Source organism: Deltaproteobacteria bacterium (assembly GCA_016931625.1).
Classification (GTDB): domain Bacteria; phylum Myxococcota; class XYA12-FULL-58-9; order XYA12-FULL-58-9; family JAFGEK01; genus JAFGEK01.
In genome coordinates, this window is sequence record JAFGEK010000079.1 from 1 (window position 1) to 57,671 (window position 57,671).

General features: G+C 39.4%; 56 protein-coding genes (1 of these 56 running past the window's edge). 32 read left to right on the plus strand and 24 right to left on the minus strand.

The features are described from left to right. Both treZ and JW841_07015 read left to right on the plus strand, forming a co-directional pair. A partial coding sequence (gene treZ, locus JW841_07010) for a malto-oligosyltrehalose trehalohydrolase (protein ID MBN1960679.1) occupies positions 1–1,766 on the plus strand: 1,766 nt, incomplete at its 5' end. Between the two features lie 20 nt (positions 1,767–1,786). Further along, positions 1,787–2,992, plus strand: a complete 1,206-nt coding sequence (locus tag JW841_07015) for a DUF3536 domain-containing protein (protein ID MBN1960680.1) — start codon at positions 1,787–1,789, stop codon at positions 2,990–2,992. A gap of 16 nt (positions 2,993–3,008) precedes the next feature. Here JW841_07015 and JW841_07020 read toward each other — a convergent pair whose 3' ends face one another. Continuing rightward, entirely contained in the window at positions 3,009–4,583 is a 1,575-nt protein-coding gene (locus JW841_07020) for a YifB family Mg chelatase-like AAA ATPase (protein ID MBN1960681.1), read from the minus strand. Between the two features lie 329 nt (positions 4,584–4,912). Here JW841_07020 and JW841_07025 point away from each other — a divergent pair, with 329 nt between their 5' ends. From JW841_07025 to JW841_07035, 3 genes are all read left to right on the plus strand, one after another. After that, positions 4,913–5,140, plus strand: a complete 228-nt coding sequence (locus tag JW841_07025; GenBank protein ID MBN1960682.1) for a hypothetical protein — start codon at positions 4,913–4,915, stop codon at positions 5,138–5,140. Between the two features lie 68 nt (positions 5,141–5,208). Then, complete coding sequence (locus JW841_07030; protein ID MBN1960683.1) at positions 5,209–6,261, plus strand: Fic family protein; 1,053 nt, start codon at positions 5,209–5,211, stop codon at positions 6,259–6,261. Positions 6,262–6,573: 312 nt separating this feature from the next. Further along, positions 6,574–7,809 carry a HEPN domain-containing protein gene (locus JW841_07035; GenBank protein ID MBN1960684.1) on the plus strand — a complete coding sequence of 412 codons (1,236 nt, stop codon included), beginning with the start codon at positions 6,574–6,576 and terminating at the stop codon, positions 7,807–7,809. Between the two features lie 125 nt (positions 7,810–7,934). Here the strand turns inward: JW841_07035 and JW841_07040 are convergent, their stop codons facing one another. From JW841_07040 to JW841_07050, 3 genes are all read right to left on the minus strand, one after another. Then, the gene (locus JW841_07040) at positions 7,935–8,675 is read right to left on the minus strand and encodes a DUF2326 domain-containing protein (protein ID MBN1960685.1); all 741 of its coding nucleotides are present in this window, start codon (positions 8,673–8,675) and stop codon (positions 7,935–7,937) included. A gap of 114 nt (positions 8,676–8,789) precedes the next feature. Then, positions 8,790–9,107, minus strand: coding sequence for a hypothetical protein (locus tag JW841_07045; GenBank protein ID MBN1960686.1), 318 nt, complete (start codon positions 9,105–9,107; stop codon positions 8,790–8,792). A gap of 413 nt (positions 9,108–9,520) precedes the next feature. Next, positions 9,521–13,342: a hypothetical protein gene (locus tag JW841_07050; protein ID MBN1960687.1), complete on the minus strand. Its 3,822-nt coding sequence runs from the start codon at positions 13,340–13,342 to the stop codon at positions 9,521–9,523. Positions 13,343–13,487: 145 nt separating this feature from the next. On the opposite strand from JW841_07050, the gene JW841_07055 reads away from it, so the two are divergent. The 5 genes from JW841_07055 (at position 13,488) to JW841_07075 (ending at position 16,592) form a co-directional block, all read left to right on the plus strand. After that, positions 13,488–14,930: an RsmB/NOP family class I SAM-dependent RNA methyltransferase gene (locus JW841_07055; protein MBN1960688.1), complete on the plus strand. Its 1,443-nt coding sequence runs from the start codon at positions 13,488–13,490 to the stop codon at positions 14,928–14,930. Positions 14,931–15,012: 82 nt separating this feature from the next. Then, positions 15,013–15,258, plus strand: a complete 246-nt coding sequence (locus tag JW841_07060; GenBank protein ID MBN1960689.1) for a type II toxin-antitoxin system Phd/YefM family antitoxin — start codon at positions 15,013–15,015, stop codon at positions 15,256–15,258. Continuing rightward, positions 15,255–15,650 carry a type II toxin-antitoxin system VapC family toxin gene (locus tag JW841_07065; protein ID MBN1960690.1) on the plus strand — a complete coding sequence of 132 codons (396 nt, stop codon included), beginning with the start codon at positions 15,255–15,257 and terminating at the stop codon, positions 15,648–15,650. Before JW841_07060 ends, JW841_07065 begins: the two co-directional genes overlap by 4 nt. 128 nt (positions 15,651–15,778) lie before the next feature. Next, positions 15,779–16,300 (plus strand): hypothetical protein, encoded by a 522-nt coding sequence (locus tag JW841_07070; protein ID MBN1960691.1) that lies wholly within the window; start codon positions 15,779–15,781, stop codon positions 16,298–16,300. After that, on the plus strand, positions 16,245–16,592 hold the full coding sequence (locus JW841_07075; GenBank protein ID MBN1960692.1) for a hypothetical protein: 348 nt from the start codon (positions 16,245–16,247) through the stop codon (positions 16,590–16,592). The genes JW841_07070 and JW841_07075 overlap by 56 nt, the downstream gene beginning before the upstream one ends. Positions 16,593–16,642: 50 nt before the next feature. Here JW841_07075 and JW841_07080 read toward each other — a convergent pair whose 3' ends face one another. The 10 genes from JW841_07080 to JW841_07125 form a co-directional block, all read right to left on the minus strand. Beyond that, positions 16,643–17,947 (minus strand): 2-hydroxyacyl-CoA dehydratase, encoded by a 1,305-nt coding sequence (locus JW841_07080; protein MBN1960693.1) that lies wholly within the window; start codon positions 17,945–17,947, stop codon positions 16,643–16,645. A gap of 40 nt (positions 17,948–17,987) precedes the next feature. Then, positions 17,988–19,967: a 2-hydroxyacyl-CoA dehydratase gene (locus JW841_07085; protein MBN1960694.1), complete on the minus strand. Its 1,980-nt coding sequence runs from the start codon at positions 19,965–19,967 to the stop codon at positions 17,988–17,990. A 46-nt stretch (positions 19,968–20,013) separates the two neighbouring features. Further along, complete coding sequence (locus JW841_07090; protein MBN1960695.1) at positions 20,014–21,285, minus strand: hypothetical protein; 1,272 nt, start codon at positions 21,283–21,285, stop codon at positions 20,014–20,016. Then, entirely contained in the window at positions 21,282–22,517 is a 1,236-nt protein-coding gene (locus tag JW841_07095) for a beta-ketoacyl-[acyl-carrier-protein] synthase family protein (protein ID MBN1960696.1), read from the minus strand. The genes JW841_07090 and JW841_07095 overlap by 4 nt, the downstream gene beginning before the upstream one ends. Before the next feature lie 21 nt (positions 22,518–22,538). Beyond that, positions 22,539–23,816, minus strand: coding sequence for a cobalamin-dependent protein (locus JW841_07100; protein ID MBN1960697.1), 1,278 nt, complete (start codon positions 23,814–23,816; stop codon positions 22,539–22,541). A 20-nt stretch (positions 23,817–23,836) separates the two neighbouring features. Then, a complete protein-coding gene (locus JW841_07105; protein ID MBN1960698.1) occupies positions 23,837–24,061 on the minus strand; it encodes an acyl carrier protein in 225 nt (74 codons plus the stop codon). A 54-nt stretch (positions 24,062–24,115) separates the two neighbouring features. Further along, on the minus strand, positions 24,116–24,394 hold the full coding sequence (locus tag JW841_07110) for a hypothetical protein (GenBank protein MBN1960699.1): 279 nt from the start codon (positions 24,392–24,394) through the stop codon (positions 24,116–24,118). Then, a complete protein-coding gene (locus JW841_07115; GenBank protein ID MBN1960700.1) occupies positions 24,391–25,959 on the minus strand; it encodes an amino acid adenylation domain-containing protein in 1,569 nt (522 codons plus the stop codon). Before JW841_07115 ends, JW841_07110 begins: the two co-directional genes overlap by 4 nt. Further along, entirely contained in the window at positions 25,959–27,104 is a 1,146-nt protein-coding gene (locus JW841_07120) for an acyl-CoA dehydrogenase family protein (protein MBN1960701.1), read from the minus strand. The genes JW841_07115 and JW841_07120 overlap by 1 nt, the downstream gene beginning before the upstream one ends. Positions 27,105–27,269: 165 nt before the next feature. Beyond that, positions 27,270–28,538: an O-acetylhomoserine aminocarboxypropyltransferase/cysteine synthase gene (locus JW841_07125; protein ID MBN1960702.1), complete on the minus strand. Its 1,269-nt coding sequence runs from the start codon at positions 28,536–28,538 to the stop codon at positions 27,270–27,272. Positions 28,539–28,667: 129 nt separating this feature from the next. Here JW841_07125 and murI point away from each other — a divergent pair, with 129 nt between their 5' ends. Next, complete coding sequence (gene murI / locus JW841_07130) at positions 28,668–29,507, plus strand: glutamate racemase (protein ID MBN1960703.1); 840 nt, start codon at positions 28,668–28,670, stop codon at positions 29,505–29,507. Here the strand turns inward: murI and JW841_07135 are convergent. Next, positions 29,484–29,645: a hypothetical protein gene (locus JW841_07135; GenBank protein MBN1960704.1), complete on the minus strand. Its 162-nt coding sequence runs from the start codon at positions 29,643–29,645 to the stop codon at positions 29,484–29,486. The two genes, murI and JW841_07135, sit on opposite strands and share 24 nt — an antisense overlap. 352 nt (positions 29,646–29,997) lie before the next feature. On the opposite strand from JW841_07135, the gene JW841_07140 reads away from it, so the two are divergent. Beyond that, positions 29,998–31,659 (plus strand): hypothetical protein, encoded by a 1,662-nt coding sequence (locus tag JW841_07140; GenBank protein MBN1960705.1) that lies wholly within the window; start codon positions 29,998–30,000, stop codon positions 31,657–31,659. Between the two features lie 73 nt (positions 31,660–31,732). Here the strand turns inward: JW841_07140 and JW841_07145 are convergent, their stop codons facing one another. After that, complete coding sequence (locus tag JW841_07145) at positions 31,733–32,131, minus strand: Hsp20/alpha crystallin family protein (protein ID MBN1960706.1); 399 nt, start codon at positions 32,129–32,131, stop codon at positions 31,733–31,735. Between the two features lie 28 nt (positions 32,132–32,159). Then, the gene (locus JW841_07150; GenBank protein MBN1960707.1) at positions 32,160–32,600 is read right to left on the minus strand and encodes an Hsp20/alpha crystallin family protein; all 441 of its coding nucleotides are present in this window, start codon (positions 32,598–32,600) and stop codon (positions 32,160–32,162) included. 119 nt (positions 32,601–32,719) lie between these two features. On the opposite strand from JW841_07150, the gene JW841_07155 reads away from it, so the two are divergent. From JW841_07155 to JW841_07195, 9 genes are all read left to right on the plus strand, one after another. Next, positions 32,720–33,712 (plus strand): Gfo/Idh/MocA family oxidoreductase, encoded by a 993-nt coding sequence (locus tag JW841_07155; protein ID MBN1960708.1) that lies wholly within the window; start codon positions 32,720–32,722, stop codon positions 33,710–33,712. 49 nt (positions 33,713–33,761) lie between these two features. Continuing rightward, positions 33,762–34,373, plus strand: coding sequence for a malonic semialdehyde reductase (locus JW841_07160; protein MBN1960709.1), 612 nt, complete (start codon positions 33,762–33,764; stop codon positions 34,371–34,373). A 162-nt stretch (positions 34,374–34,535) separates the two neighbouring features. After that, positions 34,536–34,757 carry a hypothetical protein gene (locus tag JW841_07165; protein MBN1960710.1) on the plus strand — a complete coding sequence of 74 codons (222 nt, stop codon included), beginning with the start codon at positions 34,536–34,538 and terminating at the stop codon, positions 34,755–34,757. Positions 34,758–35,515: 758 nt separating this feature from the next. Continuing rightward, positions 35,516–36,058 (plus strand): DUF4377 domain-containing protein, encoded by a 543-nt coding sequence (locus tag JW841_07170; protein MBN1960711.1) that lies wholly within the window; start codon positions 35,516–35,518, stop codon positions 36,056–36,058. A 90-nt stretch (positions 36,059–36,148) separates the two neighbouring features. Further along, positions 36,149–36,403, plus strand: coding sequence for a HEAT repeat domain-containing protein (locus JW841_07175; GenBank protein ID MBN1960712.1), 255 nt, complete (start codon positions 36,149–36,151; stop codon positions 36,401–36,403). 104 nt (positions 36,404–36,507) lie between these two features. Then, positions 36,508–36,711: a heavy-metal-associated domain-containing protein gene (locus JW841_07180; protein MBN1960713.1), complete on the plus strand. Its 204-nt coding sequence runs from the start codon at positions 36,508–36,510 to the stop codon at positions 36,709–36,711. Between the two features lie 25 nt (positions 36,712–36,736). After that, positions 36,737–39,175 carry a heavy metal translocating P-type ATPase gene (locus tag JW841_07185; GenBank protein ID MBN1960714.1) on the plus strand — a complete coding sequence of 813 codons (2,439 nt, stop codon included), beginning with the start codon at positions 36,737–36,739 and terminating at the stop codon, positions 39,173–39,175. A gap of 111 nt (positions 39,176–39,286) precedes the next feature. After that, positions 39,287–39,562 (plus strand): hypothetical protein, encoded by a 276-nt coding sequence (locus JW841_07190; GenBank protein MBN1960715.1) that lies wholly within the window; start codon positions 39,287–39,289, stop codon positions 39,560–39,562. Beyond that, entirely contained in the window at positions 39,529–39,696 is a 168-nt protein-coding gene (locus tag JW841_07195; protein ID MBN1960716.1) for a hypothetical protein, read from the plus strand. Before JW841_07190 ends, JW841_07195 begins: the two co-directional genes overlap by 34 nt. A 40-nt stretch (positions 39,697–39,736) precedes the next feature. Here the strand turns inward: JW841_07195 and JW841_07200 are convergent, their stop codons facing one another. Beyond that, the gene (locus tag JW841_07200; GenBank protein MBN1960717.1) at positions 39,737–40,549 is read right to left on the minus strand and encodes a hypothetical protein; all 813 of its coding nucleotides are present in this window, start codon (positions 40,547–40,549) and stop codon (positions 39,737–39,739) included. 404 nt (positions 40,550–40,953) lie between these two features. Here JW841_07200 and JW841_07205 point away from each other — a divergent pair, with 404 nt between their 5' ends. After that, the gene (locus JW841_07205) at positions 40,954–41,220 is read left to right on the plus strand and encodes a hypothetical protein (protein MBN1960718.1); all 267 of its coding nucleotides are present in this window, start codon (positions 40,954–40,956) and stop codon (positions 41,218–41,220) included. Between the two features lie 92 nt (positions 41,221–41,312). Here the strand turns inward: JW841_07205 and JW841_07210 are convergent, their stop codons facing one another. From JW841_07210 to JW841_07220, 3 genes are all read right to left on the minus strand, one after another. Beyond that, complete coding sequence (locus JW841_07210; protein ID MBN1960719.1) at positions 41,313–42,248, minus strand: DUF1848 domain-containing protein; 936 nt, start codon at positions 42,246–42,248, stop codon at positions 41,313–41,315. Positions 42,249–42,400: 152 nt separating this feature from the next. Continuing rightward, positions 42,401–43,144, minus strand: coding sequence for a hypothetical protein (locus JW841_07215; GenBank protein MBN1960720.1), 744 nt, complete (start codon positions 43,142–43,144; stop codon positions 42,401–42,403). Between the two features lie 141 nt (positions 43,145–43,285). Then, positions 43,286–43,531: a helix-turn-helix transcriptional regulator gene (locus JW841_07220; GenBank protein MBN1960721.1), complete on the minus strand. Its 246-nt coding sequence runs from the start codon at positions 43,529–43,531 to the stop codon at positions 43,286–43,288. A 106-nt stretch (positions 43,532–43,637) separates the two neighbouring features. Between JW841_07220 and JW841_07225 the strand changes: the two genes are divergently transcribed. Then, positions 43,638–43,847 carry a hypothetical protein gene (locus JW841_07225; GenBank protein ID MBN1960722.1) on the plus strand — a complete coding sequence of 70 codons (210 nt, stop codon included), beginning with the start codon at positions 43,638–43,640 and terminating at the stop codon, positions 43,845–43,847. Here the strand turns inward: JW841_07225 and JW841_07230 are convergent. Continuing rightward, entirely contained in the window at positions 43,829–44,824 is a 996-nt protein-coding gene (locus JW841_07230) for a Fic family protein (GenBank protein ID MBN1960723.1), read from the minus strand. The genes JW841_07225 and JW841_07230 overlap by 19 nt on opposite strands. On the opposite strand from JW841_07230, the gene JW841_07235 reads away from it, so the two are divergent. Next, the gene (locus tag JW841_07235; GenBank protein MBN1960724.1) at positions 44,803–45,198 is read left to right on the plus strand and encodes a hypothetical protein; all 396 of its coding nucleotides are present in this window, start codon (positions 44,803–44,805) and stop codon (positions 45,196–45,198) included. The genes JW841_07230 and JW841_07235 overlap by 22 nt on opposite strands. Before the next feature lie 91 nt (positions 45,199–45,289). Here JW841_07235 and JW841_07240 read toward each other — a convergent pair whose 3' ends face one another. Next, positions 45,290–47,176, minus strand: a complete 1,887-nt coding sequence (locus JW841_07240; protein ID MBN1960725.1) for a hypothetical protein — start codon at positions 47,174–47,176, stop codon at positions 45,290–45,292. Positions 47,177–47,252: 76 nt separating this feature from the next. On the opposite strand from JW841_07240, the gene JW841_07245 reads away from it, so the two are divergent. From JW841_07245 to JW841_07280, 8 genes are all read left to right on the plus strand, one after another. Continuing rightward, positions 47,253–47,549, plus strand: a complete 297-nt coding sequence (locus JW841_07245; protein MBN1960726.1) for a hypothetical protein — start codon at positions 47,253–47,255, stop codon at positions 47,547–47,549. 299 nt (positions 47,550–47,848) lie between these two features. Further along, entirely contained in the window at positions 47,849–48,946 is a 1,098-nt protein-coding gene (locus tag JW841_07250) for a glycosyltransferase family 9 protein (protein MBN1960727.1), read from the plus strand. Positions 48,947–48,985: 39 nt separating this feature from the next. Further along, entirely contained in the window at positions 48,986–50,752 is a 1,767-nt protein-coding gene (locus tag JW841_07255; GenBank protein MBN1960728.1) for a glycosyltransferase family 39 protein, read from the plus strand. A 424-nt stretch (positions 50,753–51,176) separates the two neighbouring features. Next, positions 51,177–51,752 carry a ribosome maturation factor RimP gene (locus tag JW841_07260; GenBank protein ID MBN1960729.1) on the plus strand — a complete coding sequence of 192 codons (576 nt, stop codon included), beginning with the start codon at positions 51,177–51,179 and terminating at the stop codon, positions 51,750–51,752. 98 nt (positions 51,753–51,850) lie between these two features. Beyond that, complete coding sequence (gene nusA / locus JW841_07265; GenBank protein ID MBN1960730.1) at positions 51,851–53,581, plus strand: transcription termination/antitermination protein NusA; 1,731 nt, start codon at positions 51,851–51,853, stop codon at positions 53,579–53,581. A gap of 25 nt (positions 53,582–53,606) precedes the next feature. Beyond that, complete coding sequence (locus JW841_07270) at positions 53,607–54,203, plus strand: DUF448 domain-containing protein (protein ID MBN1960731.1); 597 nt, start codon at positions 53,607–53,609, stop codon at positions 54,201–54,203. A gap of 14 nt (positions 54,204–54,217) precedes the next feature. Next, the gene (gene infB, locus JW841_07275; protein MBN1960732.1) at positions 54,218–57,163 is read left to right on the plus strand and encodes a translation initiation factor IF-2; all 2,946 of its coding nucleotides are present in this window, start codon (positions 54,218–54,220) and stop codon (positions 57,161–57,163) included. 78 nt (positions 57,164–57,241) lie between these two features. Then, the gene (locus JW841_07280) at positions 57,242–57,529 is read left to right on the plus strand and encodes a DUF503 domain-containing protein (protein MBN1960733.1); all 288 of its coding nucleotides are present in this window, start codon (positions 57,242–57,244) and stop codon (positions 57,527–57,529) included. A 13-nt stretch (positions 57,530–57,542) separates the two neighbouring features. On the opposite strand, the gene JW841_07285 is transcribed toward JW841_07280, so the two are convergent. Continuing rightward, positions 57,543–57,671 carry the 3' portion of a hypothetical protein gene (locus JW841_07285; protein ID MBN1960734.1) on the minus strand. The gene runs 678 nt beyond the window's last position, so 129 of the gene's 807 nt are visible here — the last part of the coding sequence; its start codon lies off the right edge, out of view; its stop codon occupies positions 57,543–57,545.

Below are 57,671 nucleotides of genomic sequence, written 5' to 3' on the forward strand. Positions count from 1 at the left end.
CCCAAATTAAGTCACTTGCTGTTATATATAAAAATAAACAATCAGAGTTAATGCAAAAAAATAACGAAAATATATTTACTATAGATATATCTGATATTAATATTGGAGATGATTATAAATATATTATTAATAATCAGCAAGAACGTCCCGATCCAGTATCAAGATGGCAACCATACGGTGTGCATGGTGCATCACGTGTAGTGGATGCGGATAGTTATAATTGGTCAGATAAAGAATGGCGGGGAATACCATTAAATGATTTAATAATTTATGAGTTACATATTGGAACATTTACTAAAGAAGGCACATTTGCTGCAACTATCGATCGTCTGCATTATATTAAAGAATTAGGTATTACCGCAGTTGAAATCATGCCAGTAGCTGAATTTCCAGGTGGACGTAATTGGGGATACGATGGTGTACATTTGTATGCACCGCAATCAACATATGGAGGTCCTGAAGGGTTTAAACAATTAATCGATGCCTGTCATAAACAGGGATTAGCAGTAATTTTAGATGTTGTTTACAATCATCTCGGCCCTGAAGGCAATTATCTTAACGAATATGCACCATTTTTTACCAAACGTTATCATACCCCATGGGGTGCCGCATTAAATTTCGATGATGCTGAGTCAGATGGAGTTAGAAGATATTTTATTGATAATGCGCTATATTGGTTGACTGAATATCATGTAGATGCATTTCGTCTTGATGCGGTTCATGGAATTTTTGATTTTTCGGCACTACATATTCTTGAGGAGCTAAATAGCGCCGTTCATAATGAAGCTAAAAAATTAGGCAGATTAGTACATGTAATAGCAGAGAGTGATCTTAACGATGTAAGAATTATACGTTCAAATCATTTTGGCGGTTATGGCCTTGATGCTCAATGGAGTGATGATTTTCATCATTCATTACATTCATATTTAACCAATACCCAAAGAGGTTATTTTATTGATTTTGGTAAATTAGCACATTTAAAAAAGTCGATAGAATCTGGTTATGTATACGATGGTAAAAAATCAGCTTATCGTAAACGACGACATGGTAACTCATCAAAGGAAGAACCTGGAAATAAATTTGTAGTGTTTACTCAAAATCATGATCAAGTTGCTAACGGCTCTGGCGGAGTAAGAATTTCAAATTTAATTACTTTCGAGCAGCAAAAACTAGCAGCTACATTATTGTTTTGTGTTCCTTACTTGCCGATGTTGTTTCAAGGGCAAGAATATGGTGAACAGGCGCCATTTATATATTTTACTAGTCATAGCGATGCAGAATTAGTTGCAGCAGTGCGAAAAGGTAGACATGAAGAGTTTTTAGCTTTTAATTGGCAGACTGATTTTGCTGATCCACAAGCAGAAACAACTTTTCAGCAATCAAAACTTAATTGGTCGTTATGCAACAAAGCGCCACACTCATACATTTTAAAATTATATCAAGATCTTATAAAATTAAGAAAAAAATATTGTTTTTTAAATAACTGTCGTAAAGATATGGTTGAGGTAAAAATTAATGAAGAAGAATCATGGATGCAAATATGGCGAAGCCAACCTAACGGACAAAATGGATTAGCAGTATTTAATTTTAATATAAAAGCGCAAGATATTAAGTTAAATAATAATTTGTTTACTAATCAAAAAGTAATATTATATACTGAAACTATATTATATGGCGGTAATATATCAGATTTAAATAAATTGGTTAATAATATTGATGTATTGAAATTAGCTCCTTATAGCGCCGTAATTTTTAGTAATCATTAAAATCTTGGTCAGAGGTTATAATGACTGATTTAATTATCCATGGGCATTTTTATCAACCACCGCGAGAAAATCCTTGGACAGGGTTAATCGATCGAGAACCAAGTGCATATCCATATCATGATTGGAATGAACGTATTCATGCTGAATGTTATCGTGCCAACGCATTTGCAAGAGTATTAAATCAATATGGTCGTATCGAAAATCTGGTTAACAATTATGCATATTTAAGTTTTAATTTTGGCCCAACTTTACTGTCATGGATAGCTCGTAATGACAGCGAAACTTATAATCGTATAATTGCCGCAGATCGTTGGAGTGTAAAAGCAAACCACGGCCATGGTAATGCTATTGCTCAAGCATATAACCATATTATTCTACCATTAGCCAACAAACGCGATCGACTTACTCAAATACGATGGGGTATTACTGATTTTAAATATCGTTTTGGTCGTCAGCCAGAATCATTATGGCTATCTGAAACGGCATGCAACGATGAAACTTTAGGTGATCTTATAGATGAGGGCTTAAAATTTCTAATTCTATCACCAAATCAAGCTGAACGTATTAGACCAATAGAGGCAAAAGAGTGGCAATCAGTTACAGAGGGCAATATTGACCCTGGAGTCGCTTATAAATATTTTCATCGTGATGGCTCAGGTCGTTCAATAGCACTATTTTTCTATGATGGCCCAATAGCCCGCTCAATTGCTTTTGAAGGGACGCTAATATCTAGTCAATCATTAGTGAACCGTCTGGCTCAGGCTCACGGTGGCGATGGCCGAGTTGTGCATATTGCAACAGATGGTGAAAGCTATGGCCATCATACTCATTTTGGTGAACGTGGTATTGCTTATGCATTGCTTGATGAAGCACCAAAACAAGGTTTTAATATTACCAACTATGGTAGTTACCTTGAGCGTAATCCTCCAACAATAGAGGTAGAGATAAAAACAGGCCCAAACGGTGAAGGTACAGCATGGAGTTGTGCCCATGGTGTTGGACGCTGGTGTCGTGATTGTGGATGTCAAACAGGTGGAAGAGAAGATTGGAATCAAGCATGGCGTGCTCCCTTGCGGCAAGCTTTAGATTATTTACGCGATGAAATAACAAATATATTTGAACAATTGGGCTACGAATATTTTATTGATCCTTGGGTAGCGCGTGATAAATATATAGAAATAATGCTTGAAAGACCAATAGATACTTCTTTTAGTGAAGTAAATTAATTTTAAAATTAAATGTTTAGCTAATATCCAATTCTATATTACGATCGATTAAACGCAAATTCAAAGCTTCACTAAGATCACAAGCTTCTATATGTTCGCGTTGTTCTAAATCAGCAATTGTTCTTGCAACTTTAATCATTCGTACAGCAGTACGTGATGATAAACCATTAATATCAACAGCACGTTCAAGCACTGCGAGTGCTTTGTTATTTAATGGTACAAAATCATTAAGTTCTCGTTCAGTCATTGTTGAATTTGTACGACCTGAACCGAGTCTTTTTTCTTGTATACTGCGAGCTGTAATAATGCGAGAACGTAAATCACGGCTACTCTCGCCAGATACACGTTTAGAAAAATCACGATACGGAACAGCATCAACATTGACATGTAAATCTATTCTATCAAGTAACGGTCCTGAGATACGAGCACGATATCGTTGAATCTGGTCGAAAGAACATACACATACATTTTGGTTACTATGAGAAAGTGGAGAATTATTATTTGGTGAAGAAGGAGGGTTAATTTGAAAACGACCGCAAGGGCATGGATTCATTGCGGCTATTAGCAAGACACGCGCTGGAAAAACTAGTGATCGAGCGGCGCGAGAAATATGGATGGCTCCTTCTTCAAGTGGCTCGCGTAAAGATTCAAGCGCACGGCGAGAAAACTCGGGGAGTTCATCAAGAAATAATACACCTCGGTGGGCAAGAGTTACTTCACCTGGTTTAGGAACTGAACCACCACCACAAAGAGCTGCATCACTGGCGGTATGATGTGGTGATCGAAAAGGCCGCTCACAAATTAAATAATTACCTGATGCTAATTTGCCAGCAGCAGAGTGAATTCGTGTTACTTCAATACGCTCTGGATTAGTTAATGGTGGCAGTAGGGCAGGCAAACGACGAGCAAGCATGGTTTTACCACTACCAGGTGGACCGATTAATAAGAGATTGTGATTGCCAGCAGCGGCAATAATAAGCGCGCGCTTTGCTTGTTTTTGTCCTTTAACTTCAGATAGACAATTTTCATAAGTTATATTCAAATTATTTGAAACGGTAGTGTTTGTCGCCGGTATATGATTTTGATTACAAATATGATCAATAACATCTTGCAAACAATGAGCGCCTAATACTGATATACCATCAATCACTGCTGCTTCAGTAGCATTACTTGCAGGAACGAAAATCTCTTTATCACCCATACGATGAGCAAGATCAGCGATAAGCACAGCACCGCGAACTGGTTCAAGAGCGCCGCCAAGTGATAACTCACCGAAAAATCTTCGGCCAGCTAATGCAGATGCTGGAATAATTTCGAGTGCAGCTAACAGCGACATCGCCAGCGCGAGATCGATGGCACTGGCATCTTTTTCGAGTTCAGCAGGAAGTAAATTAACCACCAAACGATGGGAACCAATGTGTATATCGCTTGCAGTAATTGCTGAACGCACTCGCACCGCAGCTTCACAGACAGCACCGCGTGCTAAACCAATAACCGTCATACATGGTAAACCATTTGCACGATGTGCTTCGACAATTATTTCATGTGCGTCAACCCCGATAATGGTGCCAGTGGCAGCACGAGCAAGCATATAAATTACCCCCATTTTTAAGTGTTATTTATTCATTTGGTTTTCAACAAAGGTTGAGCAATGACTTGTGAGCAAAAATAAGGCCAATACTAACTGTCTAAAAATACGTTGTTTTAGTTGTAGCTAGGTAAGCAATGTAGCAATTTGCGACACTTTTTTTGAAGATTTTAAAATTAGCTATCAAAGTAGAAGATCAGGGATAAACTTCCCAAGCCGTAGCAATACCAAGTTGGCCTTGGTAATTATCACCAAAGCAGTAGGGTTATAAATTAGTTTAGTAATAATCGTCTTGCAAACCCTAAATTATTAGGCCAATAGTGGCAAAAGCAATGAGCAAAACATCACCTATAATATTAGATACGGCTAAGTTAGAGTTGCTAAAGCCCCCTGCGCAGCAACAACTGGCCGCCATTATTGAGTTATATGCTGCCTGCCCATTGGTTGAATATTTAATGTTGTTTGGCAGTTATGCGCGTGGTGACTTTGTTATTGATGAAAAACTAAAACAACAAACTACTACTGAAAAATTATTTATGCTGTGCTGGAGTATCAAGTGACAAAAAACAATAAAAGCAACGCTTGGCAGCCATGTTATGAAATTACACCTAATATAGCTAAGTTGCTTATGTCTATTGCCACTATTAAAAGTGAGGTTGAGCATTTAACATTATCGCTAGTGCTTACCTCTAAGTTGCGGCAACAAGCCAAAATACGCTCAACCCATTATTCAACAAGAATCGAAGGCAATCGTTTAACATTAGCAGAGGCCACACAGGTGGTTAAACAAGGTAAAATAACTTTTCGTGGTCGTGAGCGCGACGTACGTGAAGTGCGCAATTACTGGAACGCGCTACTTAAAGTTGAGCAATGGGCGCGTGAACGTAGAATTATAAGCGAAAAGTTACTTCGTGACCTACATGCGTTAGTAGAAATTGGACCACGTGCTCGACCGACACCATATCGCGATGGCCAAAACGTAATTAGTGACGCAGTTTCAGGTGCTATAGTGTACTTGCCTCCAGAAGCAAAAGATGTACCTGATCTCATGGCTGGTTTGGTGAAATGGATAAAAGAAGCCGAGCGAGCTAATATACCAATGCCTTTAATAGCTGGTTTAGCTCATTACCAATTTGTAACCATCCACCCATACTTTGATGGCAATGGACGCACCGCACGATTACTTGCGACTTTTATTTTGCAACGCGGTGGTTTTGGCCTTAATGGATACTACTCACTTGAAGAACATCACGCTCGCGATTTGTCAGGCTATTATCAGGCTCTGGCTGTTCATCCACATCACAACTATTACGAAGGTAGAGCGCAGGCAGATCTAACTTTATGGCTTGAATACTTTATAGCTAAGTTGGCTGACACCTTTGCCGCGGTAAAAACTGAGGCCAATCGTCTAACCCAGCACGGTGTTAGCACTATTCCTAAAGGGTTACAAAAACTCGATCAACGCGCCAAAGTAGTAATTAGTTTATTTGTCGATGCTGATCATATCACAACCTCAGAGGTGGCGCAGGTATTGGGGCTGTCAGAACGTATGGCGCGATTGTTACTTGCTGATTGGGTAAATGCTGGTTGGCTGGTAATTGTCGAAGCATCACGCCGTAAGCGCAACTATAAGTTATCGGCAAAATATCGGAAATTTATCGGCAAGCCATCGGCAAAATAACGGTAATAATTTAAAAACAACGCGTTATAGGATGATTAAATAATTCTCGCGTAACTTCTTAATGAGTGCTTGCGAAGCATGGGTGTCATACCGAGTGCATTGAGAGATCTTACAATGAACATTAAAATAAAGAATCTTATCTGCGCTCTTAAATAACAAGTCTGCTTGCGTTTGTGCCACGATTTATTGAGAAGTTACATACTCGCCTAGCTAGCATTTTATGGTTTTGCTCTGCAACATTAGAGTTATGCATTAGTTTAGTAATAATCGTCTTGCAAACCCTAAATTATTAGGCCAATAGTGGCAAAAGCAATGAGCAAAAAAGCACCTATAATATTAGATACGGCTAGGTTAGAGTTGCTAAAGCCCACTGCGCAGCAAAAACTGGCCGCCATTATTGAGTTATATGCTGCCTACCCATTGGTTGAATATCTGATGTTGTTTGGCAGTTATGCGCGTGGTGACTTTGTTATTGATGAAAAAACCGGTTACCGCTCGGACTTTGATTTGCTTATTGTCACTCAAGCCGCCACTAATAAAGATGAAGACAGAATCTTTTTTGACCTTGAAGAGCAAGCACGTTTAATTACCGGTGAAACACCTTTATCAATAATTCGACATCATATTGCTGAACTAAATCGCGAAATACGCTCAGGGCAATTCTTTTTTGCCGAGATTGTGCGCGAAGGCATAACGCTTTATGACACCCATCATGTAAAAATAGCTAAGCCCAAGGCAGCTACTCCACAAGAACGCTTTGAGTTGAGCCGTCGCTATTTTTGCACTTGGTTTGCCAGCGCTAATGCTTTGTGGATTGTTTCACACAACATAACTTTTGCTGAGCGGCGCATGGCCGCCTTTTTGCAACACCAAGCTGCCGAGCGTTATTTTCATGCGGTGACTTTGGTGTTTGAAGGCTATAAACATCAAACGCATAATTTAGAATTTTTGGCCAAACGTGCTGAGCTATATCATGAATTATTGCAACCAGCTTTAGCGCGTAGTGAGCCGCACGATAAACATATATTTAATTTATTACGCCGCGCCTATATCGAGGCCCGCTATAATATGGGCTATGATGTAACGCAAGCTGAGCTTGATGAATTCAGTATACGCGTGCGTGACTTAGCCAACCGGGTGCATCGTGCTTGCAGTGAAAAACTAGCTTCGTATTTTGGTGGTGAGGCTATTGGCGAGTTGCCACTCGTGCCGAGCAAAGCTGATGTAAAAATATTGCCGCAACCGCCACCAGAATTTATTGACAATGGAGACTTTAAAATTTGGCAACAACTAGCCGAAAATTTTGCCAAGCAAGTTGGTGATGAGCGTGAGGCTCAAGGTGAGGCGAGGGGCCATGCCGCTGGCAAAGAAGAAGGGATTTTAGAAGGCCAAGCGCGGGCAATTATCGATATATTAAAACGAAGAGATATAAAAGTAGATGATGCTATGGCCGCGCAAATATTAAACTGCCGCGATGCTAACTTGTTAGCTAAATATTGGGAGCGCGCGTTTGTGGTGGGGTCGGTTGATGAGATGTTGGGTGATTAATTAGATACTAGAACTGTATCTTTAATAAGTCAGAAGCTTTTTCATATTCTAGAAACAGACACATTAAGTAATAGTAAACCATCGCTAAGACTATTATTTTCAAAAATAGGAATAGAAACAGTATATTATTTATTGCTTTCAATTCTATACAATTTATCATTTTGCGATAATTTCACAATGATATATTCATCTTTTTTTAATTCATCTGGTAATTTGTCCTTCAAGATCGAGGCAACAAATTGAATATTTTTTGATTTAACAAGTTTGCCTATCATGACTAGTTGATTGTCATGCATTAGTTCTTTTTTATCGTTAAGTAAAAAATGCATGCAAGGAATATTTTCTTCATCAGCAAAAAGTGTATAGGCAATATCAAAACAAGATATCTCCCCCTGCTTTTTGCCAGAGCTAAAATTAGCATTGAAAGCGGTGAACTCATAAAGGCGTTGCCCATTTTTTAATGTCTTCTGATCTGCCTTAAGTGCATATTTTTCGCCGTAAAGTTCATAGGAGACAGCTGAAAAATGTCTATTAAATTTATTAACCTGTTGTTTAATCTTTTCGGCGAATTCATCTGAAAAAAGGCCATCATCGATTTTATTTAGAGTTTGTTTGAGGGTGTATAGTTTATCTTCAACAGTTTTTAATTGACTTAATATATGTTCATATTCGCCCATTTTTTGATATTTGAGATTAAGTTCTCCAATCATTGTTTCAAGAACTTCAAATGAGTCTGATTTTGTAACAATAGCGCTGAGCCGGGTTTCTTCATCAATGAGATTATTTAATTGACTACGTTTGTTTTTAATATCTATCGCAATATTGGGTAACTCTTGCGCAATGAATTTTCGCTTCGATTCTACCATTTGGTTATGAAAATTGCATAGTTCTTTAAAAGTCTTCTGAACTTTATCTACAAGAGAAGTCGCTTGAAAATAGATTTGCTTAAGCTGTTGCTGATCAATATTGGCAACACTTGCCTATAGCTCACTCTGTGCCTCTAAAATTAATTCTTTTCTTAAGTCTAATCTGCTTATTTCTGATGATGTTATATTAATCTGATATTTAATTTTGTTAAGATTGTTTAGGTCAGATTCAAATGTGGGGTTGAGATTGAGAGCTGCTTTCTGGCTTTCTAAATCTTCAATTTCTCCTTGCAAAAGCGCCAATGCAGTTTCATATGCTGCTTTTGTTTGTTCAGCTTCTAGGCGTTTTTTAAATTTTAATTCAACATCAATACTTGCTCGCAACTCTTGCTTGATATCGCCTTGGGCAAAATCGCAACCCAATAAAAACAAATACAGAGTTTCGTATTCATCATCTCGCGTATATCTATCAAGGTTTTTAAGGGTGTTGTTGATATCAAGGTGATTACAGGTGACACCGTCTTAAAAACAAATAAAACATATTTTCTTTTAATCTTTACAACAAGTTATGGCTTATTTTGCAAAAACAATGTCCCCAATACTGCCTATCTTAAAATGTAAACTGCAATTAGTCGCTATTTATGTAGATGGCTAATTTCCTAAGTAGCAACTATTAAGTAATACTTAATAGTTCAAATTGAGGAATAATACATGGTAAAACGACTCTCACCGATCAAAGTAAAAACGACTTAAACCACATAGTATTCACCCATCATACCATGACAATTTATTGCCTCTTATAATTAACTTTTTTAATTTTTTAAATTAGCTATCAAAGTAGACAATTAGGGATAAACTTCCCAAGCCGTAGCATTACCAAGTTGACCTTGGTAATTATCGCCGAAGCAGTAGGCTTCGTATACCGCACCGTTTGCGCGAATACCACAAGTGAAGTTATCACCAGCAGCAACTGCCACCCAATCAGTTTTGGCGCCGACTTGTACTGGAGTTGCCGATTGGTAAAATTGATAACCAGCGCCTAATTGCCCAGAGTGATTTGCACCCCAGCACCACAGCGAGCCTTTTCCTGCTGAAGCGTATTGAATACCGCAAGTATGATTTAAACCAGCAGCAACCCAAATCCAGTTATTACCAAGCGAAGTTGAAGATACCGGCGAATAGACATCAGTAAAGGTGCCGTTACCTAATTGACCAAGACTATTTGAACCCCAGCAACGCAGCGAACCGGGAAAAGCTGAACCGGTAATACCACAAGTGTGATTACCACCAGCACTAGCAGTTAACCATTGGGTTTGGCCGGACCAAGTGTTAGTGGGCATAAGAATTTTTGTCGGTGAATTTGAATCAATACCAATTTGCCCATTAGCATTTTTACCCCAGCAGTAAAGTTCGTTATAACCATAAGTATAGTCATGACGAATGGCACACGAATGTTGATCACCAACTGCTAATTGAGTCCAATCATCAAAGCTAGTACCGTTTTGCACCATTATTTGTGGAGTATTATAAAAGTTGTCGGATTGATTATTACCTAACTGTCCATCATTATTTTGTCCCCAGCAATAGACGCTGTTTGAACCTGATATTGATCTAATACCGCAAGTATGTTCTGATCCTGCGCCAACCGCAATCCAATCACTGCTATAATAATATTCACGCTCTGGTACAGCCCGAGAATTATAGGTACCAGTGCCTAATTGCCCAATGCTATTGTCACCGCTGCAGTATAGTTCGCCACCGTTAATGATAAAGCATGAATGTTTGGCGCCAGCGGTTACTTTATTAATAGCATTACTACCGCTAAATAGACCCACAGCTTCTTGGCGTGGCGCAATATCATCTATAAATTCTGTTGCAGGTGTTGGCCATTCATTACCAAGTTGGCCAAAGCGGTCATCACCCCAACACCAGGCTTTACCATATAAATCACGACCACAAGCATGCTTGCCGCCTGTTGATAGGCTAGTAAGTTCAATATATCCATAGCTAGTGTTAAGAACTTTATCGGTAGGCGCAAGCGTTGCCGCAATACCATTACCAACAGTGCCCTCATTGCGATTACCCCAGCAATATAAACCATAACTATTAATTGCACAGGTATGTACAGCCCCAAGTGCGGCAGTAGTTGCGCCGTTTAATACTGCTGATGGACCTTGTGAGTAAGTATGGCCGACTCCTAATTGTCCATTATAATTACCGCCCCAACATTCAAGGTTATTGTTTCTTATGGCGCAAGTATGATTTGCACCAGCAAAAATCATCCCACTCCAGTTGTCACTAAGATATAATGGATAAAGCGAAGATGAAGGTCCTACTTGTAGCCAACTATTATCACCCCAACAATATAACTTATCACCGGTGTCAAGAGCGCATGCATGTTTTTGTCCAACTACTACATTACGATATTGCATAGTATTATCTACTAAGGTCGGTTGAGATTTATATTGGTTATTACCTATACCTAGTTGCCCATAATCGTTTTTACCCCAGCACCATAATGAATAGTCATTTTGAATGCCGCAAGTAAAATCATCACCAAGAGCAAAATCTTGCCATTGATAGCCACCACTTACAATGTTAGTAAAGTTTGATTCATAATCAGAAGTATTACCGAGACCTAACTGGCCATAACTATTGTTGCCCCAACAATATAAAGTTTTATTACTAGTTAGAGCACAAGTATGCCTGGTACCAGCCTTAACTTTAACAAAATTATAGCTATAATCAGCAACCTGCATGGGCTCAGTAGGAATAGAGCCAGTATAACCTAAACCTAATTGACCGTCAGAATTTGCGCCCCAACACCATAGATCTTGATAAGCACCACCATTGGCATAGCGAAGCCCGCAAGTATGACCGCCACCTGCAGTTGCTTGCAGCCAGTTATCTACACCATCAGCAGTTTCAGAGTGAATACGTGTAACCCATCCGATACGTTCATCGCCTAAATCAGGAGCGACTTGCCCATTTTTATTAGCACCAAAACACCATAAGCTTTGATCAGAGGCAATAGCACAGTTATGCTGTGCGCTCGGACCTGAATCAACAAATTGCCAAACCATGCTGACTGTCCAAGTGCGAGTGTCTTCTGTTGTATTTCCAGCAGAGTCAGTAGCCCAAACAGTAAGAGTATGCGATGTTTCGGTTAGTCCATAGCGAGAAACATTTTCTGGATAATTGGTTGCAGTGGTCACATTTTCACTATCAAATTTATAAGTAATCGTGCAGCCATTATAATCGCTACAGTCAAGGTCTACATTAAAACTCGTGCGACTATCAGGGGTGGTAGGTGCAGAGGGATAAAAAGTCAGTGATAGTGTTGGTTGAACAGTATCGACGTCCCAATAGTAAGTAGCTCCATAGTCATCACGATTATTAGAACTATCAAAGGCCCATACCTCAAATGTATGTGAACCCTCGTCGACATATTGAGAAATTGAACCACCACTACAATCGAAATATGCACCATAATCTAAACGACATTCGTAAGTACAATTAGTTTCATTGCAGCTAAAAGTGAAATTTGCATATGAATCATTGGTGAGACTTGATGGTGATGAGTTAATATAAGTAATTGGAGGCGTAGTGTCAGCGCTTGCGACATACCAGGTGAAAGTAGATGGGCTATTGTCAACGTTGTTGCTGCTGTCAATGGCACGCACCGCGAAATAGTGAGTCCCTGGTTGTAGAGAATAATAATCTATAGAGTTTGAAGAGCCATCGCCACAGGGAGCAAATGGTTCAGAATCAAGTCGACAGTCAAAGCCGGTGACTTGTATATTGTCGCTACCAGAAAAAGAAAAGTAAGCATAAGTGTTGGTTGATGATGAAGCTGGGGTGCTATTTAGGTATGTTTCAGGAGATTGAGAGTCAGTAATAGTAGTTACAATATTCCAACGATATTCTGGTGGTTGTGGATCATAATTGCCATTGTTGTCTTTGGCGCGTACACGAAAAACATGCTCACCGTAACTTAAACTTGAGTATGAAAATGATCCAGGATTTATATTAGAACATACACTATATCCAGAATTATCAAGTTCGCATTCGAAATTAGCTATTCCATAGTTACTACTAGCAGAGAAATAAAAATTTATATCTTTTTGAGTGGTCTGGGCAGTATCAGGATATGCGCTGGTAATAGTAGTAGATGGATATTCAAATCCAGAACTACTACCACTAGTATCAATTTGCACTTGCCAAGTATAAGATGCAGGATTATTATCTACATTACCAGAATTATCTCGTGCACGAACTTGAAAAGTATGAGAACCAGTCGATAGATCATTATATTGTATAGAAGCTTGACCACTGTTAGGTACGCCGCAAGGCGAAAAAGAGGCATCATCAAGACTGCAATCAAAACCAATCACACTATCATTATCTGTGCCGGTATATTTAAATTCAACTGATGTACCACTTGGGTTAGTTGGGGAAGAGGTTATTTGTGTATCTGGTGCAAGGGTGTCATTGCTAACCATGCTAGAATCATTAGGTACACAGATGTTATTGTTACAGTGAAACTCTTTAGCGCAATCGTCATCAGAATTGCATTTAAAAGTTTCTTTGTAAATATCCGGTACTTGTACAGTGCAACCGGTTAATAGCCAAATTAAAATAAAACAAGTGGTAAGATAGTGTCGCATTGCTCCCTCACAGCTAGTAACAATAAGGTATAACGGCTCTATTTTGAAAAACATGTAGTGCGATTTTAAAAAGGTTAATTCGAGGTAGTAAAAAATAGTAATAATGTAGTATAAACGCAGATACTTATATTAGTTAGGCATAAGCATGATTCGGGCTAAAAAACCTCAATTTGCAGCAAAAAAAAAGAAATATAAAAGGCGATCATCATCTATAGCATTGGTGGCGGAAAATTTATATTTGAATAACTATAATTCACGGGCGAAGAAAATCGATATTGGTGAGTTTGATCGAAACGCTAAGCTACAAAAATTAGCTTTAGATTTATGGAGTCGTATTCGTCTTGATTGGAATTATGTGGCAACACGATTATCGACAGCAGTGCGTCAAGAACGTTGGTTAAACAGTAAAGAAAGGCGAGATTTATTTGAATTATTATTTGGAATGATTCGCCAATATCGTAGGATAGATTATTTATTGAATAATGCGGGTGTGTTAATACCACCTGGTACTACCTATGAATTAGCTCGCTTATTAATTTATAGACTAATAAATGATGAAATAGATATCGTGACTGCAAATAATTACTTTAAAAGTATTGATTGGCAAAAAGTTATTGATAGCAATGCAAACCTTGCAAAAGAACATAATATGCAAAAACGTATTGCATATTTACACTCCTATCCAGATTGGCTTACTAAGCGTTTTATTAAAGAATTTAATGAGGAAGCAGAGCCATTAGCAATAGCACTTAATCAACGGGCAAATTTAACGTTGCGATGTAACATTAGTAAAATATCTCGTAAGTCATTACTAGAGCGTTTTAGTGAAAAAAAAATATCAGCAGAAGCTGGTCAATTTTCAGACCAAGCAATAATACTTAAATCACACATAGATGTCTTTGGATTAACCGAATATGCTGAGGGTTTATTTGAAACACAAGATGAGGGTAGTCAATTAATTGCCGCACTAATAGATGCTAAAGCAAATGATATAGTGGTCGATGTATGCGCGGGTGTAGGAGGAAAAACTTTTGCTATAGCTGCTACTATGCAAAATAAAGGCAGTATATGGGCACTTGATATTGATGCTAAAAAACTTGCAGCGCTTGATAAACGCGCGCGCCACTTAGATTTATCAATAATTAGAACACTATCTACAGCGACGGATAATTGGCCAACAGAAATCGCAGCGCTAATAGGCAAAGTAGATCGGGTTTTAGTCGATGCACCTTGCACTGGTACTGGTGCTTTGCGACGCAATCCCGAAAATCGCTGGCGTTTAAATGAACAAGATATTGGTGTACTTGCTAAGCTACAAGAAAAGTTAGTTATAAGATCATTATCGCTTTTAGCTAAAGGGGGTCGTTTAGTTTATGCGACTTGTTCTTTGTTGCAGGAGGAAAACGAGGCAGTTATTGCGCGTGTGCTTAAGCGTGCATCTAATATTGAGTTAGTACCTATTAATAAGGTTGTTAAGCAACAGCTTGCCGCACAAATAAGTGATCAGCAGGGGTTGTATTTGCAAACATTACCGCATACACATGGTAGTGATGGATTTTTTGCCGCAGTTTTGCAAAGAGTTTGTTAGAAAATTGAGGGTAAATTTTTTTTATAAAATTTTTTTATAAAATTGGATTGTCTATATTTGACTGGTAAATTATACTAGTCAAATGCAATGGATAAATGCGTCTGAATTTAAAGCAAAGTGTTTAGCAATGCTCGATGAAGTGGCAAAGAGTACTGATGGTATAACTATTCTTAAAAGAGGACGTCCTATTGCTAAGTTAATACCTTATGTTTCGAGCGATGAAAAATATCCACAGAATTCATTAAAAGGCAGTGTTGTGATTAAAGATGATGTTATAAAGCCAGTATTGTCTGATTCAGTTTGGGAGGTAGATAAGCATAATTTATGAAGATTATTTTAGACACACATATTATTTTATGGTGGTTTGAAGATACTAATAGACTATCAAAAAAGCAGAAAAAAACCATTGAAAATGCTGATCAACAAAATCCACTGTTGATTTCAGATATATCGTTATGGGAAATAGCCACTTTATATGAATTAGGCAGAATAAAACTTAAACTGCCATTACGAGATTGGCTTATGCAAGCTTTTGCGCCACCACTAGTCAGGTTATGTGGTATTACTGCCGCAATTGCTGCAACGGTTGCTTCACTACCAGAGAGTTTTAATCGAGATCCTGCCGATAGAATTATAACAGCTACCGCGCTGGTTCATGGTGCAACATTAGTTACTAATGACGAAAGAATAATAAGATCAAAAATTGTATCAATACTTTAATATTTTAGCATAATTTGTTATATTCGATTTTATATCTGATAAGTATAGATATTTTGATAAGTATAGATATTTTAGTACAATTTTGTTAAAAGTCATATAACAGTAAAAAACTTTGAGTGTCAGATAATATGGCAGAAATAAAAAGCGATAGCCAAGTTATCGGTAAACCCCTTATCAGCGACTTGGTGGCAAACGATATTGATAATAGTCTGCAAAGTTCACTAACAGTCTCAGCGTTTATTAATAATAGTCAAATAATTGAAACAAACAAATTAGTATATAGTGATGCAGACTTATTTTGCGATGGCGATGAACAATTATATTCACAGTATATTACAGGTAATCCAGCAAGTGGGCAGAATTTTAGCGCCAATAGCAATTATTTAAGTTTAAATACTGATTTTGCCTGCCACAACAACGCTGGGGTTAATTTATCGGTTTCTTCAAGTAAAATTAAAGCAGCAGAAGATGTAGAGATAGAAGAGGCCTTTAAGTTTTTAAAGCACATCGGTTTTTCAGATGAGCAAGCGCTTGATACGATTACGGTAGGAATAACTAGTACAGTTAGCCAAATTGCCATCGCAAACAGTTGCGATGCTGCAAGACTTACCAGAAGAAATCGTTGCATTTATACCAATAGAGAAACTTAAAGAACTATCGTCCGAGAAAGTATGGGCGATGTCGAAAGCAAAATTCAATGCAGTAGTTACAGGTTATATTCTTGAATACCTTTTAACTAAGACGCCCAGCGATGTAGCATTTGTAAAAACCTTACCAGAAATAACTGAAGAATTTGTAAATCTAAGCCATAAAATTAAGATGCTAAGAATAAAAATGAAAAATGAAAAACCGGATAGCTTTTTTTATCGAATATATCAAAAGTTATTAATTAAGTATAAAACAAGACATAAGAAGATACATGATCTGCTGAGTAAAAAGTGAATTATAAAATGTATAATCAAAATAATAAATATATATTCATATTGAGGTAATTACTGCCATCTTAGCGGTTTATTTAGTAGCATCTCACTAAAAGCATCTATGCGTGTACGGACTTGTGAAGGATTAAAACTATGAGAGTCAATGCAACAAGCGTCAAGAGTTAATACTGGTATTTGTTCGCGTAAGAATAATTGCTGTAAAAGCGGATATTGCATAGCATAAACTCCACAATGAGGCATAGCTAGCATTACCACGCCATCAATACGATGCTCTTCGGCTTGCTCTAATAAAAGTTTAAAGCGTTGTTGGGGTAAAATCGATTCACGGGAATTAAGTAGGTGTTTGGCTAAATCATCATAGGGGTCATATAAATCACAACCTTTAAAGTTAAGTTCTGATATATCTTCCCATACAAAACGAATCAGGCCATCACGCTCGATATATTCAACTATATCATTGGGATAGTATGGCATTAAAAACATCCACATAAGCCGCCGCTGTGGTTGTTGTTTAACTTGATCATCATTTTGTAAACGTTCTTGGTAACTTTGCAGCATATGTTGGGCAAAGGCAGTAAATTCCGGCTTACCATAGTAGGGTGAAACTCCAATGGTAAGTGATTGAAAGACACTTGGCGGATCAAGCAATGGGTAGCGACTGCGCAAATGCAGTGCAGCTTTAAATGCGGTATAGGCATTATGGGCGTATGCTAAACTATTGTGTAAGTTTGCAGAACTAAGGGTTTCACCAGTTTGCTTTTCAATTAGGTGAGTCAACTCATATAGTTGTGATGCCACATATTTAATGGCATTAATATTATCACCGGCATTATAGGGCACGTTAATTAAATAATGTGGCGCTTGATAATGATGAGCTGCAAAACTATATACATTGGATATACCTTCACAACCTTTAGCCGTGTTAATAATAAAATCTGGCGAAGCACAAATATTTAAGTATTGACTGGCAGGTATCGTGCGGACAAAATTGCATACTGATCGTGGTATGCCGATTTTGTCAGCAGCAATAAGCAGACATTGCTCGGCGCCCTGAGCTGCAAATAATGAACCGATAGCTTCAACCGGAAAAAAGACAAGGCTGCTAAAGGCATTAAGTAATTCAGGGGGGACGGTAATATTGCGCCAGACTACAAAAGCATCTGGGGTATAAGCGCGACGCAATTCAGAGGCAATTAATGATAAAGGTGATGAAGTAGCTGCGGTCGGGTTAAGCGAGAGATCAGCGGCAATTTTGTTGGCCAAAGTTTTTTTAGGTATTTTATGTCGACGTAATTCGGTAAATAGCCTCGCTATTTGTTGACTACGTTCATGATGTTGTAGCTTAATTAAACTCATTATATTATCACAACCTTTAGATAATTTTTTAATAATAGACCTAGCTATTTTTTATTGAATTCAAACGCTCAAGCCATGCATCACAGCGTGTTTGCAGTTGTCCGTCAATAGTTAAATTACCTGAGAGTTCAAGTTCTAGAGTCGGTAGCCCGAGTTTTTCAAATTCTTGCGAAATAAAATGCATATTTGTATAAGCCACCGTACAGAATTTTGCATTGACTACCACTATCCCATCTGCTTGAGCATGTAATACTTGACCTATAATATTGCGTAAAAATTTATGCTTGTCGATTAATCGCGGGCAGTTAATATGAGTTAGGGTATAGTCTGCTAAAGCAATAAAAGGGTCTTTACATTTAACATTAATATAACCTTGCCATGGTCGCATTGCCGAGCAATGATCAGTTACGACAAATTCAGCGCTCGTAGCAAATGTTTGCTGCAGCGTTTCGTTATTAATACAACACCCTAAAATTGCGAGTCGCAATTTTGTTGAGACAATATTTTTATTACTATGCTTAGCTTTTAGCTGTTGAAGATAACCTTGCAATTGTAAAGAGATCGATGAGGGTGGCATGGTTAATGCCATAGTATATAGTTCAGCCATAGCAGCTTCATTTATGGTTAAAGCGCCAGATGTACGAAATAACATAAGTTGTTGCCATAAGAGTCTAGTTTCATTGCTAGCATTAATAGCTTGCCATAATTTATTAAGAGAAAACGATATATTAAAATATGCACAGAGTTGATCAACAATTGCACGATAGCTTTCAGCTAAATAGTGGCAGTCGTTAACCTGGTTTTTTAACGGCATTGCACTTAACACCGTGAAAATTTGGGGTTGTTGCAATGCAATAGCATCATAAACACGGCGTTTGGCATCACATGAGTCAACTGCGATAACACCGAGTAATTGGCGGTTAGCATGTAGATTTTCAATTTGACTTGCTTGTGCAGATGCAATTGAGCAAATTTGTGGATGTAGATTAAATAGTGAAAGTTGTTGGTGTTGTGTTTGAATAGCGATAATGCGATTTGGTAGGTTAAGAGCGTATAAAATTTCACGAGGAAAACAACTGCAAAGTACGGCAATAAAACTATCCTTAGCAATAGCCTTATTAGTATTTGGAGAAGCAATAACTTGATTTGAACATGTTGGCTGAGACTTTATTTGATTATTACATTTAAGTGAATAGTTATTATTAAGTAAATTATCACGTGCAATAAGTGCAGCACCAAGAGCCCCAACTATTTGGGGATTATCACATACATTTAGTGTATATCCTAACAAGTGTGTAAGTTGTTTTACTAGGGCCTGATTAAGTGCAACACCGCCACTCATAACATATAAAGGAGAATGATCCAGCCGTTGTATTAATGCTAAAGTACGATTAGCAATAGCATAAAATACTGCCGCCATTATATCACCAGGGTTAATATTTTTTGCAATAAGACTTACAACTTCAGACTCGGCAAAAACCGCGCAGGTAGAATTTATATTTACTTTATTAATACTATTAGCTGCGGCGAAGTTTAATTGCGTGAGATCATCATTAAGCGTACGACAAATCGTTTCAATAAAGCGACCAGTACCAGCGGCACACCGATCATTCATAACAAAATTTTGAACATTACCATTATTAGCAAGACAAATAACTTTGCTATCTTGTCCACCAATATCAATTACTGTTTTAGCTTCGGGAAAAAAATGCAAGACCCCACGAGCATGACAAGAAATTTCAGAAATTGTATTTTTCACCCAACTAACACTATGACGTCCAAATCCAGTAGCTACGCTAGCAATAATTTGCTGAGGTTTAATATGAAATAACCCTAATATTGCTTGATAGGCCATATCAGCAGTATTTTCAGCACTAGGACTACTTGAAAAAATATGACTAAAGGAAATATGACCAGTATCAGTATCAACAGCAACAATTTCTGTTGAGATCGATCCAATATCAATGCCCAAACAATAGGTTGCAGTAGGTTTTGGCAGCATTGTAAAACTATTAATCATTTAAAGGCTCACCCATATATACATTTTTTTAAAAAATAGTTTAAATTTAAAAATTTGAAATAACAAGAGCTGCCGCGTTACCTGCATGTGAAGTAGAGGTAATAAGTGCATGCTTAGTATTTACTGACACCTTCTTAGTTTGCGCGTAATTTAAAGGAGTTTCTGGATTAACCAGGTTGGCAATTGCTGGTACCGAACTATTTCGTATTGACCAAGCAGCTACTAATGTTTGCAGTAAACCACCAGTTTCTAAGGTTTCACCTATACTACCCTTAATCGCAGTAATTATCGGACATATATTATCATTATTAGTATATAAACATGATATTACATCAGCTTCACGACGGTCAATTTCGATATCTCCAGATGCAGATGCAGAAATGACACCGATATCATTAACATCAATACCAGCCTGCTTAATTGCATGTGTGCATGAATTAAGTAAGGTTTCGGTTGCTTCATCATTATCAGCCGCCATTGCTGATGATAATCCGCTTAAATTTGTGAGAGGAGTGATATCACGTTGTTGAGCATATGATAATGGTTCAAGTACTACAGCAGCGGCAGCTTCTCCTAAAGCAATATTTTTGCGATTAGTATCAAATGGTCTAGGTAAATAATTAGTATCAAATTTGCTGGCTCTTGACATGCTAAATAGTAACTCATCACAAAAAGAAAAACTTGTAACAACTACCAAGGCACGTGCGCGTTTTTGTTGTAATAATAGTGTCGCAAGATTAAGTGCCTCAAGTGATGAAGTGTTTCCGCTTGATATAGTGAAACATAAGGCCTTGAGACCAAGAGATAAAGCGATTTGACTACTGGCAGCGCTTGGAATGCTAAATGGAACCAGGGCAGGATTAGATTTATGCAATCCTTCAACTACCACACTGCGGTCATATTTTATTAAAGTTGGAAGATGAGCAAAACTAAACGCTCCTATTAACCCAATTTGATTACAATCAAAGTAAGTATCTGAAACGTCATCGAAGGTTTGATGATTTTCGTTATTTTGCTTATTGATATCGCAATATATTTTAGCATCATCAAGAGCAAGTTTTGCGGCGCAAAGCCCTAATTGAGTAGTGCGGTTAAGTAATCTCAATCCCTTTACAGGTGAATATTTTAAGGGGTCAAAATTTGGAATGCTAGCAATATTGATTTTAGGTATATCTTTAGCAGATTGCCAGGTTTGCAAAATGCCATTATATCCAGTGCATAATGAAGTAGCTAAAGTATCTAACGAATCACCAAGAGGCGTGATTACCCCAACCCCGGATATGGCGATAGGATTGCCAATTTCACCAAGTTGATTCATGTTTCACAACGCTTTATGATCAGGCAAACATTAAAGCCGCCAAAGCCAGCAGATAGATTTAAACAGTTATTTAATGGCAAATTGCGACCATGAATAGGCACGTAATCAAGGTCACACTTAGGATCATGTGTCGTAAGATTTGCCGTAGGTGGTACGGCTTGGTGTTGCAGCGCTAAAGTGCAAATAATAGCGGCGATAGCGCTGGCGGCGCCATTGCAATGCCCAAGCATAGATTTCAAAGAACTAATGCTTAGCTTATAGGCATGTTCACCAAATATATTCTTTATAGCTGAGGTTTCCGCATTATCATTATGAATAGTACCGGTACCATGAGCGCTTATATATTCAATTGCAGAAAAAGATGTATTACTTTGTTGTAATGCTTTACGCATAGCTCTTGTAAAACCATCACCTTGTGGTTCTGGGGCAGTAACATGGTAGGCGTCATTACTCATGCCATATCCTGCGATTTCAGCAATTATATTAGCGCCGCGTGTTCGCGCATGTTCATAATCTTCAAGAACTAAAATACCTGCCCCTTCACCAAAACATACACCATCACGATTTAGATCAAAGGGTCGACAAACAGATTTGGCTAAAATTCCCAGACGCGAGAAACCGCTATAAACTGTGCGGGTAAGTGTATCAGCGCCGCCAGCCACCATAAGTTCTGCTCTGCCGCTAGCAATCATATCGTAGGCAAGAGCAATTGCGGCATTACCCGAACTGCATGCAGCTGTGCATAATATTGATGGACCGGTGAGGGAAAAATAACGAGAAATATTCGTTGTTATATGATGGTTATCAGCACGTTGATAAAACGTTGCATCAACTGCGTCATAGCCAATTTGAGTAAAATGATCATTAAGCTCACCAACTGATTCTTCTTCGCCCATGGTAGTACCGATAATTACTCCAATAGGTGCGCGTCTTTTGGTGTCATTAATTAGTTGGGCTTCAGTAAGTGCAAGTTTTGTCGCTATTAAGGCTAGTTTAGTGCAGCGACCATAGGCAGCAATATGATCGATTACTTGTTTATCGTTATCAGTTGATAAATCGCATAGTGGTGTGGATACTTCACCGCCCCAAAGATCAGCCATATTTGTACAAGAAAAACGCTGCAATGGAGCGATAAAGCAAGTACCGTCGAATAGTGATTGCCATACACTGTATAGCTCACTTCCTGCAGCAGTTAATAAACCTCTGCCGGTTATTGCGACTTTACGTAACATAAAAGGACTCCCAAACTAGTGCTAGCTTTTTATGTAGCGCTTGCGCATGGCTTCACCATGATTTGTTAAAAACCAATTCCAGCAATCAAGCCACCCTTGACGTAATTGTTCAACTGAAAAATGCTTTGGTCGAAAAACAATATTAGCACCGTTATATTTTTGCCATTGGTGATGCAAAAGACGCCCTGATTTTGTAAAACGAGCAAACAAGCGACTGCCCGGAAAAGGTGTTGCAATAAAAAATACCGCGTCATTAATAGATAATCTTGTTAGATAGGCAAGAACTGTATCAAAGATCGATGGTTGATCGTAATCAAAACCTAACATTGTCGAAGCGCAAATATGAAAACCTAAATCTTGAATATATTTAATCAAATCATGATTATTCCAATATTTTTGAGCTAATTCACTTGGTATGTTAGTAGCAAAACTATTGAGGGTTAAATATAGACTATCAACATTACATGAATGTAGATGCTTTAAAAATGAAGGGTCGACTTGTTTGATCGAGCTTAACTCATCAGGAGCTAAAGCTAGCATAAAACGTTTTTGTGTAGTGCTCAGTGCCGCGAATAATTCGCGTAACATAGGCAAAGCGTTGTCACCAGTGGCGCCTTGAGTCAAATTATCTGGAATATATAAAGTGTTACTGGCCACGTTAGTAAGGTCTTGTAGTATTTTATCTGCTGTCAGCTGACGAATTTTACCATCAACCAAGGGTTCAACATGGGCAATGGGACACCATTGACATTGCAGGCGACAAGAGCGCGGTGTCAACATAATTTCCATGTCATGCGGGTAGGTCTGTCGATTCACTAACGAACGTTGGGGTAGGGGAATTTCATTTATTGTTGGCGGACGCTCGCTAATATAAAATTGCTTGGTGGTGCCATGTAGCAAATCATTTATAAAAAGTGGCCAGGTAAGCTCAGCCTCACCAATAAAAAGTATATCCGCATGCGCTCGTGCTTCTTGAGGCATTATAGTTACATGTTTGCCTCCCAGAATCACGAGTTTGTTTCTTTGGCGAAAATTATCAGCAATGTCATATGCTCGTGAAGCTTGTGGAGTAAAAAGGCTTATTGCCACAAGATTTGCATTAGTTTCATATGGAATGCTCATAAATTGGTCATCGATAAATTCTAGTTCTATTTCTTTGGGTGTCAATGCTGCTAAAGTTGGTAAAGCTAACCCAGGCCCAACAGGATCAAGCCACGGGTAACCATCAGTGAGATGGCTAAGTTCAGAATGACCTTCTATGAGTTTTGCATAGCTTGGATATATTAATAATATTTTCATGCTAACAGGGTGTTGGTCGATTAGGCGTTGGCATTTTTGGCAACTCGCAATAGGTCATTAAAGTTATGCACTTCGGCGTATTGTTTTTCAGGAATGGTTATTCCTAAAGCTTGTTCAATTTCAAAAATTAATTCAAGCGCCCCTAGAGAATCGATACCTAAGACCTCGCGAAAATCTGCATCATTAGCGAAATCCTCATTAGTTTCAGCTATCTGTGCAACTATCTGTCTTAGTTGTTGTTCCAAAATACTCTCCTGAAAATGTATAGTGTAATGAAGTAAAAAATTGTTAGCTTGCCGTTATGCTATAGAGATGAATTTATTTTGTTGTTTTTGCATTTGTTGTACTAATGCGGTGATAGTATTAACGGTACGAAAATTATCAGTATTTATATCCACAATATTGACATTGACTGCGAATCTCTCATCAATAAAAGCAATTAGAGCAAATGTTGAAAACGAATCAAGGATACCGTTTTGTTGAAGATCAGTATCAATATCGAAGCCGCGTTCGTCATTGTTAAGAAAATTATAAATAATATACTGGCTAATCTCTTTGGCAATTAATGAAGCACTCATGAAGATCGTCCCAAGCGATTTTTATCGCGAGCAGGAATTAGTAAATCAGGATTCATCCCGGCAACTGCTGATCCAATACTAAGGCGATCAGCTTTGCCATTATCGGTACGTGGTAATTTTCTAACTAATCTAACATCAGATGGGATCATATAGCGAGGTAGTAAACCAGCACAATGCCGTTTAAGATCTAAAACCGATAGTGTTTGTTCATTTGGTACCGCAACCGCAATTAATTTATTATGTGCAACTAAAGCTACAGCTTCATGGACTTTGGGATGTTGATTTAACACAGCTTCGACTTCACCAAGCTCAATGCGATTACCGCGAATTTTAACCATATGATCAAGTCGACCATGATACCATAACTCACCATTAGCGCCACGTGATACTAAATCACCAGTTGGGTAAGGACGTTGAGGTTTTATGGTGTTACCGCCATTAAAATAACCAAGCATTACCGTCGGTCCATCAACTAATAATTCACCGATTTCTCCATCAGCAACAGGATGCCCACTCGTAGAAACTATACTAATTGTGTTGCTACAACTCGGCCAACCAATAGGTATTGCTGCGGAGTTTTCTGAAGGAGGTTTTTTTATTTCATAGTATAAACACACATTAGTTTCAGTAGGACCAAAGAAATTAAAAAAGCGAGCTTGGCGAACTGCGGTCATAAGCCGACGTAAGTGTTTTAGGGGAAACACTTCACCAGCGAAACAAATAACTCGTAATGAAGCAGCACCATTGCGCGTTAATTCACCTGAATCTAACATAAGCATAAGCGCTGAAGGCACTGAATACCAGATGGTAATATTATAGTGTCGAATAAATTCTGACATGTGATGGCCAGAGTTGCTAATAGCCTCATCAACAATAAATATCGTAGCACCGCGACTAAATGATGCCCAAATATCAAAAACAGATAAATCAAAATGAAATGGCGCATGATTAGCTACATGATCATGATTATTAAGGTCTACTAACGTAGCAGCCCACTCAGTAAATGCTAAGACATTTCTGTGTGATATCATTACTCCCTTAGGAGTGCCAGTTGAGCCAGAAGTATAAAGAATAAAAGCTAAATCATCAGAACAATTTGTTGATACAGAGGGAATATTATTGCTATGTTGTTTAATTTGGTTAAGGTTTGTTACTTTGCTAGTTGAATGATCGTGATTATCGATAAGTAAAAAACGATTTATTTTGTTTTCTTGTTTAGCTTCTTGCCATACTTTTAGCAGAGATGAAGTTGTGATTAAGTGATGCAAATTACAGTCATTAGCGATAAGAATAGCGCGAGATATTGGTGAGGCAGGATCAATAGGTACAAAAGCTGCACCTGCACGCAATACTCCTAACATTGCTGCCACAACTATTGGTGAGCGAGGTGAATGAATTCCTACGCGATCACCAATACCAACTCCTTGGTTAATTAGACTGTGGGCAAACTGATTTGCCAGTGTATCTAAGTCACCATAGGTAAGTTTTGATTTCTGACCGACAAGCGCTAAGTGCTGACTTTCGTGCTCGGCCCATATAGTTACAAGCTGATCTATGCGCATCATTAAAGTCCTAATGATTTAGCGATGAGTATGCGCTGCATTTCAGAGCTACCGGAAAATACTCGCGCAGGAAGGGCATCGCGTAAGAGAGAATCGACACCAGTAGCAGTAATCATGGCAAAGCCACCAAAAATTTGTACCGCATCGCTGCCACTTTGTACTGCGGCTTCAGAAATCCAAAGTTTTGCTAAAGAAATAGCTTCTTCACAATGTTTGCCATCACGATGCAACTCGCCAGCGCGATAAAGCAGCGCACGACTAGTTTCAAGACGAAGTTTCATATCAACAATACGATTTTGTATCGACTGATTTTCACCTATAACACGACCAAATTGTTTGCGCGTACGTGCATAGTCAATACATTGTTCAAGCGTACGTTCCATATAACCTACGTAGAAGGCGAATAGGCAACCACGTTCCCAAATCATTGACTCATGAAACAGAGCAGCGCCACAACCTTCAGCACCCAAACGGGTTTTGGCGCTTACACGACAATCGTTTAAATATACTGTACCCCATGGTGAAGTACGTAAGCCTGTTTTATTGAGCTCAGCTTGCACCTGCAAGCCTGCTGTTTCACGTGGCAATAAAAAGGCGCTAATGCCCAGAAAACCACGAGCAGGATCGGTAGTAGCATAGATTAAAAAATAGTCAGCTATAGGTGCATTGGTGACAAAACACTTGCTACCATTGATAATATATTGGTCACCATCGCGTACCGCGAGAGTTTTCAAGGCGAATACGTCAGAACCAGCTTCTGGTTCAGTAATAGCGTTAGCGCAAATATGGGTACCGTTAATGAACGATGGCAAATAGCGAGAAGTCATTTCATTTTGGGCACGCCAAATGGGTACTGACGCTGCAAACATATGTGCACACAGAGAAAAAATTAAGCCACTATCTTCGCAGTGTTTGCCTAACGCCTCAATGATTACCATGGTATCTAGGGCATTAAGATTGCTGCCCCCAAATTGCTCAGGAAACGGTAGACCTGTAAGTCCAAAGCTAGAGGCTTGCGTCCAAAGCTCTCTATTAAAAGCGGCAGCAGCTTCACGTTCACGAGCACCTGGTGACAAACGTGTTTGTGCAAACTGGCTGACCATTTGGACCCGCTCTTGTTGAGCTTGGTCCAAGTTGTAATAAGGCATAGTTTATAATTTCAAAGCACTATGTCGTTTTTGTCAAGAAATGCAAGAGATAATTAATACATATTAATTGATATACTATCTAAAACGTAAATAGTATAAATATAGTGATTTTTCTTCGTCATTACATTAAAACGAAGTAGTCACTTGTATGTGCAGGGAGTTATTTTATCGACATAAAGCGCGATCAAGCTCAGTAATCAGATCATTTACGTTTTCTAAGCCTACTGACATACGGATAAAATCATCACCAATACCAGCATTTTCTCTTTCATTAATATTTAAGTTGCGATGAGTTGTGCTTGCTGGATGAATAACTAGTGTTTTGGTGTCACCGATGTTGGTGCTATGACAAAGTAACTCTATTTGATCAATAAAGTGACGGCCAGCTTCATATCCACCAGCTACACCAAAACCTATCATAGCACCAAAGTATTGACGTAAATACTTTTTAGCTTGAGTGTGTGATGGATGGTCTTCCAATTCTGGATAACAAACCCATTTTACCTGCGCATGTGATTTTAAAAATTTTGCAAGTTGCGAAGCGTTTTCACAATGGCGTTGCATACGAATATGCAATGTTTCCATGCCGCGCAGCATGAGCCAAGCAGTATGTGGTGACATGCAAGCACCCATGTTCATCAGCACTTTGCCTCGTAAACGAGTAGTGAATGCTAAAGGACCAAACTGTTCGGCATAAGCACGACCAGTTGGGGTAGATTCAAACATCAAGGGATAGCGTTCAGGTTGCCAAATAAAGCGGCCGGCATCGACTAAGATGCCACCAATAATCATACCATGACCATCAAGATATTTAGTGCATGAATGAATTACAAAGTCGGCACCATAATTAATAGGATTAGTAAGATATGGTGTCGCAATGGTATTATCAACGACATAGGGGACATTTATTTCATGAGCAATTGCACTTAAAGTTTCGTGGATGGGGACTAACAAACTAGGATTGGCTAAATTTTCAACAAAAATAAGCCGAGTTTTCTCAGTGATTTGAGTACGTAGCGAATTTTCATCAAGCGGATTAAAAAAGCGTGTTTTTATGCCAAGAGTGCTTAAGGTATCACGTAGTAGCCCAATACTACCACCATATAAGCAGGAGGCCGCGACGATCTCATCGTTAGGTCGCAACATATTAAGAATTAGACCTGTTACTGCCGCCATGCCTGAAGCAAAGGCAACCCCAGCAACGCCGCCTTCTAACATTGCTACACGTATTTCAGCTTCGGCAACGGTTGGATTACCTAAACGGCTATAGATGAAACCCGACTCTTTAAAATTAAAAAGTTCTGCAGCATGATCACTACTATCGTAAGTAAAAGCCGCAGTTTGATATAAAGGAATTGCACGAGCATGTTGATGGGCTTGCGGTTCATAGGTGCCATGCACCAACTCGGTCTCAGGAGCATATCGTTTTGACATATGGCATTGATTACTTAAGTTTAGCAGAAAACCAAGAGAAAAATTACTTGCGAGTCACAGTTTCATATGTAATGGCATACTACATCAGCTTGCTAACGCTTACGGTACGGTTAAATTCATCATAAAAGCATGACAACACGTATTGGATTATTTGATTCTGGTGTAGGCGGTCTTGGTGTTTGGCGCGCTATAAATGCTGCTATTCCTGAAGCGACAACAATATATGTCGCTGATCAGGTGCATTTTCCTTATGGTGCTTGTAAAAATACCCAAGTACAAAGCTATGCCTCTGCGATTTCCCGCTTTTTATTGGCAAAAGGTGCAGAAATTATTGTTGTTGCATGTAACTCAGCCTCGACTGCAGCCCTGCAATATCTGCGCGATAATTTTAAAAATGTTCCTTTTGTAGGTATGGAACCTGCAGTGAAACCAGCGATCGAACAAACACGCAGTAAAGCTGTTGCGGTATTAGCTACAGAGTTAACCGCCCAAGGCGAAGCTTTGGCGAAGCTTTGTCAGCGCTTTGAGCATAGCGCGCGGATTATTGCACAACCATGTCCGGGGCTGGCTGAAATTGTCGAAGCTGGTGCAGTTGATATAGCTTCAACTGATGGGCATCTCCGTGAACTACTAAAGCCGCTAATTGCCGCCAAAGTTGATCAATTAGTCTTAGGATGTACTCATTATTCGTTTTTACGTACGGCAATTGCCAAAATTGTTGGTGATAAAGTTAATATAATTGACCCAGCAGAGGCCGTTGCACGTCAGGTGCAACGAGTATTGTTATCGCTAAATACTATTAATGATAAGTTAGGAATATCGGTGCAGCATGAGTTTTATACTACTGCGGTACCAGAAAAATTTTCTAGCCTCGTAGATAGTTTACTACCATCCTTACCGCATGAAACTAGTAGTATTAAAGGTCTTATATGGCGGGATGAAAGCTTAAGTTTGGTAGAATCTTTGTGAGTCGTTAATAATTCGGTCAAGCATAGTATCGAATTTGGCATCGATAGATCGACGTGCGGCATCTGCATCATACCAGGTCATAATTTCTGCCGCCCCACTTACGAATGAAATACGTGCGGTATAATCAGGAACCACCACCAATAAATAATACTTTCATAATAGTAGTTCTCCTAATACCTAATCTGTTGAAGTGGCAGAAAGCGTTACTCGTCCGGGAAATACTCAAGCCCAAAAGAGTCGTTATTGAGCAAGGTTTCTTGAGGGTCGATACTAATTTGCGGGTCGATAGTTGCATTATTATTGCTGCAACCTCCTGAAATAAAGGAGGAAATTATGATGGTTAGCGTAAGCCATTTGAATTGGTAATAGTAAGTTAAAAGCATGGAGATAATTCCAATAATTCTTGATTTAAAAAATTAGCAACTAACAGGTGACAGGATAAGTCTTTCATGTTTTGATAAAGCTTAAATAGCAGAATGTGAGGGTAGTTATGAACCGCAAGACTACAATATTTTTTAGTTTATGTGCATTATTAGTTATTGCTGCAAAAGGCAATTCATGCACGCAAACCTGCGATACCAATGCTGATTGTGGAAAAGACAAATACTGCGCCAAAGTTGCTGAAGATTGTGCAGGCTCGGGGACGTGTGAAATACTGCCAACTATCTGTCCCAAAAATTATACTCCCGTATGTGGCTGTGATGGCAATGAATATAGCAATACCTGTTATGCAAATCGTCAGGGCGTAAATGTTGCTTATGCGGGTGAGTGTAATACTGGAACTAACCCTGAAGCTTGTTTTAATAGCGAAAAATGTGGCGAAGGCAATTATTGCCTTTTTGCGAGTTGTGCTGCACAAACAGGTGAGTGTGCGAAACGCCCAGAAGCATGTTACGAAATTTACAGTCCAGTATGTGGCTGCGACGGCAAGACCTATAGCAACGATTGTTTCGCTGCGGGTGCGGGAATAAGTGTTGCTTATGATGGTGTGTGCGAAGGTGAAGTTGAAACCTGTTGGGACAATCAATCCTGTGGCCCCAAAGGCTATTGTAAGTTTGCTAGTTGTGCAGCAGAGACAGGAGTATGCCAAGCTCGGCCAGATGCTTGCTTAGATGAAGATAAAGCAGCAGTTTGCGGTTGTGACAATAAGACATATAATAATGAATGTTTTGCTGCTATGGCGGGTGTACGTGTTGCCTATGAAGGTGAATGTAAAGTTGATCCCGACCCAGATCCAAAGACCTGTGGAATTGATAAAAAATGTAACGAAGGTTTTTATTGTTTGCTAAATGAATGCAATGCCAACTCCGGCGTATGCGAAAAAATTCCAACAATTTGTCCGCTACAGACAGATCCATTGCTTAAAGAAGATGTCTGTGGTTGCGATGGGATTAGCTATAAGAATTCATGTTTAGCAGCGGCCTCCGGTGTAAACATTGCGTATAAAGGTGAGTGCCAAACTGATCCCGATCCTGAGACCTGCAGGGATAACGAATTTTGTGGCATAAATCGTTATTGCAAGAAATCTAGTTGTGCTGCTGAATCAGGTTTGTGCAGTGACCAGCCCAGTAAAGATGATTGCAATGCTACTGATTATAAGCCGGTCTGCAGTTGCGAAGGTAATGATTATAATAACGAATGCTTAGCTGCAGCAGCTGGCGAAAATGTTGACTATGAAGGCAAATGCAAAACTGAACCACAAATTTGTTGGGAAGGTAATAAATGCCCCGAAGGTAACTACTGCCTATACAACGCTTGTGGGGCAAAATCAGGTACGTGTACATTGCAACCAACTTATTGCCCAACTGTAAGAGAGCCGGTCTGTGGCTGCAATGGTGTTACTTATAGTAATTCTTGTATAGCTGCTAATAAAGGCATGAGTATTGATTATAAAGGTGTTTGTGAAAGAGACCACTGCTTTAAAGTCGGTGAATGCGGCGAAGGTTTATATTGTTATTTTGACTCTTGTGCTGCTGAAACCGGTAAATGCATAAAAGTTCCAACAGATTGTAAAAAACCAGCAAGACCAGTATGTGGTTGTGACTATAATTTATACGACGATGAATGCCAAGCAGCAAACAAAGGCATTTCAATCGATTTAACAGGCATGCGATGCCTGCATTTTGAAAAGGGAATCAATATATTAGATTAGTAAATTATTTCGCCTCTTAAGGTCTCTTCTCATATGAGACCTTAAGAGACTAAAAGCTAGGGACACCCCCTAATTATCCCGCCTTTACTGCAATTTTTTTAGCTTTTGCTGGTTCAGCTTTGGGCAGCGTTAAACGCAGGACACCGTTTTTCACATTGGCGGATATACGATCGCGATCGACATCAGTAGCCAAGGTAAATACACGGCGATAGTCGCCATCGCTAAACTCTTTTAAACCTAAATTATAGCCAGCAAAATCACTGGTGGGCATATGTCCTTCGATAGTAAGCACATCGTTTTCAAGAGTAATGTCAATTGAACTTTCATCAATCCCGGCCATGTCAGCAGTTAACACAATTTCTTCATTTGATTCATTGATGTCAACCGCTGGTACTAAGACCGGACGATTACTTGCGCGTTCAATACGATGAGCGACGCTTTTAGTATCTTGAGTTTCAAGTTGTGTTGACATGGCTTCCTCCATAACAACGAGATATATATTAATGAGATTTAACCGCAATCCGTTTTGGTCGATCAGCGTTGGCTCGCGGCAGCTTAAGTTCCAAGATACCGTTTTTAAAAGTAGCTTCTACCTGATCCGACTCAAGTCGATATGGCATTTGCAAAGTGCGACTGAACGAACCAAACTCACGCTCTCGTCGGTGGTAAGTTGTATCCTTATCAGCCTCGGGGAGGTTGCGTTTGCCACTAATTGTTACCGAATCACCTAACACTGAAATATCAATGTCTTCTGGTGCGGTATCGGGTAATAATGCACGTAAAATAGCACCTTCGTCGTTAGTCCAGACGTTGATAGCTGGGGTGTTTACTATGCGTCCGTCGCTAGCATTAGAAAATACGCGATTAAATTCATCATGCAATCGAGACAGCTCCCGCCACGGAGCCCACGTTCTTGCGAGACTGAACTCATTACCAAACATGTTGTTCCTCCTTGCGGTTAAGCCCATTTGTTTGGGCGCCGTTTGTTGAGAGGAATTTAGGTAGACTCTTTTTACTGTCAACTATCGCTTCTGCAATAAAATTGAGTTAAAAGTATTTTATGAAAAAAGTGATCTGGGGCGTTTTAAGTACCGCGAATATCGCGATCAAAAAAGTAATTCCCGCAATGCAACAAAGTTCATGGTGCGAAATTCGCGCTATTGCGTCGCGCTCAGCAGACAAGGCGCACAAAGCGGCTGATACCTTAGGTATTACGCATGCTTATGGTTCCTACCAAGAATTGCTTGCTGATAGCGAGATTGAGGCAATTTATAATCCCTTGCCTAACCACTTACATGTGCCACTTACATTGCAGGCGGCTGCTGCCGGTAAGCATGTCTTATGCGAAAAACCAATAGCTTTAAATCACCACGAAGCCGAACAGCTTCTTGCTGCGGCTAATAAAGTAAAAATAATGGAAGCATTTATGGTGCGCTTTCATCCACAGTGGCAACGTGTACGTGAACTAATCAGTAGTGGGCATATCGGTACACCTCGTGCAGTACAAGTATTTTTTTCATTTTTTAACGACAACCCAAGAGATGTGCGAAACCAAGCTATGATCGGTGGTGGTGCTTTATACGATATTGGCTGTTATGCCATTCTAGCCGGTCGTTTTATGTTTGCTGCAAAAGCCAAGCGAGCTATTGCGCTTATCGATCGCGATCCAAATTTTGGCATAGATCGTACCAGCAGCGGCATTGTCGATTTTGGCGAAGGACGTCAACTTAGTTTCACCGTTTCGACGCAAGCTGATAACTACCAATTAATGCAAGTACATGGCAGTAAAGGACGCATCGAATTAGCCATACCCTTTAACCCGCAATCAGAAACTCGCATTTTAATTGCTGATCATGAAACTCAAATAGGTGACCCTTTAAAAGTTGAAATAATACCAAAATGCGATCAATACACCTTACAAGGCGAAGCATTCTCGCGAGCTATTCGGGGCGAGATTGAATTACCCTATGATGTTAACGATGCCATACAAAATATGCGTATTATTGATGCGCTCTTTCGTTCAGAGCAAAGCGGTACTTGGGAAACATGTTAGCCCTATAGGAATGATATTGTACTAAGAGGCTATTTATAGGAGATAGCTAATGATTAACGACAGCAAAAAAGTAATACTTGACGAGACGGCATGGCGTTTACTTTTATTAGATGCGCGCACTCATAAGGCATGGATCAATAAGCCAATTGCTGACGATCTACTAAAAAGATTATATAATTTGGTTCGTATGGCTCCGACCGCTATGAATATACAACCGATACGTCTATTGTTTGTAAAAAGCCGAGAAGCCAAAGAGCGCCTACGACCAACTTTAGACCATGGTAATGTCGATAAAACAATGGCTGCGCCGGTTACTGTTATCATTGCATACGATACTGAATTCTACCATAAAATGCCCAAGTTGGTGCCACACGATCCAGATGCAGGCAAGCGGATCGCTGCAAGAGAGTCAGAAGCTATAATACGAATGGCACTTGCTAGCGCGACACTACAAGCAGGTTATTTAATCCTAGCGGCCCGAGGGCTTGGGCTTGATTGTGGACCCATGGGGGGATTTAACGCTAATAGAGTTGACGTTGAATTTTTACCTGAAGGTAAATGGAAGTCGTTTTTGTTATTGAACCTTGGTTATGGTGATTCATCGCAACTTATTGCAAGAGCACCTAGATTAGAATTCGATGAGGCTTGCGAAATTATCTAATTATCCGACATATTAACATTAGGATATAGTCTATGACATTTTCTATTTATGACTTTTTAGTGAAGACTAACAAAGGTGAAGAAATAACCTACAAAAATATCGTGGTAAAGTTTTGCTGATTTTTAAAGCAACCAGTATAACGATTATATTTGTTCTGTTGCGATGATTGTATTATTTAATTTATTAGAATCACTGAGCATCCGCAGTTGTATAAATATCGCAGTGGCGGTTAAAGAAGTGGCGCAGAAATCAGCTATAGGTATAGCAAACCACACGCCATCAAGACTAAACCATCGAGGTAGTAATAATAGTAATGGCAAAAGTAGAATTACTTGGCGTGACAAGCTTAATAGCAAAGCGATTTTGGCTTTACCGATAGCTTGAAAAAATTAGCACCAATGATTTGAAATCCAATTATTGGTAAAACAGCAAAACAAATATGTATGCCATGTACACCAATTTTAATTAGATTATAAAAGCGCTAGGTTACTGCTTTGGGATTTCGTTATTAGACTTGATTACGAATAATCTCACTTAAAATTTTTAATTCTCTGTTCCCTGTTCTTTAAATCTTCATTTTGTCTTTAACCAAGCGAGGTTGAACTTACGTATTTAAAGAACTTAAGAATAGGGGACGGGGAATGAAAGGCGATGATATAGCTGATAGACTGCTACTTTTTGCCGTAGATGTATTTAACTTGGCTTTTGAAAATACCACAAGATGTAGCAGGAAAACATTTATCGCGACAGCTTATACGTTAATCTACAGGCGGTGGCGCAAATTATGAAGAAGCACGCGGTGCACTTAAGCAAAGCTGATTTTATACATAAGGTAAGCATCGCAGTTAAAGAATTACGAGAATCTTTGTATTGGCGTAAAATTGATAAAACGAGCAAAGCTTTCAACATGTGTTAAACTTGACGAGCAACATTTAGGGACACTCCCTAATTACTTTCAATCTTGATCGTGTTGATGGTTAAATATTTTGATTCACTATTTAAAAAAATGGTGGCATTTAAGCTTTAGAAAAAAATGGTAGCTTTTTAAGAAGTAACTATTTTGGTAAATATTTAAATAAAACCATTGCACAAAATTATTCGTCTGCGGTGTCAGTATCGTTAGAGCATTTTGGAGAATGGTAATGCATATTAGCCTTAAAGTAGCATTACAGCTGTTAGTATTTGCTATGACAGCCTGCGGACCAGAAACCGAAGAAATTACTTTAGTAGTAGAAGATTATCGTGTGCCTTGTTATTACCAATTGGCGCGTTTATGCTATTTAACTAATGAAGGTGTAATCTATGAAGATATTGAAAATTGGCGTTATCGGTGGGGATATCAGACGGTTTTACAAATAAAGAGAGAAAAAGTTAAAAATCCGCTGATGGATGAACTACCGTATCGTTATTATTATGAGAAAGAAATATTTGCCGAGCGAGTAGTCACAGGGAGTAAATTTAAAATTAACATTCAAGACCCTGGGCATTTAACCTATGTTGATGAAAGCAGGTATTCGTTGGTGGGTGAGCAAGATATAGATTGCGGCAAGAATTCTTTATGTGAGCAAATCGCTGCTGCCTTACAAAATGACGAAATGTATTTCAAACTAGAATTAAGTCATCCTGCTAATGAATCAGAGCCTTTTCTACTTGAAACATTTATCCCACACTCAAAAGAAAACTAAGAGCTACTATATTACCGTATAAATATATTATGACAGTAGTGGCAGAAATATGCCTTGTAAAAGCGAAGTAACAACCATCGCCTTAAGGCGATGGTTGTTACTTCTGATAATATCAGATTACGTATCGCCGCAGTGCGAGCCTTGCGTTTTATACCAGGTCAAAAAACTGACAATATTATTGCGCAAGCAATGACTACTGAACCTAGCACCAGTGTACGACGTGCAGCTTTGTTAGCCGCATCATATCGAACCCGAAAACCATTAACCGAGGCTTTACAACAAGTTGCACGAAGCGATCCTAATGATGATATTCGCAAAGAAGCAGCTAAATTATTGCATGATTAGACTGTGCTACTGCGTTATTGCTTTAATTATTTAATTAACAAAAACATGTCATAGCTTGTGATTTTCCCCTAAAAGTATCAATTTAAATAGTAGAGGTGTGGGTCATGTATACTGTTACTTATTCGGTACCATCAATGCGCTGTGGACACTGTAGCAATGCTATTGAATCAGAGGTAGGTGAACTGCAAGGTGTGGCATCAGTCAAAGCAGACAATACAACTAAACAAGTTAATATTGTATTTGATAAACCAGCTAGTGAAGGACAAATCAAAGCATTGCTAGCCGAAATGAATTATCCCGTAGCTTAGAATTTAGTTAGCCATGAGTGCATCTATGAATGAGCCTGGCACTAAACAGCTTACTCTACCGATTACCGGTATGACCTGCGCTAATTGTGTTGCTACTATTGAGCGTAATCTAAAAAAGCTTAACGGTGTAAATAGCGTGGTAGTAAATCTTTCATCTGAACGTGCTACAGTAAGTTATGATGAAAGCAAACTTGCGCTGCAAGATTTTATAGCTCGTATTAAGCGTGCGGGTTATGGCATTGCTACTGGTGAAGCCGAATTAATTATTAAAAACTTAGCGGATGATAGTGATGCACAGCGATTATTAAAAGCATTAAGTAGCACTAACGGAGTAGTAACTGCTCAAGTTAATTATGCCACTGAAAAAGCGCGCATCAAATATGTGCCAACAATTGTCAGCCAAGCACAATTGCGCCAGGTGGTTAAAGTTAACGGGTTTGCTGCTATCGAACTTGGTGCAAAAGCCCAAGATATTGAGGCGCAAACGCGGGCGCTAGAAATTGCGCAACAAAAGCGATTGCTTATTGTTGGCTTGTTATTAACGGTACCATTATTTCTTATTAGTATGGGGCGCGATTTTAATTTGTTGCCCATAATACCGACAGGGCCGTGGAGTAATTATCTTTTACTGGCATTGGCAACCCCGGTGCAATTTTACGTTGGTGCACAATATTATAGTGGCGCATATAAAGCACTACGCAATAAAGCCGCAAATATGGATGTACTCATCGCCATGGGTTCATCAGCAGCTTTCTTTTATTCGCTACCGGTAACTTTTGGATTGTTGCCGGGTCATGTTTATTATGAGACTGCGGCGGTTATCATCACCCTAATAAAACTTGGCAAATATCTTGAGGCCCGTGCCAAAGGGCATGCCTTCGCAGCCATCAAAAAATTAATGGGATTACGCGCCAAGAGTGCACATGTGATTCGTGATGATAAAGAAGTCGAAGTGTTAATTGATGATGTGCAAGTTGGTGACATTGTTGTGGTTAAACCAGGAGAAAATATTCCGGTAGATGGTGTGCTGATTGCTGGGCAGAGTAGCGTGGATGAATCGATGTTAACCGGCGAATCGCTGCCAGTAACTAAAAAGCAAGGTAGCACGGTCATTGGTGCTACATTAAATAGACTGGGTACGTTGCAGTTTGAAGCTACTAAAGTTGGTAAAGAAGCAGCATTAGCGCAAATAATAAAACTAGTTCAAGATGCACAAGCCAGCAAAGCACCGATTCAAAAAATAGCTGATCAAGTATCGGCCATTTTTGTGCCAGTTGTATTAATTATTGCCGCAATAACTTTTAATGCTTGGTATTTTGTGGCGAGCACAGTTGATGGGCAATTTACGCGTGCTTTAATTAATACGGTGGCAGTTTTAGTAATTGCCTGCCCGTGCGCTATGGGGTTAGCTACCCCAACGGCAGTATTAGTTGGTACTGGTAAAGCGGCACAAGCAGGGATACTGTTTCGCAATAGCGAGGCACTTGAACGCGCTGGTAAATTGTCAGTTGTGGTGTTTGATAAAACAGGTACGATTACCAAAGGTCTGCCAACTATTACTGATATTGTAGTTAATCAACATGCGACATTAAGCGCTGATACAATATTGCAATTTGCCGCTTCGGTAGAGTCGAGCAGTGAACATCCTTTGGCCGAGGCGATTTTGCAAGCAGCCAAAGCTCGTGGCTTAAAGTTATTAGAGGCTACTAGGTTTGAGGCCGAGCCTGGTTATGGGGTACTTGCTGATGTTGATGGCAAAATCGTGGCTATTGGTAATTTTAAAATGATGCAAACTCACGATTGGCTGAAAAATGATCTTGCTTCTGAGGTTACTCGTTTGCAAGACGAAGCCAAAACCGTGATGCTGGTAGCTATAGATGCTCAAGTTGCTGCTGCTATCGCTGTTGCTGATGTAGTAAAAGAAGACTCGCAAGCTGCAATCACCAAGTTGCGTGATATGGGTTTGCAAATACTAATGCTTACCGGTGATAATCAAAAAACTGCAGCAGCAATCGCCAATAAGATTGGTATTAGTAAAGTGATTGCCGAAGTAATGCCCGAGCATAAAACCCAGGCAATTAAAGATTTGCAAACAGCTAATGAAAATAAAAATATACCAAATATAGTTGCAATGGTGGGTGATGGAATAAATGACGCGCCAGCTTTAGCCCAAGCCGATGTGGGTATTGCTATTGGTACCGGTACCGATGTCGCCATGGCTACGGCATCGGTGACGTTGATTAGCGGTAACCTGCATGGCGTAGCGCGGATGATAAATTTATCACGCCAAACTTTGCGCACAATTAAGCAAAATTTATTCTGGGCATTTTTTTATAACGTTGTGCTTATCCCCGCTGCAGCGCTGGGTTTTTTGCATCCAATGTTAGCCGCCGGCGCTATGGCTTTTAGTAGCGTGTTTGTGGTTAGCAATAGTTTAAGATTGCGGCGAGTGAAGTTGGGGTAGTGTTAAAAAATTTTTTCAAGGCAAATACCCATAAATATATCCAAAAATATCCATAATTATTGATATTTTCATTAATATATGGATATTTATGGATAAACATATGGGTAAAAAATGAAACCATTAAAAAAGCTAGTCATAACTGCAAAATTATTAAAAAATATTGCCGAAATTGATGAGTTTAAGGGTCGTTGGGAAGCTATCGGTAATCTAGCTCCTGAACGATTATCTGCTTTCAAAAAAATAGCAACTATAGAGTCGGTTGGCTCTTCAATTCGTATAGAAGGTGTACAGCTTAACGATGATGAGATTGAAAAAATACTTTCAGGGTTAGATATAAAACACTATCAGAAAAAATTATTGAAATTATTAGGGAGCATGGGCGCATAACAGTTCGCGATGCTGTGATACTTATTAAGGCTAATCGCAACACGATAAAAAAGCATCTCAAACAACTATATGAAACTGGTTATATTATACAGAGAGGAGAAGGCAAAGGTACTTGGTACGAAAAGAAAACTTAATCATTAAGCAGCAGCAGTGGTGCCAGGTAGCAAATTGTAATTAATAGGTTACAATATCATTGGGATTAACATTAAGCCTTTCAGCAATTTTTTGTATAGTTGATTGATGTGGATTTTTAACTTCATTACGCTCTATACGTCCCATTTCTTTTTCGGTCACATCTGGTAAGAAATCATTGAGTCTAAGACCGCGCTGAAGTCGGAGTCGACGAAGCGCAGCACCAAAGCTTCTATCTTTTTTTAAACGATTCTTTTTAGCACGGCGCCGATAATCTGCATCTAACTCGAAAAGTATAGCGTCTGCAGATGCTTCGTAGTTACCAAGTTTTATGGTTTGCCCGTAATCAATAATTTCAAAGTCAGTAAAGTTTGGTTTGCTATGGCCTGATGAATTACTAAATAAAGAAAATGGTGCTACTAATCGACTCATGTCACCGCGATATAGTGTTATGACTTTATCTTTAGCATCGACACGCCCGCCAATAAAAAGGTCGTTATGATTAGAGGCAGCAAGTACTTCGGCGATATCAGCAGAATTAAGCATGCTAACATCATTTTGTCGAACGATTACAGATTTGAAGAAAGCATTAAGAAAATCGATTCTTGAACTATCTATATGCTCAAGCAGCAATAAACGCTGTTCTCGTATATTACTTTTTAAATAGTAAGCTCTCCAATAAGCAACAAGATCACTAATATCGTGTGCTCGTTTAACTATCCATAGTGCTGATTTTGTTAAGGAGGGCATATCTAGTTCAGCTTGTTTAGGACGACTAAGAATAAAAGGGTTGAGGCGTTCGAAGGGTTTCGATTTATTATTTGCATCAACAATAATTAGATCTGCCGTCTTCATTCTTCACACTCTTTAACCGGATTATTGGGGTACATTTTGTTCCATTCATTTACAAGGACATGCCAAGATTCGTATATTTCATCTATTTTATAACCAAATGAGATTAAGCGAATACAGCAATCACTCATTTACATATATTGCAAATTACATTACTAGTATGTCCTATATTAAAATAAAATCAATAGGGACATATTAATGAAGTAATTATTAATTGTTTAATTATGAATAATCGCTAGTATTTGTTGGCTTGACACACATAGCCCCGTTAGGCGAAAGTCGTTTTCGGTGCTAAGAACACCTGCTGTGAGCGGAGCCGTCCCGACAGAGCGGCGCATTATTGCGTCGGTTATTAGCGTATAAATAACTGCGTTAATACTGACATAGCTACTGTCGGAGGTTCGGCCATGCCTGAAATTGGCAACAATTACTGTGATCTTGCACATTCTAAACAATATAAATGCTGTAGGGGCACTGTTTGCTGTGCCCTTTTTGATAAATTCAGCTACGATTCAGAATTATCGCAAATAGCAAATGCTATACCTGATAGTGAACTAATACAAGCGTTACATGCCATAGTACGTGCAATGAAAATTTGTTTTAACGATAAGCTAAAGAGAATTCGCGTCTTAAGATTGATGAAATATATTATGTGTAGAATTATGGGGTTATGAATTTATGATTACAGCTAATAAATATGTTTAAATTATATTACGCATGATAGTATTGCATGTATGCAATACTATATGAATATAGCATCATTTGATTATTTCAGATTAAATTCAAGTTGACTATTATTTATTTGATTAGATTTTTGCTGTGCATCATACCATCCTAATAATGATGGTGAATCTTCATTATGGTTTTCTCTCTTTCTATGTGAAGAGGCATAACAGTATTTACATCCATGTTTACAACTATCATAAGCTCCAATATCTCGGCTAATTACACATCCACATTCTTCGCGTTGTACCGGGTCTTTCTTTTTTTGTACTTCGAAATGAAAAATACGTTTAATTAATTCATCATCAATACATTTGCCAGGTTTGATACCATAGGGTTTTAAGTCTATAGCTTCAGCACAGCTAACAATTTCAAATCCATTTTTATTAGAAATTTCTTTTAAATTACCTGTTAATATGCCAATCTCATGTTTGATGAGTTCATTATTATCTGCTGTAAAATCTATACTGCCGATAGCATTGAGTTGTTTTTTTGCCTTACGATAATGATCAACCAAACTGATAACAACTCTATTCGAGTAACCAGATAATTGTTCTGCAATCATGGTAAATTTATTGAGATGATATTGTATAGACATACTACGTGTAATGATTATTGGGTCATATCGCCATATCACATGCGCAGGGCTTAAGTATTTGCACAAAAATTTAAATGTTTCGATACTTTGATCTAGTTGCGGTACACCTGGCTCAAGTGTTTGGCCATAACCAGTAATAGTAAATTGAAAATAATAGAGAAAACCTTTATCGGTCAATTCGTTGAGATATGGAAGCAATGGTTTAGGGTTTTTAGTCCAAAATATAATAACTTCAACATCCTCGGGCTTGAGAGAAATAAATGACACTTGCTTGTTGTTAAGGGGATTAACCACAGTACAATATCCTGCGGCTATTCTTTTCATAAACCAGCGAGAGTAATTGGCTGGTATATCAGTACGTCTACTGCAACTTATTATCATTTAAAAAATCCTGGTTAATAATAATTGAAATAAGATATTGTTCAAGTTGATATTTTGCCCAATGTTTTCGTGAGGCAATCGTGTTATTGCCTACACTAATTTTAATGATATTTTTAAAAAATGGATAGTACATAAATCTGAAAAAAATTTAATCAGCCATTTTTTCTAATTATACGATATGCAACATTAGCTTCTAATTTTGGACATCCGAATTTTTTGAAATATTCTCCAAGATCTGTTTTTTCTTTGTCAGTATCTAATTGAATATTGCATTCATCTTTTTCTAATACTTCCCAATCGTAGTTTTGTGTGAGTGAATCAAACCAGTTATAAAAATTTGCAGAATTATTATCTATAAATAGCATATATGAATTAGACTTGGCTTCTGAAAATAAATAATTAAAATAATCGGTACATTGGTTACGAAATCGATATAGCTCTGAGATAAAATAGACAAGGGTAAATAAATCAGCTTGTAGATATTTTTTATAAGGCAACCATGTATTTCTTTCAGTTACGTCGAGAGGCATAAAATTGACAGATAAGCATAGCTTAGAGTCAACTTTTTTATCAACATCGCTCCAAGATTCGTTCCATGCTTTATTTCCATCTAGTAAATAACATTTTAATTTTGATAACGAGTCATGATCAGCATAATATTTGATAGCACCAAGCAAATCGCTGCCAGGTCCACCGCCAACACAGCTTATTGTTACTTGTTCTGCTTTAAATAATTTGGTTAATCTATTACTAGTAGAAATGAGACGATAAACAAGATTGGCATGGCATGTAACATAACGATATATATATGCAAATCTAGTTGATGGGTCACTATAATCTATTTTAGCTACATTAGGTTCTGTTAATTGATTATATTTCGTTGAAAGTAAATTCAAATCGATAAACTAACTATCGAATATTTTAAAACGTTAGCGGATGATTTTGGTATCCCATATCAAACATTAATCAATCTTTATTTACGTGATTGCGCTATTAACCAAAAAAAGATTTCTATCAGTTGGAAGAAATGAACGTATCTACTTTTCACTCAACCAATCCTTAGCATAAACAACCGGCTTACCTGACTGTTTAGTTAAATTTTCAATCGCAAAGGCATTCTCAAGGTTGGGCTGCAGGCGACCGGTGATATAACGATTTAACTGAACCGTAGACATAGCTAAAGCATCAGCAAATGCTACTTGGCTTGGCCAATGTTGCCGAATATGAGTATTTAAGAGGCGACGTGCCTTAGAATGATAACTATCGACGTTTTTAGCACCCACAAATAGTGCAATTAAATCATTTACACTTGTGATAACATACGCACTAGTGCTAATATCGACATATGAAGCCTATTATAGGCCAATATTTGAAGATAATTACTAAACAATGAAAACCATTCGCCTTATAACAGATATAGCCTGCGAAATGGACGAAGACGTTTTTGCCTTACTTGGTCGCATAGATTTTCATGTTTGTGACAACCATTATCTTGATGACCACGAACGTTTAGCAGCAATCGCTGTGCTACTGCGAGAATTTTTTGCTAAACGTGAGCGTTTACGTTGGGAGTTAATTAATCATTTTATCATCAAATAATAACTAACGTTGCGTCCGGCGGTATGCGCACGTTGTTTAAGTAACCCGCGCTCGCGCATATCTAAAATTTCGCGTTTGGCAGTAGCAGGGCTGGTTTTTGTAAGATGTGCATATTTTTTAGTTGTTAGACCACCAAAGAATTCATCGGGCCATGCATCGAATAGTCTATTTAATGCTTTTAGCTGTCGAGGGTTAAGACCAGTGGTCTCGCGGCGCTGCCAAAAACGAGCTTTAGCAAATATTCGCTCAAGTTCTTTTTCAGAACGAGCAATAGCTGCCGAAAAGGTTTCTAAAAACCAAATCAACCAATCAGTAATATCACCTTTACCTTTTTGTGTTTTTTCTAAGATTTCATAATAGCTATCACGAGTAGCTTGTATCTGCGCAGATATGCTGTAGCAACGAATTTTTGTTTCTTCATCTTGAGCCAAAGCCATATCGATAAGCGTACGCGCAATACGACCATTACCATCTTCAAATGGGTGAATAGTTACAAACCATAAATGAGCTTTAGCCGCACGAATTAATCCATCTTCAACACTGCGGCTTTTTGCCCACCACAATAAAAACTGGCGTATCTCAGAAGGTACATTTTTTGAAGTTGGTGCTTCAAAATGAACACGTTCGTGACCTATTGGCCCTGAAACAACCTGCATTGGTGAAGCCGTTTTACGCCACTTGCCTACTGGAATTTGCTGCATGCCAGAGTAACCAGTAGGAAACAGTGCGGCCTGCCATGCCTTAAGTCTGCTTGCCGTTAATGATTTATTACAGTTTGTGGTGGCATCTAATAAAACTTCCACTTGCCCATCTGCATTTTTTTCAATGCGAGGTAAACCTGCAGTTTTTAAACCAAGACGACGTGTAATTGATGATCGCACAGCATTAGGATTAAGTGTTTCAACGTCTTTTACAAGAACGCGCTCGCTTAAAAGAACTAACGACTCTAAAAAAAATGAATGAGACCGCGCAGACATTAAATCAGTTAGTTACGTTTTTAACAGAGGAACGTCGCAATCGCGATGATGCTATTAAAGATATTTTAATATTTAACCACCCAGCATTTCGACGACTAGCGGATTTAACCCAAACAGAATACCGTATATTTTTTACTAATCTAGATGAATTGAGTATATGGCTTAAAAACGCCAAGGGATACTATGAGGATTGTAATACTAATACTTCGTATCGCTGGTGTAGGCTTGATAAAGGATGGCAATCTATTATTTCAGTTGACAAAGGATTATTTGATCAAAATGGTAAGCTTCAAAGTATGACTCCAGAGGAGTGGGATCAAAGTCTGATCATTTTAGAGAAGGAACAAACTGATGATGAAGATGCGCATTTTTAAAAATTTGTTGTTCTCATCTAACGCGACTCCTACCGAACGGATAAATTAATTGACCCCGCTTCTTTTAGGTGCCAATGTGTCGATGCTAGTATTATTTAATTGCAGACATTAATACAATCGCTAAATTTCTCTCTGGGCCACTGTGTACTAGTTTTACAAATATTTTCAAATCATCATATTCGCGCGCTATTTTACGTTGCTGGTTGTAGGCCATGCCGCGCCAATAATAGGCATAGGCGGCCCTAGGATTCGCTTCGATTACTGCGGTCATTTGCTCAATGGTTTCGTCAATCTTGCCGGATGCCATTAGGATCTCACCCAGTGCTTGGGCAGCAAGTGCATTACCAGAATTAGTCGCGAGTAACGACCTGGCTATAGCCTCGGCTTCTACATATTGCGCATGTTTTAGCTCTGGATCGGTTTCTTTGGAGGCATTTTTTACTAAAAGCACTGCCCAGCAGGCGCGCGCATGGTCATTGTTTGTTTCTTTAATAATTTTTTCTGCCAGGTTAATATCAATGGCCTCCCAGGTTTTATAGTATTCATAAAACTCAATATCCGTGGTCATATTGATCATAGTTTTAAGAAATTCGCCTTTAGTATAATCAGTACTTTTGGCACTAATAGCTTGCGCTAAGGTTATTGTATCTTGGCTTTGCCCCAAGGTTTTTGCAAACTCGACGAGCTGCCGGCTTGCAAGGCTTTCGGCCATCATGTTCATCAGGTCTTTTTTCTCATCAGCCGAGAGACCGCCAAAGCCTAATATGGCCTTGCTATTAATTTCTTTTGCCCAGTGCTGCAATTCTTCGTCGCTTAATGCGTCAAAAACTACGCGCTTTTCAACACGATTGAGACCATGCAAAATATCATTGATTTGCTTAAGTTCGTTGTGGGTCACATCAAAATTAAAAACGCCACTTTCATCAAGTAGCTCACGGATTTTTTTAACTGCTGCTTCGACATTTTCGGATTTGCCGTTGCCCATACGTAGCATGGCAATAATTACATCAGCATCACTAAAGCCTGCGGCACGCCATGTATCTTCCATTCGATCAAAAGACTCGGGGTCAATAAAACCGGTACTTTCATCTACAAGTTTAAGAATTTGCTCGCTTTCTTTGGCGGTTACGCCATCTTCAATCGATGCAAGTTTTGGTGTTATCTCGGCGTAGTTTGCTGTTGATAACGCATGTAATGGTGGTACGACTTGATCATCCACACGTCGTGGCAGATGGTCTTTGGCGCTTGTTAAGTTAGCTAGCGCAATGTTTTTAGTCCGTGTGCTATTGTCGATAAAAGTTTGCAATTCATCATCATTACTCTGGTCGGTGATTTTGTTTGTTGCATCATACATCTCATCAATTGCATTAAGCGAACGCTGAAGTTCATCTTGCGCTTTTTGTGCCTGAGCTTGCGCTTCGAGTGCCTGCCTTTGCGCCTCTTCGGCCTCGTTTCTCAGTGCTTCATACTCCTGGCATGACACTTGCTGATTTTGTGGGTCATTGGGCAACGTTTCTTCGAACTTTTGTTGAGCTTGGGTAAGCTCGTCTTGAGCGTCAGCTAGCTCTTGTTGCCGTGCTGCAAGCTCGTTTTCTTTTTGGGCAAGCTCATTGCGTGCGCTGTCAATCTTTGCGCGTAAGCTTTGCAGTTTTTGTTGATAATGCGTCATAGCTGCATTAAACGCGGCGGTATCAATAGTATTAATATTTATGCTGCGTGCATTGGGCGGCGAGCCTTCGCTGCGCGTCTCGGTCTTTTGAAAATTTGCTGGGTCAGGGATCTCTAAATCGGCAAACTCAGCCTCAAGTTGGGCAATAATTTGCTGAATCGAAGCAATATCGTCGATAAGCAGGGTAATCGCCGATGATAAACATGTAATCTTGTTGCTTGTAGCATCAGAGACTGCTTGTACAGTGTTTGCGTTAGGTACGTTTGGTACATTAGGTATTCTTTGATCGATTGGAATAAAAGAACACATAATCATCTCCAGAGTACGTATAGTCTACATTTTTTATACTCGTAAAAAAGAAGCTTAACTAGGGATACCCCATAATATGTTTAGTATTATTTACCCAGATTACTTTGCTTTGGTTAACCATAAGACTGAGTTTTTATGTGTAAGTGGCGCCATCAGCGAAGAAGAGTATTTAGCGGGCTTGCAAAAAGCAGGGCTTGTTGATGTTGAAGTTCGCGATCGTCTTTTTTATGATGCTCCGCAAATTGAAGGATTAGCCGCATCTAATCTTGAAAATCTATGTGGCTGTGAAGATATTAAAGCACAATTACCCGCTTTATTGCTTAGTCTCGAAGGTAAAATCTGGAGCGCCAAGGTTTATGCGCATAAACCATAAGTCTTTTCTTTGTTTAATATTGTTTACATAATCAGGGCGTGTCCCTAAATTAAATCGTCATTGTTCGCGAAAGCGGCAATCCAGTAGCAAATACGATGAATTTTAGCATTTGGATCCTAAGCTTTCGCGGGGATGACATAAAAGACAATTAAATCAAAATTATTTATTTTGTAACGAAAAAATACATTATAACAATGAGTTAGAAGCATCATTAAAAAACTATGAATCAATTTAGGGACACGCCCTGACTAAATAAAAACATAGCCGCAGTCTAGTTGCTTACGTTATGGTGCTGCTTCGTGGATGACAACGATAACAAATTGCACGGTCGTGAGGTCATTGTTCTTTTTGAGTTAGGCGCACTCGGCGACAGTATAATGACCTTACCGGCTATGCAGGCAGTGCGTTGTGCTCAACCACAAGCTCACATAGTACGCGTGCACGAAAAGCGTATGAGTGAATTTTTTCGCGGTTGCCCGTTAGCAGATGTTTTTATTGCTTATGATCGTTCGCAAGCAAAACAAAAAGCAGCCTTAAATTTATTAAATAACTTGCGAGCTTTAAATCTCGCCAGCATTGCTAATTTGCACACCCCAGATTTTGCGCGTCCGCTGCGTTATTATTTGCGTGATAGCTTGTTTCTATTGCTTTCTAAAGCACCACAAAGGCTCGCGTGGACGCATTCAATTGACAATCTGTTAATTACCGATGGGATACCACGTAAGTTTTTTGGCCAACAGCGTATTGATCAAGAGATATTAGCCGTTGTGCAACCTTTAATAAAAAATACAAATATACAAACTACCGCAAAAGTTTTGTATTGGCTAAGCGATAACGAACGCGACGCCACCTTACATCTATATGCACAGCATGCAACTACTGCAGGCATAATGGCGGATCATCCATATTTTTGTGTGGCACCTTTCGCACGAGCGCCAACGCGTGAATGGTCGCTGTCATCAATGGGGCAAGCGGTTGAGTTGATTGTCAAGCAAACCGGATTAATACCGGTGATTTTAGGGGCGGCGTCCGATCGTTCAAAGTTATCAAGCCTACTAGAGCAAATTCATAAACCGGTTGTTGATCTTGTCGGTACTAGTTCAATTCGTGATGCAGCAACGCTTATGGCTAAAGCAACTTTTACTTTATCAGTAGATACGGGCTTGATGCATTTGTCAGCTCTAATGGGTACGCCGGTTGTCGCGATATTTACTGCGGGTAACCCGGTGCGTTGGCATCCGTTACCACAAGCAGAAATTCGTATTGTTGCCGCTAATTGTACTTGCAGTCCATGCTATCGTTTTACCTGTGATGATTTATGTTGTCATAAAGAGATTACAACTACAATAGTTGCTCAAGCCGCGATTGAATGTTATCAACAGATTACTAGCGAATAATTTAATAAGTATCTTTATTGTATCTTGCATTCCTATTATATGAACGCCATGATTAGAGGCAAACTAAATATTGCCATAACAATTGCTATACTAGCCGTTTTTGCTTTCATTGCGCAAGGCCGCACTTTTATTACTTCAAAAGGCTTGACCTTTGATGAAAGTCTTTATGTGACCGCAGGTTATGCCTACTTGAAAGGTGCTAATTTAAAACTCAATAACGAACACCCACCCCTAATTAAATATATTCTTGGTTTGCCTAATTTAATTGCCGCCAATGATAATTATACTGATACTAACGAAAATAAATGGCGCCGCGCCCGTCGTTTTTTAGGTTCTGAAGTTTCTGATCGTGATGCATTTATCAGGCGTGCGCGTTATGCCAATCTCGTGCTTGGGGTATTTCTTATAGCTATTCTTTTTATTTGGTCTTATCGATTATTTGGCCCTGCTGCTGCTGCGTTTACTGCGGTGCTTGCAGCATTTGAGCCGAACCTTATTGCTCATTCTTCACTAGCTACTCTTGATGTTGGTGCCACGGCCTTTTTTATCCTTTTTCTATATATTTTATGGGAGTGGCATAATCATCTCACTTGCAATTGGTTGCATGCAGTAGGACTTGCCACCGGTTTGGCAGTCTGCACAAAATTTTCTAATTTTGGTCTTTGTTTTGGCGTCGTGGTACCAACAATATTAATTACCACATATGTTGAACAAGGTTCACCGCGCGGGTGCTTTAAGATAAGGGCGGTATTAAAAATTGGTTTAGGTCGACTAGTGCGCGTTGGTGTTATTGCATTGAGTGTATTAGTGATAATTTACCAAGTGCATAGCATTGGCGAATTTTTTCTGGGTTTTGGCGATCAAGCAAGCCACGCCGGGCATGGGCATGGGTCATACTTTTTTGGTCAATACGGCAAACATGGATGGGCTTCATATTATTTAATGGCGTTTTTATTAAAAATACCACTTGGTACATTAGTTATAATTATTCTCTCGCTAGCTTTTTATAAACGAGGCAAGGCACTAAATTGGCGTGATGGAGGTTATATAGTCGGTATACTTGCATTTATGATGTTGTTATTCACTCTCGGGCGTATTCATATAGGTATTCGCTACGTGTTGCCAGCTTTAGCCCTGTTTATACTTTTGGCAGGTCGTTTTGGCTCTTGTCTCGATTTTAAAAATGCGAAACTATTAACGCTAGGCGTGTTATCACTAACGCTTTGGTCAGTTCAAGCCAGCGTACAAACCGCGCCGCATTACCTTGCTTATTTTAATGAAATTGTAGGTGGGTCAAACGGTGGTTTTCGCTATTTAAGTGATTCAAATGTCGATTGGGGTCAGGATGTTGCACAATTATCATTATGGAGTGCCAACAAACCAACATTACTGATTGCAGATGTTTTTTCTAATGTAAAAGAATTCTATCCAATAGATACGATTGTTGCTAAAGCTAAGCAGTCTAATGATGCTTTATCATTTGTAAAAACTCTAGAGCCTAAAAGAGATCTCGTTGCCATTAGCGCTACGGCGTTGATGCGCCCTGGTCAAGAAGAATTGGCTTATCCGGTCTCAACATATACTTGGCCACTAATTACAACTATTGGCCATTCAATTTTTATCTATGATATTACCGATATTCCCAATGCTTATGTCACTTTGGCACAACATTTTTTGCAACAAGCAATTACTGATAAATATCCACACTATAACGAAATTGCGAAATGGCTTATGTTGCGTGCAAAAGCTCGTCATCCTAATAATAACGCTATAACTGCAGCTTTAATAGTTATGGGCAGTAGATAGTTTAATGGAGATTTCTGGCTTGAAATTTACACTAAGCGTACCTGTGAAAATGCCATAACAGTTTTTGCCCGTCTATCTTTATTTTGTATAGGGTTAATATTATTATTCGTGCATTTAACATTATTCATAGTAAATTTAGTCCTCTCAAGACGTCGACATAAGCAGTTAATGGCAGAAACAAACTCTTCATTTTAGTGAATTTTGTTCACCTAAAATAAAAACGCTTAGGTATTGCAAACCAAAAATAGCCTTATATTCGGCTATAATACACATTTTTTTTTAATACAGTTGACAATCTTATTGCCGTTTTGATAAGCAAACGCCAACACATTTGGTAGAAGTCTTAAGCAAGGCAGCTTAAGTCTGCTCTAGGTGGGCCTTAATACCAAAGCGAATTATCGCAGGTATGGTGCTTGTGATATTCGTGATGGTTACGAGCCCATTTTTTTTTGTTTTTATTGCAGAGATTGAAAAGTGGTTTTACGTGGGCGAAGAATTATCTATACGTGCAGAAGTCGAGCGGGCGGTATCGCCTGTATTAGCAGGGCATGGCTATGAAGTTGTGCTTTGTGAATTTCTGCCACGTCAACATATTTTACGATTATATATCGATCGTGCTGATGGGCGTGCTGATGGGCGTGCTGATGGGCGTGCTGATGGGCGTGATAGCGGGGTCGGTGTAGAGGATTGCGCCCGTGTTTCTCGTCTCGTTGGCGATGTACTTGATGCAGAAGGTATATCAGATAATATTTCTGGTCGTTATCATTTAGAAGTATCATCACCTGGTCTTGACCGACCATTAGTAAAGCCTGCAGATTTTCGGCGTTTTATTGGGCAGAAGGTCAAAATAACTACACGGCAACCATTAGAGGGGCGAAAGCGTTTTAATGGTGAGCTAATAAGTTGTGATGCAAATAATATTAACGTAGCTATTGATGGCAATTTGTACGCCATTGCTTTTGAGCTTATTTTGCGCGCCAATTTGGTGCCAGAGCTTTAATCTAAATGGGAGAGGTTTTGACTTAACGCTAATCACGTTGTGCTTAGAGCTACTTTTGTCAGGGGTTTAAGTACAGCGGGGGTCAAGGAGATGCGATCATGTCAGATGAGAACCTCACTACCGTTCTCGATGTGGTTAGCAAAGAGAAAGGAATAGACCGCAAGGTCTTAATCCAAGCTCTCGAAGAAGCAATTTTAGCCTCAGCAAAACGTGCTTTTGGCGCGGAGCGTAATCTTCTTGCGCAGTTTAACGCTGAGAAGGGTGCTGTTGATCTTACCCAGACGATTAAGGTCGTTGAAAATATTGAAGATGTATACAATGAAATAACCGTCGATGAATGCAGCCAACGCAATATTGATGTTGATCTTGGCGATGAGATGGTTTTTCCGATTTACTACCTTGATCAAGATGCTGCCGCCGCTCGTGAGCAAGATAATATGTATGGAGATATTTTACGGCTTAAAACTTATCGTCGAGGTTTTGGCCGTATCGCTGCACAAACCGCTAAACAAGTTATTATTCAACGCATTCGTGATGCTGAACGCAATATAGTATATACCGAGTATAAAGACAGAAAAGGCGAATTAGTTACGGGTATAGTTCGTCGTTTTGAACGTGGTAATATTATTGTTGATTTAGGGCGAGCCGAGGCAGTTATGCCCATGCGTGAGCAAGTGCCGCGTGAGTCATATCGTGCTGCAGATCGTATTCAAGCATATGTTATTGAAGTTCAAGAGCATGCACGTGGGCCACAGATTGTGCTATCGCGTACATGTCCAGAGCTATTAGTGAAACTTTTTGAGCTTGAAGTGCCTGAAATTTATGAAGGTATTGTTAAAATTGAAAGCGCCGCACGTGAGCCAGGCGCTAGAGCCAAGATTGCCGTTTCGTCTACCGATCGCGATGTTGATCCCGTTGGTGCGTGTGTTGGTATGAAAGGTTCACGGGTGCAAGCAGTAGTTCAAGAGCTTCGCGGTGAAAAAATCGATATTGTCCCTTATAGTGAGGATCCTGCAACTTTCGTATGCAATGCCCTACAACCTGCTGAAGTCAGCCGCGTTCTTATTGATGAAGGCAATCATGCCATGGAAATTATTGTTCCTGATGATCAGCTTTCATTAGCCATTGGCCGTAAAGGGCAAAATGTGCGTTTAGCTTCACAGTTAACCGGATGGCGACTCGATATTCACTCTGAATCACGTATAGCTGAAATAAAAGATAAAGCCTGGAAGTCATTATCTAGAGTAGATGGTCTTAATGAGTTTTTAATTCAAACTTTATACAATCATGGTATTCGTTCAGCACAACAATTATTTGATTCACAGCATGATTTTCTTATGCAATTCCCCGGAATGGATGATGGTTTGCTTGATAGTGTGTTGGCTAGCGCCAAGCAGATTGCTGCTGAAGAAAAAGAAAGTGAAGAAAATGCTCGTGTTGATGCTGAACGCGCGCAAAAAGCAGTTGATGCAGCTAAACGTTTGCAAGAAATCCTTGGCCTTGATGATCTTGGCCGTTTGCAAAAAGTACGCGGAGTCGGTGAGTCTATGTTGAAGCAGTTGCAAGATACTGGTTTTATCAAAGTTGAAGAAATTGCCGATGCGTCAGTTGAAGATTTAGCAGAAAAACTTTCAATTAGTGAGAGCAAAGCAAAACAACTCAAGTATGCTGCCTCGCAATGGCTAAAAGAAGAGAATGATATTCGTAGTACTGCTGATGAACTTGGTATCAGTGTTGAAGACGGTATTGCCAAATTAACCTCATTAACCACTGACGTGAGTAAAAACAAAGAGCAATCGCAGTCTGAAGTCTCTGGTAGTCCTGCGTAACTATTAAGGAATTAAAAAGTATTTGATGATGATGTGCGCAACAACACATAGAGAGGATATCATTTCGACGACACCACAGCGTAGTTGTGTGGTATGTCGACAATCGCGTCCACTCTTTGAATTATTGCGCCTATATGAAAAAAACGGCGCAGTAATTATAGGTGATCCAACCGGTGGTCGGGGAGCATGGATTTGTTATAAACATCCATGCCTTGAAAAACTTGACGCGCGCTTAGTGTCTAAAGCTTTGCGTAAACCGGTAGTAGTATGTGAGCCAAATTTGATGCGCAAAGCTCTCGTTGACATAGCGCAACAGAAAATCTTTACAGTATTGGGCTTGGCTAGACGACAAGGAATACTTATTGTTGGGCAAGACCAGTTAGATAAACAAACGGCAGCATGCATTATTTTGGCAAAAGATGCATCTTCTCGAGTGCAACGAGCATTTGCAAAAGATGCATTTGTATTTGCTAATAGTAATGAGCTTAGTCGTGCCATAGGTTTAAAGGGCGTTTTTGTCTTGGGTATCGCTAAAAGTTCTTTTGCTAAACAGGCTGCATATTGGCTGACTGTATGGTATGAGGGACAAACTCGCGATAGCGCCTTGCCGAAGGAAGAGTGACTCGAGGTGTTGCAATGAGCAAGAAGCGAGTACATGAATTGGCAAAAGAGTATGGGCTTGACACTCGAGAAGTGTTACAGCGCCTGCAAAATGCAGGAGTAGACGCAAAAAGTCACTCTAGCTCTGTTTATGAAGAAGAAGCCCGGCAGATACTTGGCAAAACAAAAGCTGATGAAGCAGCTGAAGCCGCAGCAGCATCGCCAAGACGCCCGGGCATGATGATTGTTAAAAAACGACAAGATATTAAACCTAGGGTTGAAACTGCAAAGGTTGATGCCACGGTAGCTAATATGCCAGTGATTACAGCGCCAGTTGGAAAGATAGCCAAAGAGCAAATTAATGAGAATATTGACACTGTCGTAAAAGAAATAGAAAAACCAGCAACAACTAAAGAAGAAGTCACAAAAACTATGGTTGCCATACCCCCTGAAGCAAAGGCTGAGGTGAGATCATCCAAGCCGTCAACCAGAGCTTCATCAGCACCTGTCACATCTACACAAAAAGACTCACGAGAGCGCAAAGACAATAGGCACACCGAAGGTAGGAACAAGCCATCTTCGACGCACGGCGGTCCTCAAGAAAAAGAGCGTAAACATAATAACCATCAATCTCGCCATCAACATGGCCATTCACGCAATCATGGCCAGCAGCAGTCAAAATCTGGTGGGGCTTCACAAAATTCTTCAACACCTTCACGATCACGACCAGGTGTAGCCACTGTTGTACGTATGATTGATCGTGAGAAATTGATGGAACGCGTTCCAAGTCGGCGACTTGGCGGCAGCAGTGGTGGTAGTAGTGGTAGTGGTAGTGGTAGTGGTAGTCATTCAGGTGGCGGCCATCAAGGTCAAAATGATCGAAGACCATCATCAAACAATGGTCCGGCACAGCGTTTTGGTCAAGTTACCGAACTTAAAGTTGTGACGGATCCTTTTGGTCGCGGTCGTGAAATGATTAATGTTGGTCGCGATCGTAAATCTAAATCGCCACCTTCTGGTAAGGTTTCAAAAAAAGAACGTGCACCGAGTAAGCGTGATTTACTCGAGATGCGTGAACGAGTGCTTCACCCAGCAAGATTGAAGCGTAAAAAGTCGGCGGTAAAAGGCATCAAGAAACAGGATGTTATCGAGCGTAAAGCTTCAAAACGCATTATTCGTATGAAAGAAAGCATAATTGTTGCCGATTTTGCGCATCAGCTTGGTGTTAAAGTTACTGAAATCATCTCAAAACTCATGGGTTTGGGGATGATGATAACACAAAATCAATCAATTGATTTAGATACAGCAACGTTGCTTGCTGCTGAATACGAGTACACTGTTGAATCAACGGCTTTTAATGAAGAAAATGCGCTTGAAGCATTAGATGCTACTAAAGAAGACGAAGACCAGCAATCACGTCCACCAGTTGTTACAGTAATGGGGCACGTTGATCATGGTAAAACTTCTTTACTTGATGCTATTCGTGCTTCACGCATAGCTGCAGGTGAAGCTGGTGGCATCACCCAACATATTGGTGCATATCAAGTTGACGTAGCAGAAAAGGGCAAAATTACTTTTCTTGATACCCCAGGTCATGCAGCATTTACTTCTATGCGTGCCCGTGGCGCTCAAGTTACTGATATTGTTGTATTGGTTGTCGCCGCTGACGATGGTGTTATGCCGCAAACTGAAGAAGCGGTAAAGCATGCTCAAGCGGCTAAGGTACCTATTATTGTTGCGGTCAATAAAATTGATCGTCCTGATGCTAAGCCTGATCGGGTTATGCAAGAGCTTGCTTCTAAGTTTGACTTAACCCCTGAAGCGTGGGGTGGACAAACTCTCTATGTAAATACCTCAGCGATTAAGGGACAAGGTATTAATGATTTGCTTGATGCAATATTGCTACAAGCCGAAGTTTTAGAGCTTAAAGCAAGTGCTAATCGAGCCGCAGTTGGTGTAGTTTTAGAGGCAAAACTCGATCGTGGTCGAGGTCCGGTTGCTACTGTATTAGTACAAACAGGTACATTAAAACGAAGTGATTCGATAGTTGTTGGCGAGTATGTTGGTAAAGTACGAGCCATGCAAGATGATCAAGGCAGTAGTTTAGACTCTGCGGGCCCATCTGCAGCAGTTGAAATCACTGGTATCGAAGGTGTTCCGGCAGCAGGTGATACTGTACATACGGTTGCTTCAGAGAAAACTGCACGTGAAATTATTACTCATCGTATACAACGTAAGAACCAAGAAGCGGCTCAGCGCAGTGCGGTTACGCTTGAAGATATGATGAAGCGTATGCAAGACGCTGATGACCTTGAAGTCAAAGTTATTTTAAAAGCTGACGTGCAAGGTTCAGTTGAAGCAGTTAAAGAAGCCTTGCTTGGTTTAGTAACGCCTGAAGTTAAAGTCACCATAGTTTTAGCGGGTGTCGGCGGTATTAAAGAATCTGATATTACTTTAGCCGCTGCATCTAAAGGTATAGTTGTTGGCTTTAATGTTCGTCCCGATAACAATGCTCGCGAGCTGGCAGAGCGTGAAGGCGTACAAATTCGTAGCTACAATATTATTTATGAAGTGATTGAAGATGTTCGTCTTGCAATGCAAGGTTTATTGGCACCAGAAACTCGTGAGAAACTACTTGGTCATGCAGAAGTGCGTGAAGTCTTTCGTATTACCAAGGTTGGTCAAATTGCTGGATGCCGCTTAATAGATGGCAAAGCATTACGTGCAGCTCGTGTACGCGTATTACGTGATAGCGTACAAATTCACGATGGTTCGGTTTCTTCTTTGAAACATTTCAAAAATGACGTACGAGAAGTTGATGCAGGCCAAGAATGTGGTGTCGGCGTGCAGGATTATAACGACATCAAAGTTGGCGATATGCTTGAGTTCTATCAAATTGAAGAAATCGCACGTGTATTGCATGCACCAGTAACTAGTGGCAAACGTCATGACGGTGGTTCGGGTGCATCAGCAACCCCATAAGTATATCTAATTTTTAAGATTTGCTTTTTTAAGGTATTACGTTTTTATATCCTTTGTGATCAAAGGTTTGGGGTTTATATGATTGTTGGAGTCATGGAATTAACCATGGCGTTGTATGACAACGATTCATTAAAAGATAAGCGATCAGTAGTTAAAAGGACAATCGGTCGCTTACAGAGTAATTTTAATATTGCTGCAGCCGAAGTCGAAGATCAAGATTGCACAGATCATGCGGTGCTTGGGATTGTTGCTGTAGGTAATGATCGTCGTTACGTTCAAGGATTACTCGATAAAGTTGAGCATTTCGTTATTAAAATGGCGCTAGCAGATGTGCTCGATGCTCATAAGATTATTGAGAATTATTAAAATAACGTAACTATTAAGGTGAATTGCAGGGATCATTAGCGGTGGCAGGCTTTGCTTTCGAATCTAATGAATCAATAGGACAACCACTGTTAGGTTTACGATCAGAGGCTTTTGTAAGTGGATTTGCTGTCGTAGTAAAACT

What these genes read in the sequence shown, in the direction of transcription:
- JW841_07115 (MBN1960700.1), bottom strand. Translation starts at nt 25,959, where the DNA reads ATGATGCGCATAGATCAGCTTGTAACTATATGGGCCGAGCACGAAAGT.
- JW841_07175 (MBN1960712.1), top strand. Translation starts at nt 36,149, where the DNA reads ATGGTTGTTACTTCTGATAATATCAGATTACGTATCGCCGCAGTGCGA.
- JW841_07055 (MBN1960688.1), top strand. Translation starts at nt 13,488, where the DNA reads ATGATTCGGGCTAAAAAACCTCAATTTGCAGCAAAAAAAAAGAAATAT.
- JW841_07080 (MBN1960693.1), bottom strand. Translation starts at nt 17,947, where the DNA reads ATGAGTTTAATTAAGCTACAACATCATGAACGTAGTCAACAAATAGCG.
- JW841_07095 (MBN1960696.1), bottom strand. Translation starts at nt 22,517, where the DNA reads ATGTTACGTAAAGTCGCAATAACCGGCAGAGGTTTATTAACTGCTGCA.
- JW841_07170 (MBN1960711.1), top strand. Translation starts at nt 35,516, where the DNA reads ATGCATATTAGCCTTAAAGTAGCATTACAGCTGTTAGTATTTGCTATG.
- JW841_07100 (MBN1960697.1), bottom strand. Translation starts at nt 23,816, where the DNA reads ATGAAAATATTATTAATATATCCAAGCTATGCAAAACTCATAGAAGGT.
- JW841_07240 (MBN1960725.1), bottom strand. Translation starts at nt 47,176, where the DNA reads ATGTGTTCTTTTATTCCAATCGATCAAAGAATACCTAATGTACCAAAC.
- JW841_07210 (MBN1960719.1), bottom strand. Translation starts at nt 42,248, where the DNA reads ATGATAATAAGTTGCAGTAGACGTACTGATATACCAGCCAATTACTCT.
- JW841_07245 (MBN1960726.1), top strand. Translation starts at nt 47,253, where the DNA reads ATGTTTAGTATTATTTACCCAGATTACTTTGCTTTGGTTAACCATAAG.
- JW841_07205 (MBN1960718.1), top strand. Translation starts at nt 40,954, where the DNA reads ATGCCTGAAATTGGCAACAATTACTGTGATCTTGCACATTCTAAACAA.
- JW841_07120 (MBN1960701.1), bottom strand. Translation starts at nt 27,104, where the DNA reads ATGCCTTATTACAACTTGGACCAAGCTCAACAAGAGCGGGTCCAAATG.
- JW841_07230 (MBN1960723.1), bottom strand. Translation starts at nt 44,824, where the DNA reads ATGTCTGCGCGGTCTCATTCATTTTTTTTAGAGTCGTTAGTTCTTTTA.
- JW841_07235 (MBN1960724.1), top strand. Translation starts at nt 44,803, where the DNA reads ATGAATGAGACCGCGCAGACATTAAATCAGTTAGTTACGTTTTTAACA.
- JW841_07145 (MBN1960706.1), bottom strand. Translation starts at nt 32,131, where the DNA reads ATGTCAACACAACTTGAAACTCAAGATACTAAAAGCGTCGCTCATCGT.
- infB (MBN1960732.1), top strand. Translation starts at nt 54,218, where the DNA reads ATGAGCAAGAAGCGAGTACATGAATTGGCAAAAGAGTATGGGCTTGAC.
- JW841_07090 (MBN1960695.1), bottom strand. Translation starts at nt 21,285, where the DNA reads ATGAATCAACTTGGTGAAATTGGCAATCCTATCGCCATATCCGGGGTT.
- JW841_07125 (MBN1960702.1), bottom strand. Translation starts at nt 28,538, where the DNA reads ATGTCAAAACGATATGCTCCTGAGACCGAGTTGGTGCATGGCACCTAT.
- JW841_07155 (MBN1960708.1), top strand. Translation starts at nt 32,720, where the DNA reads ATGAAAAAAGTGATCTGGGGCGTTTTAAGTACCGCGAATATCGCGATC.
- JW841_07065 (MBN1960690.1), top strand. Translation starts at nt 15,255, where the DNA reads ATGAAGATTATTTTAGACACACATATTATTTTATGGTGGTTTGAAGAT.
- murI (MBN1960703.1), top strand. Translation starts at nt 28,668, where the DNA reads ATGACAACACGTATTGGATTATTTGATTCTGGTGTAGGCGGTCTTGGT.
- JW841_07110 (MBN1960699.1), bottom strand. Translation starts at nt 24,394, where the DNA reads ATGAGTGCTTCATTAATTGCCAAAGAGATTAGCCAGTATATTATTTAT.
- JW841_07040 (MBN1960685.1), bottom strand. Translation starts at nt 8,675, where the DNA reads ATGGTAGAATCGAAGCGAAAATTCATTGCGCAAGAGTTACCCAATATT.
- JW841_07070 (MBN1960691.1), top strand. Translation starts at nt 15,779, where the DNA reads ATGGCAGAAATAAAAAGCGATAGCCAAGTTATCGGTAAACCCCTTATC.
- JW841_07075 (MBN1960692.1), top strand. Translation starts at nt 16,245, where the DNA reads ATGCTGCAAGACTTACCAGAAGAAATCGTTGCATTTATACCAATAGAG.
- JW841_07020 (MBN1960681.1), bottom strand. Translation starts at nt 4,583, where the DNA reads ATGCTTGCTCGTGCTGCCACTGGCACCATTATCGGGGTTGACGCACAT.
- JW841_07165 (MBN1960710.1), top strand. Translation starts at nt 34,536, where the DNA reads ATGATTGTATTATTTAATTTATTAGAATCACTGAGCATCCGCAGTTGT.
- JW841_07140 (MBN1960705.1), top strand. Translation starts at nt 29,998, where the DNA reads ATGAACCGCAAGACTACAATATTTTTTAGTTTATGTGCATTATTAGTT.
- JW841_07035 (MBN1960684.1), top strand. Translation starts at nt 6,574, where the DNA reads ATGAGCAAAAAAGCACCTATAATATTAGATACGGCTAGGTTAGAGTTG.
- JW841_07015 (MBN1960680.1), top strand. Translation starts at nt 1,787, where the DNA reads ATGACTGATTTAATTATCCATGGGCATTTTTATCAACCACCGCGAGAA.
- JW841_07180 (MBN1960713.1), top strand. Translation starts at nt 36,508, where the DNA reads ATGTATACTGTTACTTATTCGGTACCATCAATGCGCTGTGGACACTGT.
- JW841_07050 (MBN1960687.1), bottom strand. Translation starts at nt 13,342, where the DNA reads ATGCGACACTATCTTACCACTTGTTTTATTTTAATTTGGCTATTAACC.
- nusA (MBN1960730.1), top strand. Translation starts at nt 51,851, where the DNA reads ATGTCAGATGAGAACCTCACTACCGTTCTCGATGTGGTTAGCAAAGAG.
- JW841_07185 (MBN1960714.1), top strand. Translation starts at nt 36,737, where the DNA reads ATGAATGAGCCTGGCACTAAACAGCTTACTCTACCGATTACCGGTATG.
- JW841_07085 (MBN1960694.1), bottom strand. Translation starts at nt 19,967, where the DNA reads ATGATTAATAGTTTTACAATGCTGCCAAAACCTACTGCAACCTATTGT.
- JW841_07160 (MBN1960709.1), top strand. Translation starts at nt 33,762, where the DNA reads ATGATTAACGACAGCAAAAAAGTAATACTTGACGAGACGGCATGGCGT.
- JW841_07030 (MBN1960683.1), top strand. Translation starts at nt 5,209, where the DNA reads ATGTCTATTGCCACTATTAAAAGTGAGGTTGAGCATTTAACATTATCG.
- JW841_07270 (MBN1960731.1), top strand. Translation starts at nt 53,607, where the DNA reads ATGATGATGTGCGCAACAACACATAGAGAGGATATCATTTCGACGACA.
- JW841_07200 (MBN1960717.1), bottom strand. Translation starts at nt 40,549, where the DNA reads ATGAAGACGGCAGATCTAATTATTGTTGATGCAAATAATAAATCGAAA.
- JW841_07025 (MBN1960682.1), top strand. Translation starts at nt 4,913, where the DNA reads ATGAGCAAAACATCACCTATAATATTAGATACGGCTAAGTTAGAGTTG.
- JW841_07150 (MBN1960707.1), bottom strand. Translation starts at nt 32,600, where the DNA reads ATGTTTGGTAATGAGTTCAGTCTCGCAAGAACGTGGGCTCCGTGGCGG.
- JW841_07060 (MBN1960689.1), top strand. Translation starts at nt 15,013, where the DNA reads ATGCAATGGATAAATGCGTCTGAATTTAAAGCAAAGTGTTTAGCAATG.
- JW841_07255 (MBN1960728.1), top strand. Translation starts at nt 48,986, where the DNA reads ATGAACGCCATGATTAGAGGCAAACTAAATATTGCCATAACAATTGCT.
- JW841_07190 (MBN1960715.1), top strand. Translation starts at nt 39,287, where the DNA reads ATGAAACCATTAAAAAAGCTAGTCATAACTGCAAAATTATTAAAAAAT.
- JW841_07280 (MBN1960733.1), top strand. Translation starts at nt 57,242, where the DNA reads ATGATTGTTGGAGTCATGGAATTAACCATGGCGTTGTATGACAACGAT.
- JW841_07225 (MBN1960722.1), top strand. Translation starts at nt 43,638, where the DNA reads ATGAAAACCATTCGCCTTATAACAGATATAGCCTGCGAAATGGACGAA.